Annotated in this window: 38 protein-coding genes (1 of these 38 cut by a window edge); 17 read left to right on the top strand and 21 right to left on the bottom strand. The window is 59.8% G+C overall.

The window, feature by feature from the left end:
* The first annotated feature begins 188 nt into the window (after nt 1-188).
* The 4 genes from ACN0SD_RS07175 (at nt 189) to ACN0SD_RS07160 (ending at nt 3,014) form a co-directional block, all read left to right on the top strand.
* The gene (locus tag ACN0SD_RS07175) at nt 189-1,055 is read left to right on the top strand and encodes a hypothetical protein (RefSeq protein WP_417807537.1); all 867 of its coding nucleotides are present in this window, start codon (nt 189-191) and stop codon (nt 1,053-1,055) included.
* A gap of 857 nt (nt 1,056-1,912) precedes the next feature.
* On the top strand, nt 1,913-2,434 hold the full coding sequence (locus tag ACN0SD_RS07170; RefSeq protein ID WP_417807536.1) for a GNAT family N-acetyltransferase: 522 nt from the start codon (nt 1,913-1,915) through the stop codon (nt 2,432-2,434).
* Between the two features lie 125 nt (nt 2,435-2,559).
* The gene (locus ACN0SD_RS07165; RefSeq protein WP_417807535.1) at nt 2,560-2,760 is read left to right on the top strand and encodes a YodC family protein; all 201 of its coding nucleotides are present in this window, start codon (nt 2,560-2,562) and stop codon (nt 2,758-2,760) included.
* Nucleotides 2,757-3,014 (top strand): DUF6953 family protein, encoded by a 258-nt coding sequence (locus ACN0SD_RS07160; protein ID WP_417807534.1) that lies wholly within the window; start codon nt 2,757-2,759, stop codon nt 3,012-3,014. Before ACN0SD_RS07165 ends, ACN0SD_RS07160 begins: the two co-directional genes overlap by 4 nt.
* 68 nt (nt 3,015-3,082) lie before the next feature.
* Here the strand turns inward: ACN0SD_RS07160 and ACN0SD_RS07155 are convergent, their stop codons facing one another.
* From ACN0SD_RS07155 to ACN0SD_RS07140, 4 genes are all read right to left on the bottom strand, one after another.
* A complete protein-coding gene (locus ACN0SD_RS07155) occupies nt 3,083-3,346 on the bottom strand; it encodes a hypothetical protein (RefSeq protein WP_417807533.1) in 264 nt (87 codons plus the stop codon).
* Between the two features lie 263 nt (nt 3,347-3,609).
* On the bottom strand, nt 3,610-4,374 hold the full coding sequence (locus ACN0SD_RS07150) for a metallophosphoesterase (protein WP_417807532.1): 765 nt from the start codon (nt 4,372-4,374) through the stop codon (nt 3,610-3,612).
* A gap of 16 nt (nt 4,375-4,390) precedes the next feature.
* Nucleotides 4,391-5,482 (bottom strand): AAA family ATPase, encoded by a 1,092-nt coding sequence (locus ACN0SD_RS07145; RefSeq protein WP_417807531.1) that lies wholly within the window; start codon nt 5,480-5,482, stop codon nt 4,391-4,393.
* A 317-nt stretch (nt 5,483-5,799) separates the two neighbouring features.
* Entirely contained in the window at nt 5,800-8,064 is a 2,265-nt protein-coding gene (locus ACN0SD_RS07140) for an adenosylcobalamin-dependent ribonucleoside-diphosphate reductase (protein ID WP_417807530.1), read from the bottom strand.
* A gap of 126 nt (nt 8,065-8,190) precedes the next feature.
* Here ACN0SD_RS07140 and ACN0SD_RS07135 point away from each other — a divergent pair, with 126 nt between their 5' ends.
* A complete protein-coding gene (locus ACN0SD_RS07135) occupies nt 8,191-8,613 on the top strand; it encodes a DUF1489 family protein (RefSeq protein ID WP_417807529.1) in 423 nt (140 codons plus the stop codon).
* On the opposite strand, the gene ACN0SD_RS07130 is transcribed toward ACN0SD_RS07135, so the two are convergent.
* The 7 genes from ACN0SD_RS07130 to ACN0SD_RS07100 form a co-directional block, all read right to left on the bottom strand.
* Nucleotides 8,610-8,930, bottom strand: coding sequence for a hypothetical protein (locus ACN0SD_RS07130; protein ID WP_417807528.1), 321 nt, complete (start codon nt 8,928-8,930; stop codon nt 8,610-8,612). The genes ACN0SD_RS07135 and ACN0SD_RS07130 overlap by 4 nt on opposite strands.
* A gap of 79 nt (nt 8,931-9,009) precedes the next feature.
* Nucleotides 9,010-10,617, bottom strand: coding sequence for a glucose-6-phosphate isomerase (gene pgi / locus ACN0SD_RS07125; protein ID WP_417807527.1), 1,608 nt, complete (start codon nt 10,615-10,617; stop codon nt 9,010-9,012).
* Between the two features lie 2 nt (nt 10,618-10,619).
* On the bottom strand, nt 10,620-11,291 hold the full coding sequence (pgl, locus tag ACN0SD_RS07120) for a 6-phosphogluconolactonase (protein WP_417807526.1): 672 nt from the start codon (nt 11,289-11,291) through the stop codon (nt 10,620-10,622).
* On the bottom strand, nt 11,288-12,745 hold the full coding sequence (zwf, locus tag ACN0SD_RS07115) for a glucose-6-phosphate dehydrogenase (RefSeq protein WP_417807525.1): 1,458 nt from the start codon (nt 12,743-12,745) through the stop codon (nt 11,288-11,290). Before zwf ends, pgl begins: the two co-directional genes overlap by 4 nt.
* 115 nt (nt 12,746-12,860) lie before the next feature.
* On the bottom strand, nt 12,861-13,352 hold the full coding sequence (locus tag ACN0SD_RS07110; RefSeq protein ID WP_417807524.1) for a DUF2478 domain-containing protein: 492 nt from the start codon (nt 13,350-13,352) through the stop codon (nt 12,861-12,863).
* A 96-nt stretch (nt 13,353-13,448) separates the two neighbouring features.
* The gene (locus tag ACN0SD_RS07105; protein WP_417807523.1) at nt 13,449-13,991 is read right to left on the bottom strand and encodes an RSP_2648 family PIN domain-containing protein; all 543 of its coding nucleotides are present in this window, start codon (nt 13,989-13,991) and stop codon (nt 13,449-13,451) included.
* Nucleotides 13,988-15,184, bottom strand: a complete 1,197-nt coding sequence (locus tag ACN0SD_RS07100) for an RSP_2647 family RNA methyltransferase (RefSeq protein ID WP_417807522.1) — start codon at nt 15,182-15,184, stop codon at nt 13,988-13,990. The genes ACN0SD_RS07105 and ACN0SD_RS07100 overlap by 4 nt, the downstream gene beginning before the upstream one ends.
* Nucleotides 15,185-15,379: 195 nt before the next feature.
* Between ACN0SD_RS07100 and edd the strand changes: the two genes are divergently transcribed.
* Together edd and eda are read left to right on the top strand one after the other, a co-directional pair.
* Nucleotides 15,380-17,185 (top strand): phosphogluconate dehydratase, encoded by a 1,806-nt coding sequence (gene edd / locus ACN0SD_RS07095; RefSeq protein ID WP_417807521.1) that lies wholly within the window; start codon nt 15,380-15,382, stop codon nt 17,183-17,185.
* A 134-nt stretch (nt 17,186-17,319) separates the two neighbouring features.
* Nucleotides 17,320-17,961, top strand: coding sequence for a bifunctional 4-hydroxy-2-oxoglutarate aldolase/2-dehydro-3-deoxy-phosphogluconate aldolase (eda, locus tag ACN0SD_RS07090; protein WP_417807520.1), 642 nt, complete (start codon nt 17,320-17,322; stop codon nt 17,959-17,961).
* A 7-nt stretch (nt 17,962-17,968) separates the two neighbouring features.
* Here the strand turns inward: eda and ACN0SD_RS07085 are convergent, their stop codons facing one another.
* Nucleotides 17,969-18,235, bottom strand: a complete 267-nt coding sequence (locus ACN0SD_RS07085) for a hypothetical protein (protein ID WP_417807549.1) — start codon at nt 18,233-18,235, stop codon at nt 17,969-17,971.
* A 15-nt stretch (nt 18,236-18,250) separates the two neighbouring features.
* Nucleotides 18,251-21,025, bottom strand: coding sequence for a glutamine-synthetase adenylyltransferase (locus tag ACN0SD_RS07080; protein ID WP_417807519.1), 2,775 nt, complete (start codon nt 21,023-21,025; stop codon nt 18,251-18,253).
* Between the two features lie 134 nt (nt 21,026-21,159).
* Between ACN0SD_RS07080 and ACN0SD_RS07075 the strand changes: the two genes are divergently transcribed.
* The 5 genes from ACN0SD_RS07075 (at nt 21,160) to ACN0SD_RS07055 (ending at nt 26,012) form a co-directional block, all read left to right on the top strand.
* Nucleotides 21,160-21,627, top strand: a complete 468-nt coding sequence (locus tag ACN0SD_RS07075; protein ID WP_417807518.1) for a YbaK/EbsC family protein — start codon at nt 21,160-21,162, stop codon at nt 21,625-21,627.
* A 128-nt stretch (nt 21,628-21,755) separates the two neighbouring features.
* Entirely contained in the window at nt 21,756-22,214 is a 459-nt protein-coding gene (locus ACN0SD_RS07070; protein WP_417807517.1) for a DUF2852 domain-containing protein, read from the top strand.
* Between the two features lie 153 nt (nt 22,215-22,367).
* Nucleotides 22,368-23,198 carry an arginyltransferase gene (locus tag ACN0SD_RS07065; protein ID WP_417807516.1) on the top strand — a complete coding sequence of 277 codons (831 nt, stop codon included), beginning with the start codon at nt 22,368-22,370 and terminating at the stop codon, nt 23,196-23,198.
* 321 nt (nt 23,199-23,519) lie between these two features.
* Complete coding sequence (locus tag ACN0SD_RS07060; RefSeq protein WP_417807515.1) at nt 23,520-24,626, top strand: TRAP transporter substrate-binding protein; 1,107 nt, start codon at nt 23,520-23,522, stop codon at nt 24,624-24,626.
* 273 nt (nt 24,627-24,899) lie between these two features.
* Nucleotides 24,900-26,012 carry a TRAP transporter substrate-binding protein gene (locus ACN0SD_RS07055; RefSeq protein WP_417807514.1) on the top strand — a complete coding sequence of 371 codons (1,113 nt, stop codon included), beginning with the start codon at nt 24,900-24,902 and terminating at the stop codon, nt 26,010-26,012.
* A gap of 90 nt (nt 26,013-26,102) precedes the next feature.
* Here ACN0SD_RS07055 and ACN0SD_RS07050 read toward each other — a convergent pair whose 3' ends face one another.
* The 3 genes from ACN0SD_RS07050 to ACN0SD_RS07040 all read right to left on the bottom strand — a co-directional run bounded on the left by ACN0SD_RS07050 (nt 26,103) and on the right by ACN0SD_RS07040 (nt 28,706).
* On the bottom strand, nt 26,103-26,288 hold the full coding sequence (locus tag ACN0SD_RS07050) for a hypothetical protein (protein WP_417807513.1): 186 nt from the start codon (nt 26,286-26,288) through the stop codon (nt 26,103-26,105).
* A 114-nt stretch (nt 26,289-26,402) separates the two neighbouring features.
* The gene (locus ACN0SD_RS07045; RefSeq protein ID WP_417807512.1) at nt 26,403-28,136 is read right to left on the bottom strand and encodes a TRAP transporter large permease; all 1,734 of its coding nucleotides are present in this window, start codon (nt 28,134-28,136) and stop codon (nt 26,403-26,405) included.
* Nucleotides 28,137-28,706, bottom strand: coding sequence for a TRAP transporter small permease subunit (locus ACN0SD_RS07040; RefSeq protein ID WP_417807511.1), 570 nt, complete (start codon nt 28,704-28,706; stop codon nt 28,137-28,139).
* A 511-nt stretch (nt 28,707-29,217) separates the two neighbouring features.
* On the opposite strand from ACN0SD_RS07040, the gene ACN0SD_RS07035 reads away from it, so the two are divergent.
* From ACN0SD_RS07035 to ACN0SD_RS07025, 3 genes are all read left to right on the top strand, one after another.
* The gene (locus ACN0SD_RS07035) at nt 29,218-30,963 is read left to right on the top strand and encodes an acetolactate synthase 3 large subunit (protein WP_417807510.1); all 1,746 of its coding nucleotides are present in this window, start codon (nt 29,218-29,220) and stop codon (nt 30,961-30,963) included.
* 76 nt (nt 30,964-31,039) lie between these two features.
* Nucleotides 31,040-31,600 (top strand): acetolactate synthase small subunit, encoded by a 561-nt coding sequence (gene ilvN, locus ACN0SD_RS07030; protein ID WP_417807509.1) that lies wholly within the window; start codon nt 31,040-31,042, stop codon nt 31,598-31,600.
* A 103-nt stretch (nt 31,601-31,703) separates the two neighbouring features.
* Complete coding sequence (locus ACN0SD_RS07025; RefSeq protein WP_417807508.1) at nt 31,704-32,693, top strand: glycosyltransferase; 990 nt, start codon at nt 31,704-31,706, stop codon at nt 32,691-32,693.
* 7 nt (nt 32,694-32,700) lie between these two features.
* Here ACN0SD_RS07025 and ACN0SD_RS07020 read toward each other — a convergent pair whose 3' ends face one another.
* The 5 genes from ACN0SD_RS07020 to ACN0SD_RS07000 form a co-directional block, all read right to left on the bottom strand.
* Nucleotides 32,701-34,149, bottom strand: a complete 1,449-nt coding sequence (locus ACN0SD_RS07020; RefSeq protein WP_417807507.1) for an O-antigen ligase family protein — start codon at nt 34,147-34,149, stop codon at nt 32,701-32,703.
* On the bottom strand, nt 34,149-36,290 hold the full coding sequence (locus tag ACN0SD_RS07015) for a right-handed parallel beta-helix repeat-containing protein (RefSeq protein WP_417807506.1): 2,142 nt from the start codon (nt 36,288-36,290) through the stop codon (nt 34,149-34,151). Before ACN0SD_RS07015 ends, ACN0SD_RS07020 begins: the two co-directional genes overlap by 1 nt.
* Before the next feature lie 145 nt (nt 36,291-36,435).
* Nucleotides 36,436-37,296 (bottom strand): glycosyltransferase family 2 protein, encoded by an 861-nt coding sequence (locus ACN0SD_RS07010; RefSeq protein ID WP_417807505.1) that lies wholly within the window; start codon nt 37,294-37,296, stop codon nt 36,436-36,438.
* Nucleotides 37,289-38,458: a polysaccharide pyruvyl transferase family protein gene (locus ACN0SD_RS07005; protein WP_417807504.1), complete on the bottom strand. Its 1,170-nt coding sequence runs from the start codon at nt 38,456-38,458 to the stop codon at nt 37,289-37,291. Before ACN0SD_RS07005 ends, ACN0SD_RS07010 begins: the two co-directional genes overlap by 8 nt.
* Nucleotides 38,455-39,696 (bottom strand): Coenzyme F420 hydrogenase/dehydrogenase, beta subunit C-terminal domain, encoded by a 1,242-nt coding sequence (locus ACN0SD_RS07000; protein WP_417807503.1) that lies wholly within the window; start codon nt 39,694-39,696, stop codon nt 38,455-38,457. Before ACN0SD_RS07000 ends, ACN0SD_RS07005 begins: the two co-directional genes overlap by 4 nt.
* Nucleotides 39,697-39,908: 212 nt before the next feature.
* Between ACN0SD_RS07000 and ACN0SD_RS06995 the strand changes: the two genes are divergently transcribed.
* Together ACN0SD_RS06995 and ACN0SD_RS06990 are read left to right on the top strand one after the other, a co-directional pair.
* A complete protein-coding gene (locus ACN0SD_RS06995) occupies nt 39,909-41,306 on the top strand; it encodes an oligosaccharide flippase family protein (protein WP_417807502.1) in 1,398 nt (465 codons plus the stop codon).
* A gap of 82 nt (nt 41,307-41,388) precedes the next feature.
* Nucleotides 41,389-42,282, top strand: the 5' portion of a protein-coding gene (locus tag ACN0SD_RS06990; RefSeq protein WP_417807501.1) for a hypothetical protein. It continues 30 nt past the right edge of the window; 894 of the gene's 924 nt are visible here — the first part of the coding sequence; its start codon is at nt 41,389-41,391; its stop codon lies off the right edge, out of view.

The following is a 42,282-nucleotide window of genomic DNA, read 5'->3' as shown; positions in this document are numbered from 1 at the left end:
ACAGATGTCCAAAGGTGTTCCTGTCAGCCTGTGCCCTCGCCGCCGTCGTCATGTTCTGGTTATGAATCCTGACCCTAGTTCCATTCTGCTAAATGCGACGACGCTCGCCTCGACTGCCCCCAGTAGTTCGGATATTATAATGGGGTTTGATCGAACGACAAACGGGCGGGGAGAGATTGAATTTGTGGATGAGCGTTGGAGCATTCTTCACACGCTGGATTGTTCAACCGGCTAAGGACCAATTCTATAGATTTGGGACGGCGATCAGCTGGTCTGCACTCTCAAGTATTGGAGCCTCTCGCATTGCGCGGCTGACGATCATTATGCCGTTTGTCGGCTACCTCATCGTATTCAACTCTACATTATCGGAATATTTCTCGACGATCCTGCCGACGGATCTGGCGCACGAAGCTGATGATTTCTGGACCGTCCTCTACTCCCGCAACCTCTACTTCTTGTATTTTGGCTTACTCCTGTTCGGCGCAGGAGTGGCTCTCTTCAACGTCGCAGCACCACCCCAAATACGGCGCTTCCCAGCAGTCGAATCCTACATAACGGCGATGGACAAAATAAAGACGCCTAACTTAGTCATCGGGAGCTTCGAGAACATCATCGGCATGTATTTCTCTGGCCTACACGGCGAAGAACGAAGCCCAATGTTCGACGCTCGAAGAATTGGGTTTCCCTCTGACGTGAGCGGCGACTTGCACAGATTCGTTGAACGCCTATTTCTGGCGACGGAGTTTTCCGACGAGGACTTTGAACCAGCCGATGACCGCCTCGGCAGCCGCTTTTGGACTGGCTCCGGCTACCTCATGACCGACGAGGTTTTAGACGTGGCATACTCAGGGCGACGGGCAGAACGCGTCCTCCATCGAGCTCTGCTGGACCAAGCCATCGCGCATCCGACTGACGTCTTCTACCTTGAGCACCGCGCCCTTGAGTATCGCCGGAGTGCTGCGCGAATTGTTGTCTTTCTGTTCTACGCTATCGGATCGGCTTTGCTGGTATTCCCGTCGATTCTCACGAGCATTTTGATCTTGAAATTTTGGTAGATGTTTGGCTGTCCAGCTGCGAGGCTAGTCGCCGTGAGCCTTCCGTATACGACCGCATTGATGAAGCTGCGTTGCAGCGGCATTGTGATTGATAAATGGCTGTTGTGGGCCGCTCGCGGCATCCTGCGTGACGGGCGGGGAGCGGAAGTTCGCGGCAAGAGCTGCACCTTGCCCGAGTGAGACAAAAGCAGAGATTCAAACGAGCCACAGCTATCCTTGTCGATGCCGCCCATTAACCCGCGCCCGTGTCAGAGACATGGGGCAACCGCAGAGATGGCTATCCCTTCTCACCACAATTATCATAAATTTACATTTAAAATCATTGCCTTGGTGAAATCTGTGCGCCCCGCTAGTAGCCTTAACCCTTACTCTAATCCACGCTTCGATTTGCGGCGTCCACAAAGGTTTCAGGCTCCCATTACCGCAGCAATGTGAACAACTGAACGGCACTAAGCATGTTGAAAAGACGCCTGTGTCACCTTCATTGACATAGCGACAAACGCGATGCTAACCTTTCATCAACAACTTCGGTCCATGCTTCGCAGCTACAACCGATCCTAAGCGCCTTTGGAACCGCAGCCAACTGACAAACGTTTTGTTGCCGAGTGCGATAAAAGTTGCTATGGCGCACGGCAATGATGCGAACGACGTCCACTAGCCAAGAAAGGAGACTGTCATGGCTTTCGGCTTAAATAACGTCCTCCGGCTTTTCAATTCGGACTGCGCGAACAACAAGAAACCTGCGTTCGATAGCCAACGTCAGGTTTACGATTTCTGCCGGGAAGGCTACAAGAAGTCTGGCGGACCCAATCGTGAATTGCGGCAGCTTTACAAAAACTACCTAGAAGCGGCTTCGCATGATCGACCCAGTAGAGTGGGAACCCATTCGCAGTAAGGATTGCCTTCGGAACTTTCGTTGCGGAGTTTCGGAGATCGATAATTGGGCGAAAGACAAAGCGTTTAAGCGTCATCAACGTGGGCAATCGAACGTGACAGTTGGATATGCTGACGGCAGCGTATCCGGCTCTTCTTTTATCGCGCTATCCCTGACACACGAAGATAGCAGAAAGCTACTTCACGCAGACCACTCATCGCTTTGGCCAAATGGCGCCCCTTTGATCTACATTGAATACTTAGCCGTAAGCACGCAAAATCAAAAGAGGAAGATTGGCAGTAACCTTTTGATGCAGACTTTTGAGCGAGCTTATGCTGTGCGTCAGCACGTTCCTATCTACGGCGTCGCACTTAGATCTCTCAACGACAAGACCACGAAGTTTTATCAAGATATTGGCTTCCAAATCGCCCCGAAGGAACCCGAACAGTATCCTTTGATGATTATGAATATTTGGACTATCAGTGATCTGATCGAAGGTCGGTAGCTACTTTGAGGCAACAAGTTAGAACGGCTTGGTGGAAAGTTCATCTCTTTCGCCCCTAGCGCGACGGCTTTGCCCGCCCTATCTTGGCACAAGATACGGTCACTTATTGCGAGCGAGCACTATACATGGCTAACAGGTTCAAACCCGGCGACATTGTTCAACTGAAATCCGGCGGTCCCGCGATGACGGTTGCGGCACTGAACGAACATTACATGACCCATGCTTTCGACGGGTATAAATGCGAATGGTTCAAAGGTGCTTCGAAGGAATGGGGCAACTTTGCAGAAGAAACGCTTCAAGAATACGTCGCGCCGAAGAAAGCATGACGGAAGACGAAGCGGCCCGCTGGATGCTGGCAGAATACGAACGTGACGGCTTTCTTTATCAGGAAGCCGCTGCAAGCCACCTGTTCCAGCTTCACGACGAAACCTTGGCGTATTTCGACAAGTCTTCGAACCTATGCGTCGGCAAAGGCGCGTTAAAGATTTTCAACAAGCTTACGCCGAATGCGGTCTATGAACGCGCGGGCAAGTTCTGGCGGATTCGGTTAGAAACCGATCAACCCGGACGACAGCAATAGCGGAAAAGCCCCGGTGATTCGGCATCGGGGCAGTCTGCCGAATAGGTTTCTGTATCATTCAATCGCGTTTACGATGGGCCGGTTACGAACGGGGCGTCGATTTCGACGCGGGTTCCGAGCTGTTCGGCCACGCCTTGCGAGTAGAAGGCGGAGCGCAGCCCTTCAGCGCCGCGTTCCAGCCGGTCGGCTTCGCCGCTGACACCATCCGCGACAAGCAAGCGGTCGGCGGCTTCGGAGGCGAATACCTGCATCGCTGAAACCGACAGGTCGCGTTCGCGATCTTCGCCGATCCCCGATAGGAAGCCCTGTGCTGACGAACCGACTATCACCATGTTTTTTCAGCTCTACTGTTACCGTTTCGTCGTGGGACTTGAGGTTAAAACCAGCTTGAACGAGAGGATCGCAAAGCCGCCATTCAAAAAGCTAGCGGCGAATTGGGGCGTTGTCCCGCACAGCCAACACTTTAACACTTCACTTTGCTGCACAAGGCACGAGTGGCCGGTGTGGGCCGGTTGCAACGATCCTGAAGGTGAAGGACGATGAGAAAATATGTGCGTCGCCCGGCCCGAAAATGTTAGGACGATCAGCCGCATTTTCATAGCTTTCCACACCTAGCCGCCACCTTCGCCGGATACCCCACCGAGACATTGCGCAGCTCAGTTGTTCCAATCTGAAACTCTGCTGCCAAGTGGGTGTGACCGAAGAGCCATTGATCGGGATGGAAGCGCTTTATCAAATCGCTGAGGTTTGAGGCATAGGCTTGCGGCACCGGGCCGCTCGGCGACAGTGCGAAGGGATGGGGCGCATGATGGGTCACGACGACGGTCTCACCTGCAAACGGCTCTGACAGCCGCGCCTCCAGCCATGCGACATGCTCACGATGCAGCGCAACCGTGTCGAGCGGGTGCGCTTTGCGAAAGCCCGCGTGCGCGATCCGGATATAGCGGTAATCGTTCATGATGCGCGCAGCCTCGGCCGCATTCTCTTCCAGCGTTCCAGCCCCCGTGCGCATATCGGTCCAAAGCGTGCAGCACAGGTTGCGCGTGGAGCCGTAGGTGATAACGGATTTCTGCGCAAACTTGGCGCCGGCTGTGCGGGCGATCTCGGCAAGGCGATCATCGCCATCCAGACGGAAGTCGTAATAGTCGTGATTGCCCGGGAGCACATGCACGCGATCCAGAGAGATACGTTCGCCGATCAGCGCGAAGGCCTGCTTCCAACGCACTCGGGGTTTGTTGGTCAGATCGCCGGCGATGATCAACAACTCGACACCGTCGAAATCGATCTGGTCGAGCGGGTTTAGGCCCGCCTGATGCCAGAGGTCCAGGTGCAAGTCAGCGAGGACTAGTGTTTTGGTCATAAGACGGCCTCCGATTTCAATGGGTTCTTGGGCTATTCTCGTGCGCGACGAGGCCATCGATCAGCTTGATTGCCGCGCGCAGGTCAAGGCAATTGGAAGATCCTTCGAGCATCTCGGCCAAGGTTACAATCGCATCCTCCGACAGGCCCCGTGCCGTGCCCTCCCGGCGCGCGAAGTGCGCTAGATGTGCGCCCGAAAGCGGCGGGACATCGACGACCCGGCAGCGGCTGAGCAGCGGTGCGGGCACGTTGCGGCGATTGTTCGAGGTCAAGATCCAGCTGATCCAGCGCATGTCAAACGTGACCCGGAAGTAGGGACAGCTCCACGCCTGCGCGCTGAGCGGCTCAAGAAAAGGCAGAAGCGCATTGGTCAGCGCAAAGCTCATGCCCTTGTTTGAGCGCACATCGCCGACCTTGTCGATCTCATCTATCACCATCACTGGATTGCCCACATGTTCGCGCAGAATCAGCTCGACCGGACGCCCCGGCTGCGCGGTCGCCCAACCGCGTTGGCTTCCGGCGACCGCGAAACCGGCCGGCTCGTTTGCGGCGTCGATCAGTTCCGAAGGCGTGCCGATCAACTCCGCCAGACGCCGCGCCCAGTAGCTTTTACCGACACCCGGCGGCCCATCGAGCAGCATCGGCGGCAAGTGCAAGGCGGGCGCACCGCTGCGCACGCTCTCGCGCATCGCATGCCAAGCCAGAGTGGTCGCCTGCGCCATCCAGGGCATCTCATCGTGCAGCGTCGCTGCAATCTCGTCGGCGCGATGCGCGCTTGGCAGCTGAACCACACGAACACCGTCGCTGAGGGCGCGCAGCTTCTCTCGCGCGTCCTTGTCCAGATGCCTCAGACCCGATGCTCTCATACGCCGATCCGCGAGTGCTTTTGCTCGGCGGCAAATCTTCTCGCCATCGTGCTGACTGGGGCTGCAGGCGCGCAACTCTTCGCTCCAGCGATCCGCCTCGCGCGCGGCTTCGAGATCCGCCGGGTCAAGACCGCGTGCCTTCCAGCGCAGCTCGCACAGGAAGGCGATGAGCTGTTGCTCAATCTTCTGCGGTGAGGTCTCGAGATCGAAGCGCAGAGCGACAATGCGGAGAGGGGCGGACATGGCAGGCTCCTTCTGGACAGGCGGCATGCGCCGCCAATGCGCCCTCACGAACGGAGGTTCGAGAGGCGATGAGATGAGGAACCCGGGTTTGGGAAGAGCTTAGGCCAGCCTGGGATGTGCGCGTCAACCGCTCCAACTTGTTGGAAAACCCACGGACAAGCGCGAAATCCGGTCGTCGACTAACATATTGAAATAAAAGAAAACCACCGAAGGGCAAACCTTCGGTGGTCACTTTATGCTTCCGATAATGGACAAAAACCTACCGGAATGGACATTTTATGCGGCGTTTCATATTCTGACTACTCCTACACCTACACTCACCCGCACTCACTATGCCCGCAATCGGCGCAGGTCATGCAGCCTTCGACCATGCGCATGGCGTAGCTGCCACACGACGGGCAGGCTTTGCCGCGCGGGGCTTCTCCGACGATCATTTTCTCGGCCTCGGGGTCGGTTTTGAGCCCCATGCCCTCGCCCTCAATGAAACCGGTGGCGATCAGGTGGCGCTCGATCACGCCGCCGATCGCGGCCAAGATCGAGGGGACGTATTTGCCCGACATCCACGCCCCGCCGCGCGGGTCGAACACGGCTTTCAGTTCCTCGACCACGAAGGATACATCACCGCCGCGCCGGAATACCGCAGAGATCATCCGCGTCAGCGCGACGGTCCAGGCGAAATGCTCCATGTTTTTGGAGTTGATGAACACCTCGAACGGGCGGCGATGGCCGCCTTGGACGATATCGTTGATCGTGATGTAGATCGCGTGCTCGGAACCGGGCCACTTGATTTTATAGGTCGAGCCTTCCAACGCGGCGGGGCGGTCCAGCGGCTCGGTCAGGTAGACCACATCGGCGCCCTGATCGGTTTCGGGCGTTTTCTCGGACGCCTCCGACACGCTCAGAACTGAACCGGTTACATCATTGGGGCGATAGGTAGTGCAGCCTTTGCAGCCCGAATCCCACGCCTCCATATAGACCGATTTGAAATCCTCAAAGGCGATGTCTTCGGGGCAGTTGATGGTCTTGGAAATGCTGGAATCAATCCATTTCTGCGCCGCCGCTTGCATGCGCACATGATCAAGCGGGGCCAGCGTTTGCGCGTTGACGAAATGGTCCGGCAAAGGCGCGTCGCCTTTCAGATCACGCCACATCTGAACTGCGTAATCCACGACCTCTTCCTCGGTGCGCGAGCCGTCGGGCTGCAGCACCTTGCGGGTGTAGGCATAGGCAAAGACCGGCTCGATCCCCGAACTCACATTGCCCGCGTAAAGCGAAATCGTCCCGGTGGGCGCGATTGAGGTCAGCAGCGCGTTGCGGATGCCGTGCTTGGCGATCGCGTCGCGCACGTCGTCATCCATCTGCATCATGTTGCCCGAGGCAAGGTATTTTTCGGCGTCAAACAGCGGGAATGCGCCCTTTTCACGCGCCAGATCGACCGAGGCCAGATAGCTCGCGCGCGCAATCAGCTTCATCCAAGCTTCGGTTTGCGCGGCCGCCTCGGGCGAGCCATAGCGCAGCCCCAGCATCAACAGCGCATCGGCCAGCCCGGTCACGCCCAGTCCGATCCGGCGTTTATTGCGCGCCTCTTCTTCTTGTTGGGGCAGCGGGAAGCGGCTGGCGTCGACCACGTTATCCATCATGCGGATCGCGAGGCGCACGATCTCATCCAGCTTGACGGGGTTCAGTTCAGCCTGCGCCTCAAACGGGCTGGTCACAAGACGCGCGAGGTTGACCGAGCCGAGCAAACACGCGCCATAGGGCGGCAAAGGTTGCTCGCCGCAGGGGTTGGTGGCTGCGATCTGCTCGCAATAATTAAGGTTGTTCATCTGGTTAATGCGGTCGATGAAGATCACGCCCGGCTCGGCGAAATCATAGGTCGCGCGCATGATTTTGTTCCACAGATCGCGCGCATCCAGCGTGTGATAAACGCGATCATTGAACTTTAACTCCCACGGGCCATCGGCCTTGACGGCCTCCATGAAGGCATCGGTGACCAGCACCGACAGGTTGAACATGCGCAGCCGCGCCGAATCCTGCTTGGCGGTGATGAACTGCTCAATATCGGGATGATCGCAGCGCATCGTGGCCATCATTGCACCGCGCCGCGAGCCCGCCGACATGATCGTGCGGCACATCGCATCCCACACATCCATGAACGACAGCGGGCCTGACGCATCTGCGGCCACGCCCTTGACCTCGGCGCCCTTGGGCCGGATGGTCGAAAAATCATAGCCGATTCCGCCGCCCTGCTGCATCGTCAGCGCAGCCTCTTTGAGCATGTCGAAGATCCCGCCCATATGATCGGGAATCGTGCCCATGACAAAGCAGTTGAACAGCGTCACCGAGCGCCCCGTCCCTGCCCCGGCGGTGATCCGACCTGCGGGCAGATATTTGAAATCTTCCAGCGCGTTGTAGAACTTGTCTTCCCATTCTGCGGGGTTCTTCTCGACCACCGAGAGGGCGCGCGCGATGCGGCGCCAGCTATCCTCGACCGTGCCATCAATCGGCGTGCCGTCTTGCTCTTTGAGGCGGTATTTCATGTCCCAAATCTGGCGTGCAATCGGGGCGGCAAAACGGGTCATGGGGCATCCTTTTGGGAAGTTCTCGGTGTCATGTGAAGGCCTACCAAGATACGCGCCACAATCTGCGCGGTCAACGCATTGCACGCCCCCGCTGACGCATTATATTGGTGTGACCTAGGGGGTGACATGGCCGATATAGTGCATCTGATCAAACTCTGCGTGGGCGCGGAAAAGGTTGAGGATCTGCTGGAATGGCAGGCGCAACGCTATGGCAACGGCCCGGCGATGCATGTCACGCGGATGTGGCCCAAGCGCGGCGACGAGATATTAAACGGCGGCTCGCTTTATTGGGTGTTCAAGGGGGCGGTGCTGGCGCGCCAACGCGTGATCGGCCTTGAGGAGCGCATCGGCGAAGACGGTATTTCGCGCTGCGCCATCATACTTGACCGCGAAGTCGTGCGCACCGAGGCCATGGTGCGCCGCCCGTTTCAGGGCTGGCGCTATCTGGCCATCGGCGATGCCCCGCGCGATCTGCCCAAAACCCGCACCCGCGAAGAGGCATTGCCGCGCGAACTCTCGGTCGCTTTGTCGGAAATCGGGCTGCGCTAGGCGGTCAGCCAGGTTTCGGCCTCGGGGCGCGTAGTAAAGACGCGAAAGCCTGCGCCCTCGCCCTGCATCGTGGCCTCATCCGCCATATCCTCGGGCACCACCAAAGCGCAGCGTTTGGCCTGCCCCTCGCGACACGCGCGATGCATGCCGCCCACCAGCTCGGCCATATAGCCATCAAAGCGCGGCGCAACCTGCACAAGCAACCGATCCGTCGGGGCAAGCATGCGAACGGCCTCGTTTACGTCGCGCGACAAAACCGTGCCCGACACGGTCAAACCGGTCATACCAGCGGGACACTCGCTCATTTTCTCAATCATCACGAAACTCCTTGAAACGGCGCGCTTCATTGAAAGAACGCAGCGTCCCAAGGACCGTTCCGTCACGATTGCGAGACGCTCAGCCGCGCAGGGTCTGGATGCGCGCGACAAGCTGAAGGGTCGATCCGTCTTTATCCGCCCCGTCGCTTTGCCCCTCCAGCACTGGAGACAGCGCCAGCGCCAGTTCCTTGCCCAGCTCAACCCCCCATTGATCAAAGCTGTTGATGCCCAAAATGACGCCTTCGACAAACACCCGATGCTCGTAAAGCGCAACGATCCCGCCCAGAACTTCGGGCGTGAGTTTGGGATAAAGAAGCGTCGTCGAGGGGCGTGACCCGGGGAAAACACGATGGCGCGCTTGGCGATCCAACTCGGCCCCTTCAAGCCCTTTTTTACGCATGATTTCCGTGGCCTCTGCCAGTGAGCGCCCGCGCATCAGCGCCTCGGATTGCGCCAGACAATTCGCCATTAGCAGCAAATGTTGATGCGCCAGATCGGGTTCATGCCCCTGCGCGCCGAGCATAAATTCGCACGGGATTACCCGCGTGCCTTGGTGGATCAACTGATAAAACGCGTGCTGGCCATTGGTGCCGGGTTCGCCCCAGACGACGGGGCCGGAATTAACCGTTAGATCCTTGCCGTCCATCGAAACACGCTTGCCGTTACTCTCCATTTCAAGCTGCTGAAGATAGGCGGGAAGACGCGAAAGGCGTTGCTCATAAGGTAACACGGCGCGGGTCGCATAGCTGCAAAACTGGTTGTGCCAGATACCGACAAGCGCAAGCAGAACCGGCAAGTTGTCAGCGTAATCAGCACTGCGGAAATGGGCGTCCATTCCAGCCGCACCGCGCAGGAAATCGGTGAAATCCTCGGGCCCGATGGCTATCATCAGCGACAACCCGATCGGGCCCCACATCGAATAGCGCCCGCCCACCCAATCGGCGAATCCGAAAACGCGCGCGGGGGCAATTCCAAAAGCGGCAGTCTTGTCAGCCGCCGTCGACACGGCTGCAAATTGCGCCGCCGGATCGCTGACCTTCGCCGCCATCCAGCGCTTCGCCGTCTCGGCATTGGTCATCGTTTCAATCGTGGTAAAGGTTTTGGAAGCCACGATCACCAGCGTGGTTTCAGGGTTCAGCCCCGCCAGCGTGTCGTGGATCTGCGCGCCATCCACATTCGAGACGAAATGACAACGCGGCCCGTCGTGATAGGGTGCAAGCGCAAGCGTTGCCATCGCAGGCCCCAGATCAGAGCCGCCGATGCCGATATTCACCACATCCGTGATCGCACCGCCCTGCCCCGTAAACCGCCCCTCACGCACATCGCGCGCAAAATCGGCCATCGCCTCATAGGTCGCGCGGACCTCGGGCATGACATCGTGACCGTCCACGATCACCGACGCATCAAGGTTGCGCAGCGCGGTATGCAGCACCGCACGCCCCTCGGTCTCATTGATCTTCTCACCGGCAAACATCGCCTCGGCGCGCGCGCGCACGTCACGCTCATCGGCTAGCTTCACCAGCAATTCGAGCGTCTCAGCATCAATGTTGGTCTTGGAGAAATCGAACATAAACGGCCCGAATTCGCGGGTGAACCCTGCTGCACGATTGTCATTATCGAATAATTCCGCAATCGGGCGAGATTTCACCGCCTCGGATTTCGACGAGAGTTTTTTCCAAGTGGTCATGGTTACTCAGCCCAATGAACGGTGGCGTTTTTGAGAACGGCGCGCACGGGCGCTTGTGTCTCGGGAAGGGATTGTGCGGCCTCGATTGCGGCGCGCTTTTCAGACCCGGTGATCAGAATGTGAATGTGCATCGCATCACGCAGCACGCGCGCGGACAAGGTAATGCGCGGCTCGCCTGCGGCTTCTGCCCGCATCGGCAGCAAGATCGGCGCATCGTCAGATAGCGCATCAGCCAGCCGGTCGGCGCCGGGAAACAGGCTGGCGGTGTGCATGTCGTTGCCCATGCCCAGCAGCAGAACCGAGATCGGCAGATGCGGCGCAATCCCCGCCGCCAGCGACTCCATCTTATCCTCGGGGCGCGCCCCATCCGCGTAAAGCGGCACTAGCGTCGCCGCTGCGGCACGCCCTGTCAGCAGACGTTCACGGATCAGACGGGTGTTTGAGCGCAGCGAAGTTTCATCCACCCAGCGCTCGTCATTCAGCAACACCGCGACCTTGTCCCACGCAAGATCAACGGCGCTGAGCGTGTCGAAAATCGGTCCCGGCGTGGTCCCACCGGGCACCGAAAACGTCGCGTGACCATCAACGCGGATCGCTTCGCGCAACTGGCTGGCGATACGGTCGGCCAGACCGATCATCAGCATATCGCGATCTGGATAAGCCTTGAAATTCATTCGCGAATCTCCCGCCAGCGACGGCCATCGCGATGCATCAGCATCAGTGCATCATCAGGCCCCGAAGTGCCGCTGTCATAGGGTTGCGGTCGATCCGCGCGCGCTTCCCAGCCCTCAATGACTGGATCGGTCCAGGCCCAAGCCGCCTCGACCTCATCGCCGCGCATGAACAGTGTTTGATTGCCCCGGATCACGTCCATGATGAGGCGCTCGTAGGCGTCGGTGATCTCGGCCCCCTCATCGCCCAGTGCCTCGGCGAAAGACATATCAAGCGGCACCTGAACAAGGCGCATCCCGCCCGGCCCCGGTTCCTTGATCATCATTTTGAGGTTCATGCCCTCATTGGGCTGCAAGCGGATCACCAGCACGTTTTCGCGCCAATCGCCCTCGGCCTCATCAAAGATCGAATGCGGCGGCTCTTTGAAGGTGATCGCGATTTCCGAGGTGCGCGCGCGCAACCGCTTACCCGTGCGCAGATAAAACGGTGTACCCGTCCAGCGCCAGTTCGCGATATGGCATTTCAGCGCGATATAGCTTTCGGTTTTGGACTCCGGGTTTTCGCTATCTTCGAGATAGCCCGCGTCCTTACCGCGCCCGAGATACTGCCCGCGCACGATATTGTTGGGCGCAACCGGTTGCAGCGCCCGGATCACCTTGAGCTTTTCATCGCGCACAGCGTCGGGATCAAAGTGATAGGGCGGCTCCATCGCGATCAGGCAAAGTAGCTGCATCATGTGGTTCTGCACCATGTCGCGCATCGCGCCCGACTTGTCATAATACGACCCTCGACCACCCACACCGACCGTTTCTGCCACTGTAATTTGCACGTGATCAACAAATTGGGAATTCCAGAGCGGCTCGAACAGGATATTGGCAAAGCGCACCGCCATCAGGTTCTGAACCGTCTCCTTGCCCAGATAATGATCGATCCGGTAGATTTGGGTCTCGTCAAAATGGGCCGCCAGCGTGGCGTTGAGCGCGCGCGCCGAGACCAAATCGCGCCCGAAGGGCTTTTCCACCACGATGCGCGCCTCGGGACCTGCGATTCCACGGGTGTGCAGACGCTCGGCGATATCGCCAAAGAGTGACGGTGCCACCGAGAAATAAAACGCATTGATCGCGTCTGGGCGGACCTTGGCTTTTAGCTCGTCCCAGCCGTCATCACCCTTGGCGTCAATCGCGACGTAATCGAGCATCGCGAGAAACTGCTCCACCGCCTCGGGATCAATCTTGGAAGGGGAGACGTGTTCGTTGATCGCGCCGCGCACCTGATCGCGAAACGCCTCGGCGTCCATCTCAGAGCGGGCCGCGCCGATGAATTGCGACCCTTCAGGAATTTGACCTGCCAAAACTCGGCGATAAAGTCCGGGCAGAATCTTGCGATTGGCGAGATCACCAGTGGCCCCGAAAATCACCAAATCAAAGAGATCAACGGGAATGACGCGCGAAACCATGGGATGCTCCATTCTTGGGGTCTGTTAGCGCTAACGACCCTGTTCTAGTCGCGTTCTCGATACGAGTCTAGCATTGAGCGAATTCAGGGGCAAAGGATTGGCGGCTCTCAGCCGTTCAACTGCCCAAAAAAGCGGCAAGTGCGTCGATATTTGGCGCGACCTGTTGGGCGAAACCATCGCTGAAGCGATCGAAATCAGTGCGGGTTTCGGGTGGGACCGACACGATCACCGCCAAATCCGCGCCAATCGCTTGCGCAATCAGATCGCGGCAACCCCGACCTGATGCCTCTTGCTTGCCGAACTTGTTAAACAGCGCAATCGTGCCGGGCGGGGCATCGTCAAGGCTGCGCGCGACCTGCGCTACCACCTGTTCCAGCGCGCCGGCATCAAGGACACAGGCATCTGCGCCACGCCCCAAATCTTGCGAAATCGTGTGCACATTGCCCTCAGGCAGCAGGCGCAGATGCATCTCGCAATCCGATCTCTGCGCAATATCGGCGCGCACCATCCCGATCACATCCCGCCCCTCGGCCAAAAGCCGGTCGGCAAGGGCTGCGATCAGCCGGTCGGCCTCGCCGCGAACAGGACAGGTGATAAATCCAAGCATAACCGTTGTTTGGCGAGGCTTTGCGCAGGCGTCAAGCCTTGGCGCGTTCAATGCGCGTGGGAGCCTCCGGCGGGAGTATTTTGGGCTAGATGAAAATCACTCCGCCAGCGCCTTGCCAAAGCGCGGCAAGCGCGCCCGCTTCATCAGCGCCCGGATTGGCTGGGGCTGCCCTGACAGCTGTTCGGCCTGTGCGCGCACAGCCTCGGTCAGCGCGCGCATCTGATCGGGGTACTCGCAGAGCAGCTGCCAAAGAAACCCGTCGGGATCGCGCCGCTCAAGCCCCTCGCCCGCCAGTGTGCCGCGCGGAAAATCAGCTCTGTTCGAGGTCACGATCGCATCCGCATGGCCCGCGATTGCCACCGCCAAGACGTGAATGTCGTTCTCATCGGGCAGATGCAGGCGCGATTCCAGACCGGGTTGGGCCGCGATTTCGGCCTTGGGAAATTCCGCACGTAGCAACGCGATTTCGCCGCGCGCGAAGGTTTCATCGACCGGGTTGCGCCGGGCGGCGGCGCGGGCCCATTCCTCAAGGATGCGCGCCGACCACAGCGGGCGATACAGCCCCGCGCGCGCCGCCCCGATCAGAATTTCGCGCAGCACAGTGGGGTAAAGCACGCAGGCATCGAGGACCGCCCTCATCCATCAAGCCGGTAAAACAGCGCTTTCAAGTAGCCCGATTCGGCAAGTTGGGGCTGCATCGGGTGATCGGCCCCGGCAAATCCGGTATGGATCAACTGGCCCGAGCGATCGGCCTTGCCGATACCGCGCGTGCAAGACGAGCGAAACTGCGTCAGATCCACCGCGTGCGAGCAGGAACACAGCACAAGATAGCCCCCCGGCGCAACCAATGGGGCCGCGAGTCGCGCGATGCGTTCATAGGCGCGCAGACCCGAATGCAAGGCCGATTTCGCAGGCGCAAACGCGGGCGGGTCGCAGATCACCAGATCAAATTGCGCCCCCTCCGCCCCAAGCGCCTCAAGCTGCTCGAACGCGTCGCCCTTGCGGATGGTGAAGCGATCAAATGCCCCCATCAAATCCGCGCCCTTTTCAGCCAAAGCCAGCGCGGGGGCCGAGCTATCAACGGCCAGCGCCTGCGACGCCCCGCCCGCCAAAGCCGCCAGCGCAAAGCCGCCAACATGGGTAAACACATCCAGCACGCGCGCATCTTTGGCAAGGCGCGCCGCAAAGGCGTGGTTGGGGCGCTGATCGTAGAACAGCCCTGTTTTTTGCCCGCCCAGCAGATCGGCCAGATAGGTCGCGCCATTCATCGGCACTTCAATCGGCGCCTCCAGCGATCCGCGCAACAGCACGGTTTCTTCGCTCAACCCCTCAAGGGTACGCGCGCGCCCCGAGGCGTTTTTAAGCACGTTTTTCACGCCCGTGACATCACACAGGGCGGCTGCGAGATCTTCGATCATCACCTCGGACCAAGCGGCGTTGGGCTGAATGACCGCCGCATCGCCAAAGCGGTCGATGATCACACCGGGCAACCCATCGGCCTCGGCATGCACCAGACGGTAAAACGGCTGATCAAACAACCTCGCACGCATCGCCAAAGCGCGTTCCAGCCGCGCCGCGATCCAGGCGCGGTCAATCTGCGCCTCGGGGTCACGATCGAGCATCCGCGCGATGATTTTAGAGTTCGGATTGACCGTCACCGTCCCCAGCGGCACGCGTTCAGCATCTTCCAGCGTGGCAATCGTGCCCGGGACAATCGCCTTGGTGCGCCGGTCAACGACCAGCTCGTCGGCGAACACCCAAGGAAAGCCATGGCGGATCGCACGGACCTCGGCCTTGGGGCGCAAACGGATAACGGGGCGGGGATCGGTCATGGGAACTCCTTCACTACACGCGCCTCTCTACCCCCTTGCGCTTTGGCGCGAAAGGGAGATCCTTGTGAAAGCGCCTGCGCGCATCAGAGAAAACTTTACGCGCGTGGGTTGCGCCGTTAGCGCTAACGGAGTAAAACATCTTCAAATCGGCGGTCCTGCCGCCTCTCGCAAATGCCAGCTTGGAAAGGGCCCGCAATGACGCTCAATTCCACCATCGCCCGAGTCACCGACCGGATTCGCGTCCGCTCTGAGGGGCCACGCACCGACTACCTTGCGCGCATCAAAGCCGCCGCCGATGCTGGCCCGTCGCGCGCCCACCTGTCTTGTGGCAATCAGGCCCATGCCTATGCCGCGATGGGGCAGGACAAGGACGCGCTGGCAGCTGCACGTGCGCCCAATGTTGGTATCGTTACCGCTTATAATGACATGCTGTCCGCCCACCAGCCCTATGAAAGTTACCCCCAACTCATCAAGCAAGCGCTGCGCGAAATCGGTGCCACGGCGCAGGTCGCAGGCGGCGTGCCTGCGATGTGTGATGGCGTGACGCAGGGCCAGCCGGGGATGGAACTGTCGCTGTTCTCGCGCGACGTGATCGCGATGGCGACCGCAGTGGCGCTGAGCCACAACACCTTTGACGCAGCCCTTTACATGGGCGTGTGCGACAAGATCGTGCCGGGGCTGGTGATGGCGGCGGCCACTTTTGGCCATATCCCGGCGGTCTTCTTGCCCGCTGGCCCAATGACCACCGGCTTGCCCAATGACGAAAAAGCCAAGGTGCGCCAACAATTCGCCACCGGCGAAGTCGGCCGCGACAAGCTGATGGACGCCGAGATGGCCTCGTACCACGGCCCCGGCACCTGCACCTTCTACGGCACTGCCAACACCAACCAGATGCTGATGGAATTCATGGGGCTGCACTTGCCCGGCAGTTCGTTCGTGAACCCGAACACCCCCCTGCGCGAGGCCCTGACCGTGGCAGGCGCAAAACGCGCCGCCGAAATCACCGCGCTTGGCAATGACTACCGCCCCGCAGGCGAAATTCTGGACGAGAAAGCCTTTGTGAACGGGCTGGTCGGGTTGATGGCGACGGGTGGCTCGACGAACCACATCCTGCACCTGCCCGCGATGGCGCGCGCCGCCGGGATCATCCTTGATCTGGCCGACTTCGACGAGGTCTCCTCCGTCACGCCGCTGATGGCCAAGGTCTATCCCAACGGTCTGGCCGATGTGAATCATTTCCACGCCGCAGGCGGGCTGCAATTCATGATCCGTCACTTGCTGGATGCTGGCCTGCTGCATGAAGACGCCAAAACCGTCTCGGGAGAAGGGATGGCGCATTACATCCAAGAGCCCAAGATCACTGCCGAAGGCCTGACCTGGGTCGATGGCCCAGTGGACAGCCAAAACGAGAAAGTGCTGCGCAAAACCGCCGATCCGTTCCAGAGAACCGGCGGGCTCAAGCAGCTTGACGGTAACCTTGGGCGCGGCGTGATCAAGGTCTCGGCCGTCGCCGAGGAACGTCGCCACATTGAGGCCCCGGTGCGCGTTTTCCACGATCAGGACGATGTCAAAGCCGCCTTCAAACGCGGCGAATTCACGCAAGACACCATTGTCGTTGTGCGTTTCCAAGGCCCCAAGGCCAACGGAATGCCGGAACTGCACTCGCTCACCCCGACGCTGTCGGTTCTGCAAGATCGCGGTCTCAAGGTCGCGCTGGTCACAGATGGGCGAATGTCAGGCGCAAGCGGCAAAGTGCCCGCCGCGATCCATATCAGCCCCGAGGCAGCAGATGGCGGCCCCTTGGCCAAGCTGCAAGATGGCGATATCGTACGTCTCGATGCTGTCTCGGGCGAGCTGACCTGCCTTACCGAAGGCTTTGCGCAGCGCAGCCCCGTTCAGCCCGATCTGTCGGCTAATCAATTCGGACTGGGCCGCGAACTGTTTGGCGCATTCCGTGCCCATGTCGGCCCGTCCACCGAGGGTGCCTCCGTGGTGCTTTGAATTTTTTTGCCTCCGGCGGGAGTATTTCTCGCTAGATGAAACTAGGGCCCATCCTTTCATCTAGCCTCAAATACTCACCCGCCGAAGGCGTCCTAATTTTCCGCCCGCGCGGCGGTTTGAACCGGAGACACCCCATGACCCCAGCCGAGCAATCCAAAGCCGCCCGCAAAATCTGTGAACTCGCCCCCATCGTGCCCGTCATCGTAGTGCGTGATGTGGCCCATGCCGCCCCTCTCGCCAAGGCGTTGATCGCAGGTGGCTTGCCCGCGCTTGAGGTCACCTTGCGCACGCCCTGCGCGCTGGATGCGATCCGCGCGATGGCCGATATCGAGGGCGGCGTGGTTGGCGCAGGCACGCTGCTAACGCCTGCCGATGTCAAAGCTGCCAAGGCGGCGGGCGCGAAATTCGGCGTCTCGCCGGGCGCGACCGAGCGCCTCGTGAAAGCCTGCGAAGATGAAGGGCTGCCGCTGTTGCCCGGAGCCGCCACCGCGTCCGAGGTGATGAAACTGTATGAAATGGGCTACGATGTGTTGAAATTCTTTCCCGCAGAGGCCTCGGGTGGCGCGCCTGCGCTTAAGGCCATCGGGGCACCAATCCCGCAGGTTTCGTTCTGTCCGACGGGCGGGGTCAGCTTAAAAAATGCAAATGATTACCTAAGCTTACCGAATGTTCTTTGCGCAGGCGGTTCTTGGGTTGCGCCGGACAATCTGGTGCAATCGGGCAACTGGGCTGGCATCAAGGCGCTTGCCGCCGAGGCCGCAGCCCTTCCCCGCTAAGTCCGCGTTACAACCGACGCCCGCGCCAGCCACCCCGGCGCGCGGGCGTATCGCCCTCCCGGCTCAGACCCTCGGCCAAAACTGTGCTCATCGGATGATCTTCGGCGGCCTCATAGGCCAGCAAGACGGTGCGGATCGCCTCTTGCGTGTCACAATCCACTGGCAGGCTCAGCGCCCAATCCATGAAAATCGAGCGGCATTCATCGAGTGAAATCCCCTCAATCCGATAACTTTCGCGGATCAACCCCTTGGGATCGGCCTGTTTTATATCCATCAGCTTGCGCCCCATTCATGCCTCCAAGACGTGATCCACGATCTGCGCCACCTCACGCGTGACAAGGTCCAGCCGGGCCTGCAGCGCCTCGAGGCTGTCCGAGCCGGTCTCGCGCAGCACGAAGGCGCGTCCGCCCGCACCGATTGCGTCCATATCGAGCGCGCGGTCAGACAACAAGCGCGCGCCTGATTGCAGATGCCACAAAAGACGATAGGCCGAGGCAAGGGCCGCGCCCTCATCGTTGCTCACAAAGCCTTCACGCGGACCGATCCGCAGCTGCGCCTCAACCTTGCGCGCGGGCTGGCCGGCGCGCAGGGCGAAACTTTGCGCCAAGAGTTCAATGTCTTGCAGCCGGCCGGGACCGATTTTCGCCTCCCACGGCCCGTCCGCAGGCTTGGCCGCAAAAATCCGCGCACGCATCTGCGCCAGATCCGCCAGCACCGTCTCGCCACGCCCTTTGGCGGCCAGAACCTGCATCCGGATCGCCTCGACCTCATCGGCCAAATCGGGATTACCCGCGACAGCGCGCGCCCGCGTTAGTGCCAGATGTTCCCACGTCCAGGCCTCGTTCATCTGATAATCGGCGAAGCTTTGCAGCGCGGTCGCCACCGGACCCTGACGCCCCGACGGGCGCAGCCGCATGTCCACCTCATAGAGCGTGCCTTCGGGCATCGGCGCGGTCAGTGCGGTGATCAATGCCTGCGTGAGCTTTGCGTAATAAGCCCTTGCTGCCAAAGGCTTCTTACCCTCGGAATAGTCCTGTCCGGCAGCATCATAAATCATAATCAGATCAAGATCGGAATGTGCATTCAGCCGCTCGGCACCCAAACTGCCCATCCCCAAAACCACCGCGCCACGACCCGGCGGCGGGCCATAGCGGCGCGCGAACTCGCCCTGCACAACCGGCCAAAGCGTAGACAGCACCGCCCCTGCGATATCGGCATATTGATGTGCGGCTTGCTCGGCCTCGATCAGCGCGCGCAGATGGTGCACCCCGACGCGGAATTTCCACTCCTTCGCCCAGCGCCGCGTCAGATCCAGCGCTCCCTCGTAATCCTGCAAGCGCGCAAGCTGGCGGCCAAGATCTTGCGCCAAGCCCTCGCGCCCCGGCCAAGGGGCGAAAAACGACCCGCCCAGTACCGCATCCAACACGCTGGCATTGCGCGACAGATAACTTGCCAGCGCGGGCGCTGTTGCGCAGATATCAACAATCAGGTCAATCAAAACTGGATTGGCCTCAAATAACGAAAAAAGTTGCACGCCTGCAGGCAAGTGTTTGAGAAACCCGTCAAACTGCGCCAAGGCCTCATCGGGATCAGCCGCCGCCTGAAACCGACCCAGCAGTTCGGGCTCGAGACGTTTAAAAATTCCCCGCGCGCGGTCCGAGCGCAGCGCCGGATAGCCCACCCAGCCTTCAACCAGCGTGCGGGCCTTCTCGCTGAGATCTGGGCGCGGAGCGGTCTCATCAGGGGCAAAAAACGCATTGGTCAAGCTTTCGACCCGCTCAAGACGCGCTTTCAGCGCCTGCGTCCATGCCTCGACATCACCCTGCCCCATCATCGCCGCGATCCGCGCCAATCCGTCTGGCGTGCCCGGCAAAAGCTGGGTTTGCGCATCATTGACCATCTGAATGCGATGCTCGATCTCGCGATGCTCGCGGTAATGGCCCACCAGTTCCTCGGCCACATCCGAGGGCACCCAAGACTTGACCGCCAGCGCGCGCAACGCCCCCACCGTGGTGCGATCGCGCAGGCTTTCATCGCGCCCGCCTGCGATCAGCTGCCGGGTCTGGGCGAAGAACTCGATCTCGCGGATCCCGCCCTGACCGAGCTTGATATTGTGCCCCGCCACGTCGATCGGGCCACCCAAACCTTTGTGCTCGCGGATACGCAGCCGCATGTCATGGGCGTCCTGAATGGCGGCGAAATCAAGGTGCTTGCGCCACACGAACGGGCGCAAGGTCGCCAAGAACCGCTCGCCCGCCGCGATATCACCCGCACAGGCGCGCGCCTTGATATAGGCCGCGCGCTCCCATGTGCGCCCTTCCGCCTCGTAATAGGCTTCGGCCGAGCCCATCGAGATGCAAACCGGCGTTACGCTGGCATCAGGGCGCAGGCGCAGATCGGTGCGAAACACATAGCCCTCCGAGGTGCGATCATTCAGCATCGCGGCCATCTTGCGGGTCGCGCGGATCAGGGCCGCGCGCGCCTCCACCCGGTCATCAGGATCATAGCGAGTCTCATCAAACAGGCAGATCAGGTCGATGTCGGACGAGTAGTTCAGCTCCCTCGCGCCCATTTTCCCCATCGCAAGCGCCACCATCCCCCCTGCCGTCTCGCTATCTTCCGGGCGCGCGCCCGGAATTTTGCCGCGCCGGATTTCCTCGGCCACCAACCGCTTGAGCGCCAGATCGACCGCCAGATCTGCCAGCCGTGTCAGCGCTCCGGTCACCTCTTCAAGACACCACACCCCGCCCAGATCGGCCAGCGCCGCTAACAGGGCGACCCGTCGTTTGGCGCGGCGCAACTCAGATCCCAGATCGCCCAGCGCAACCGGGGCAAGGCGCGCGAACTCCTCGGCCAGCGCGGTTTCGGGATTGCCCAAAATGGCTGCGCGCAGCCACTCGGTTTCTCTTTCCATCAACCCTTTTAAGAACGGGCTGCATCCGGCAGTGCCGCCCAGCAGATCGCGCAACTCAGGCGCAAGATCGTCAAACAGCGCGCGCGCTTCCTGCGCGCGATCAAGCTCGAACGGGATGGGACAACGGGTAAGGCGCGAGGCAAAGGGCATGAGCGCAGATTACCCCTCGGGGGGCGGCGGTCAATGGGGATTGGACTGGGTTTCATCTGGCTCTAAATACTCCCGCCGGAGGCGCTTGGCGGCAGAATCCGGACGCTTCGGCAGCGATACTTGGAGAATTTCGATTGAGTAAATCCTTAAAACGGGTGCGCGCGGCGCTTGAGGCAGCGGGGGCAGCGTATGAAATTCGCGAAGTCGGCGAGGCGCGCACGGCAGAATTAGCGGCACAATCTGCGGGCTGCGCGCTTGATCAGATCGCCAAGTCGATCATTTTTCGCGGCGAAAAAACCGGCCATATCGTGTTATTTATCACGGCCGGGGGCAATCGGGTGAGCGCGACCAAGGCCAGCACGGTGGCCGGTCAGCCGTTGGGCAAGGCCGATGCTGCGCTAATCCGCGCAGAAACTGGCTTTGCGATTGGCGGGGTGGCGCCGTTGGGGCATTTGAACCCGGTCACTACGTTTCTGGACCCGAAACTGATGGAATTTGATGTAATTTGGGCCGCAGCGGGCACACCGCGCCATGTTTTCAGCATCTCGCCGCAGGATTTAGAGCGCATCAGCGGTGTGGCGCAAGCCGATTTCACCGAATAAATCAAAGCAAATCAAGGGATTTTCTGCGCAATGTAAAAAACATTCACATCAACCCTTGCAAGGCGGGATCAGAATACCGATCTTGGTTGATGTAAAAGGCATTCACATAAACCCAACGGAGGTTCCCCATGTCAGCCTATGCTACCAACTCCCCCACCCCGCTCAATCGGGGCAACTGGTTTACCCGCGCTATCGACTGGATGGATGGCAATGGGCCGGGCGCATGGATTGCGTTGATGGTTGCGGGGTTCATCTTTGCCGGTCCGCTGGGGCTGGTGCTGTTATTCTTTATCCTGTTCACTGGTCGCTTCGGGCGCCGCTGGCGCAAGGGCGGGCATCAGATGACGCGCAGCCACGGCTGTGGCTTTGGCGGGCGGGTGCATGTCTCGCGCACCACTGGCAACGCCGCGTTTGACGCTTACAAGTCCGACACGCTTGAACGGCTAGAACGCGAACAGTCCGAATTCGAAGAGTTTTTGCGCCGCCTGCGTGAATCGCGCGACAAGGCCGAGTTCGACCAATACATGGAAGATCGCGCTAAAGCTGCCGCGCATAGCGATAGTGAGGACAACACCGCTAAGGCCTAAATCCTCCAAGCGATAGATTCTAAGCGCCCTGATCAATCTGAACGGGGCGCTTTTCTATGCAATAATATTAGGCAACTGCGCGGAAACACTTGGCCCGAGCGCGCCGCTTTGTTAGCCTGTTATCAACCCAATCCGAATTCAAACGGCACCCCAATGCGCCATTCCCTCCCGCTTGCCCCGCAGTTTTATGTGACCGCGCCGCAGCCCTGCCCGTATCTCGACGGGCGGGCCGAGAGAAAACTGTTCACGGCTTTGCAGGGGGAAGGCGCTGAAAAGCTTAACAATTCCTTATCACGCCAAGGGTTTCGTCGCTCGCAAAATGTGCTGTATCGGCCCTCATGCGCCGATTGCACCGCATGCCTCTCCGCGCGAATCCGGGTGGGAGATTTCACCCAGTCACGCTCACAACGCCGGATTCTCAAGCGCAACGCCGATCTGCGGCGCACCGCGACCAGCCCTTGGGCCACCGAAGAGCAATACGCGCTTTTCCGCCGCTATCTCGATCTGCGCCACGCCGATGGTGGGATGGCCGATATGGATATCTTCGAGTTTGCAGCGATGATCGAGGAAACTCCGGTAAAATCGCGCGTCATCGAATATCGCGAAAGTGCGGCCACGCCGGGATCAATTCGGGCGCTGATTGCGACCTGCCTGACGGATGTGCTCGATGACGGGCTGTCGATGGTCTATTCGTTCTACGAACCCGACCGGATCAAGGACAGCCTTGGCACCTATCTGATCCTTGATCATATCGAGATCGCGCGCCGTATCGGCCTGCCCTATGTCTATCTGGGCTATTGGGTGCCGGGCTCGCGCAAGATGGGTTACAAGGCGAATTTCGCCGCGCTCGAGATATTTAAGGGCGGTGAATGGATGAGTATCGGCAATCCCGAGGACCACGCGGGCGAGACGCATCCGCTCTGCGTCGATCCAATCGCCGATCAGGTCGCGCGCATCCAACTGCCCGATACCCGCAGCGGATGATTTGCCCGAGACCTGCACACCTCCGGCGGGTATTTGCCCAATGCATCGGCCGCGCCATCCCATCACAAATCCTTTACCGCAATGGCCTGAACTGGGGTTTTGTCCAGCAAATCGCACAAAATCTAGCCCATTAGGCAAGCCGCATCCTGCTCTGTGGGGACCGAAAGACATTCTTCGCGCTTCCCTCACAACTATTGGAAAATCAAGGTTTACAGCCCTAACTGCTTGCGTAAAGTGAACGCAGGTATCGTCCTATCACGGCCCGCAAGGGCGACGGGACAACCCACATCACGAGATTGATACTCAACGGGAGGAAACCCTATGGATCGTCGTTCATTCCTGCGCAAAAGCGCACTTGGCGGGGCCGCTGCAGCAGCCGGCTCAGCCCTTGCCGCGCCTGCCATTGCGCAAGAAAGCCCGCAGGTTACATGGCGCTTGGCTTCGTCGTTTCCGAAATCGCTCGACACGATCTATGGCGGCGCCGAGGTCATGTCGAAAATGGTCGAAGAGGCCAGCGATGGGAAATTCAAAATTCAGGTTTTTGCTGCGGGCGAAATCGTACCCGGTCTGCAAGTCGCTGATGCAGTAACGAACGGCACGGTCGAGGTCTGCCACACGGTGGGCTATTATTTCTGGGGTAAAGACCCGACATGGGCGCTTGGCGCGGCTGTGCCCTTCTCGCTGAATGCGCGCGGCATGAACGCTTGGCACTACCATGGCGGCGGCATCGATCTGTATAACGAATTCCTTGCCAAGCAAGGACTTTACGGCCTGCCCGGTGGTAATACGGGCGCGCAGATGGGCGGCTGGTTCCGTAAGGAAATCAACACGGTCGACGATCTCAAAGGCCTCAAGATGCGCGTTGGTGGCTTCGCTGGTAAGGTGATGGAAAAACTGGGGCTTGTACCCCAGCAGATCGCGGGTGGCGACATCTACCCGGCGCTTGAAAAAGGCACAATCGACGCGACCGAATGGGTTGGCCCCTATGACGATGAAAAGCTCGGCTTCTATAAAGTCGCGCCCTATTACTACTATCCCGGCTGGTGGGAAGGTGGCCCGACGGTTCACTTCTTCTTCTCGAAAGACAAGATGGAAAGCCTGCCCCCGCAATATCAGGCGCTTCTGCACACGGCCTGTCAGGCCACCGATGCGGACATGCTGCAAAAATACGATATGAAGAACCCTGCCGCGCTTAAGACCCTGATGGCACAGGGCGCGCAGCTGCGCCCCTTCTCGCCCGAGATCATGCAGGCCTGTTTCGACGCGGCCAACGAGGTCTATGCGGAAATGGAAGCCAGCAATCCCGAGTTTGCGAAAATCTGGGGCTCGATCAAAGATTTCCGCAAGGATTGGTTCGGCTGGGAACAGGTGGCGGAATACAATTACGACACATTCATGATGCGCCAAAACATCGCCGGCCAGCTGTAAGCCCAGCGGCGTTTGCCGCAATCTAACCCAGCCCCGGCGCCCCAAAGCGCCGGGGCTTTTTTTCTGCGCTTTCGCTGCGCGTTAAACCCATTTCCTCCCTCACGCGCGGATCACGCGGCTTTGCCCGATTTCCTGTATTTGAGGGAACTTAACGGTTTACAGGCAAAATCGGTCAAGTAAGGTGACCGCATTCCCGCCTTTCGAGGGACCCTAAGGGGTGGAGAGAGAGCGCGGGGCATAAAAAGAAAACGATACTTAACGGGAGGAAACCATATGGATCGTCGTTCATTCCTGCGCAAAGGCGCGCTTGGCGGGGCCGCTGCGGCTGCGGGCTCTGCACTGGCCGCACCGGCTATTGCGCAAGAAAGCCCGGAAGTTACTTGGCGTTTGACGTCGTCATTCCCGAAATCGCTCGACACGATTTATGGCGCGGCGGAAACCATGGCGGATTTCGTCAAGGGCGCAACCGGTGGCAAGTTCAACATTCAGGTGTTTGCTGCGGGCGAAATCGTTCCCGGCCTGCAAGCGCTGGACGCTGTGTCCAACGGAACCGTCGAGGCCTGTCACACCGCATCTTACTACTACTGGGGCAAAGACCCGACCTTCGCCTTTGCGACGGCTGTCCCCTTTGGTCTGAACGCGCGCATGCAGAACGCCTGGTTCTACTATGGCGGCGGCAATGACTTGATGAACGAATTCTACGCGAATTACGGCATCACGGCCTATCCGTGCGGCAATACCGGCGCGCAGATGGGTGGCTGGTTCCGCAAGGAAATCAATACCGTCGAAGACCTCAAGGGCATCAAAATGCGCATCGGTGGCTTTGGCGGCAAGGTCATGGAAAAACTTGGCGTTGTGCCTCAGCAAATTGCGGGCGGCGACATCTACCCCTCGCTGGAAAAAGGCACGATCGACGCGACCGAATGGGTTGGCCCCTATGACGATGAAAAGCTCGGCTTCTATAAAGTCGCGCCCTATTACTACTATCCCGGTTGGTGGGAAGGTGGTGCTTGCTTGCACGCCATGTTCAACAAGAAAGCCTATGAGGGCCTCCCCGAGGCTTATCAGATCGCGCTGCAAGCTGCCTCTCAGGCCGCCAATTGCGACATGATGGCATCTTATGACCAAAAGAACCCGACCGCGCTGAAACAGCTGATGTCGCAAGGCGCGCAACTGCGTCCGTTCTCGCAAGAAATCATGGATGCCTGCTTTAAGGCCGCCGGTGAAGTCTATGACGAGATCAACGCAACCAACCCGGCGTTCAAAAAGGTCTATGATAGCGTGTTCGCCTTCCGTAACGACGCTTACGGCTGGTGGCAGTTGTCCGAGTTCAACTACGACTACTTCATGATGCGCCAGCAAGCGGCAGGCAATCTGAAGATGTGATCTACTACAGATCGACAGCAGAAGGCCCCGGCATCATCCGGGGCCTTTTTGCATCTTGGGCAGTCTTGGCGGCGGCTACTTTTGGCAGCCCTACTTCGTCGTCGCCGCCCCGACGGTCGCCCCTGCGACCGCGCCAATCGGCCCGGCCACGATCAGACCGCCGACACCGCCGGTAGCGGCACGCTCGGTCGCGTTATCGCCACAGGCTGCCAAAGAGACAAGCAGTCCTCCAGCAGCTGCCAGAACCAGAATACGCATCGCAAATCCCTTTCCCATATCAAGCGCCACAATGGCGGCTGTTAGATATACGCTTTTACACGTTAATAGGTTCCCGACAAAGCGAAACGGCGGCCCCGAAAGACCGCCGTTTGCTGTGTTTAGGACACAGACCTAGTTGCTGCCCGGTGCGGGCAAGGGTGGCAATCCGCCCCCCGTTGCCCCGCCGCTTGGGCTGCCCGGTGCGGGAAGTCCCGGCAGGTCTCCCAAGCCGCCCAAGCCCCCCAGGCCTGGCATTGCAGGCAGGGTCATGTTGACCTTTGAGGGATCAATCGGCTTACCCTTGTAATGCATCACCATGCCCGGGAAGGCGATCACGATGGCGATCATCGCGACCTGGATGAACACAAAGGGAATAGCGCCCCAATAGATCTGCGAGGTCTTCACCGGCTCCATCTTGAAGCCTGTGACCTTGTCGATATAGGGCACCTTGGCCGCGACAGAACGCAGATAGAACAGCGCAAACCCGAACGGTGGGTGCATGAACGAAGTCTGCATATTGACCCCCAAGATCACCCCGAACCAGATCAGGTCGATCCCCAGCTTCTCGGCCGCGGGGGCCAGAAGCGGCACGATGATGAAGGCCAACTCGAAGAAGTCGAGGAAGAAGGCCAGAAAGAAGACCAGCAGCGACACCACGATCAGGAAGCCAAGCTGGCCGCCCGGAAGCGAAGTCAGCAGATGCTCGACCCAGATCTGCCCGTTCACCCCATAAAAGGTCAGCGAGAACACCCGCGCACCCAGCAGAATGAACAGCACAAAGGCCGACAACCGCGTCGTCGCCGCCAGTGCGTCGCGCACCACGGGAAAGCTCAGCCGTTTTTTGACGGCCGACAGCACCAGCGCACCAACAGCCCCCATCGCACCACCCTCGGTCGGGGTTGCCACGCCAAGGAAGATCGTGCCCAGAACGAGGAAGATCAGCGCCAGCGGCGGGATCAGCACGATGATCACTTGCTGCGCCAGACGGCTCATCAGGTTGATCTTGAACGCCTTATCCAGCACCGCGACCGCATAAACGATGATGACCGCAACCCCGGCTGCTAGGATTTCCGAGTTGTTCACGCTGGAACCAGACTTCTCGAAATAGCCCACTGCGAAGTAGAAAATGACCACGGTAAAGACCAATGCCACCAGCAGCGACATCACGCCAGAGCCCAGCGTGCGCGCCTCTTTGGGCAGCGCCGGCATCGACTTTGGTTTGATGATCGACATCACCAGAACGTAGCTTAGATACATGCCGGTCAGCACCATGCCCGGGATCAGCGCGCCCTTATACATGTCCCCAACCGAGCGACCCAATTGGTCAGCCAACACGATCAGAACCAGCGAAGGCGGGATGATCTGCGCCAGCGTGCCCGAGGCGGCAATAACGCCCGTCGCCACCTTACGGTCATAGCCATAGCGTAGCATGATCGGCAGGCTGATCAGCCCCATCGCGATCACCGATGCCGCAACAACCCCCGTGGTCGCCGCCAGCAGCGCGCCCACGATAATCACCGCGTAAGCCAAGCCGCCGCGCACCGGACCAAAAAGCTGCCCGATCGTGTCCAGCAAATCCTCGGCCATGCCGGATTTCTCCAGCACGATGCCCATAAAGGTAAAGAATGGAATGGCTAAGAGTGTCTCGTTTGATAAGACCCCGTAGAAGCGTTGTGGCAGCGCATTTAGCAGCGGCCAGTCAAGGTTGATCGACCCGCCAGAATAGCCCGACAGTTCGACCCCGATGACGAAAAATAACAACCCGTTCGCCGCCAACGCAAACGCCGCCGGATAGCCCAGCAGCAAGAATACGATGAGCGAAACGAACATGATTGGCGCCATGTTTTGCGCGATAAGTTCGAGCATTTAGAGCGCCTCCTCTTCGGTGATCGGGTCCATCCCGTGATGGCCGGTCAGCGAATGCGGGTCTTCCATCAGCCCGCGCATCACAGCAATTTTCTTGATGATCTCGGAAACGCCTTGGGCAAACAGCTGCCAAAATCCGATCAAAAGCAACATCTTGGCTGGCCACAGGATCAGGCCGCCGGAGTTGGTAGACATCTCGCCCGAGCGCACCGACAGCATCACGAAGGGCGTCAGCTTGACCAGCATCAAGATCACGAACGGCATCAGGAAAAAGAGATGCCCCAGCAGATCAATCCAGTGCTGCACCTTGCGAGGGAAGGCGCCATACACGATGTCGATGCGGATATGTTCGTTTTGTTTCAGCGTATAAGCGGCGGCTCCCAGAAAGGCGGCACCAAACAGGTACCACTGCAATTCGAGCCACGAATTCGACGACATGTCGAACATTTTGCGCACAATGGCATTTGTCGCACTGACAAGCACCGAGATCAGAATAAGCCAGGACGCTGACTTTCCGATCCGCTCATTGATGATATCAATCCAGCGTGACAGGGCTAGCAATCCGCCCATCATACTCTCTCCCTCTTTTTATTCGGCTCGATGTCTCGCACCTCAGCTTTTGATTGACCGCTCATCCCTCGAAGGTCAAGCTTTTCCAAGGCTATTTGGTTTGCTCACCTGACCAAATAGACAGGCGCATGTATCAAGCTCGCGTGATGACGCAACGGTATGTGTTAGAAGAACGCACCGATCAAAGCCGATTTTTATACAAAGTTGCGAACCGATCCAGATCGCGCGCAACATTTCACAAGAATAACACCCCCGTGCGACATTTTATGCAGCCTTTGGGCATTGACGCCCCCTGCCCCCGGCCATAATCTCCGCTCGTTCGCAAATGAAAGGAAGCGCAATGAATGCGATTCTAGTATCTGTCGTAGGAGTCACGCGCATGGGCCGGTAACGGTTTGACCATGAAGGTTCCCATGCGCCCCCGCCAAAGCCGGGGGCTTTTTATTGGCAGGTTGATCGCGAGACGCGCAAAGCGGGGGCAGCACGCCCCATGCGAGGATGGAGAAGAGATATGGCACGGCAGATGACCGGCGCGAAAATGGTGGTGCAGGCGCTTAAAGATCAGGGCGTCGACACGGTATTTGGCTATCCGGGCGGCGCGGTCCTGCCCATTTACGACGAAATTTTCCAGCAAAATGACATCCGCCATATCCTAGTGCGTCACGAACAGGCGGCGGTGCATATGGCCGAGGGCTATGCCCGCTCCACCGGCAAGCCCGGCGTTGTTCTGGTGACCTCTGGCCCCGGTGCGACCAATGCAGTGACCGGCCTGACCGATGCGCTGATGGATTCGATCCCGCTTGTGGTGTTCTCGGGTCAGGTGCCGACCTTCATGGTGGGCACCGATGCCTTTCAAGAGGCCGACACCGTGGGCATCACCCGCCCCTGTACGAAGCATAACTGGCTGGTGAAGGATTCCGCCAAACTGTCTGAAACCATCCATCAGGCGTTCCATGTCGCGACCTCGGGGCGTCCCGGCCCGGTGCTGGTAGACATTCCCAAGGATGTGCAATTTGCGATGGGCGATTACACCGCGCCCAAACAAGCGCGCGTTGATCATTACCAACCCAAAGTGAAGGGCGATCTGGACGCGATCACCAAGCTCGTCGAGTTGATCGAACAAGCCGAGCGCCCGGTATTTTACACTGGCGGCGGCGTGATCAATTCCGGCCCCGCCGCGTGTCAGTTGATGCGCGAGCTGGTGGATGCGACGGGCTTTCCGATCACCTCGACGCTAATGGGCTTGGGCGCTTATCCCGCGTCGGGACAGCCGTGGTTGGGGATGCTCGGGATGCACGGCCTTTATGAGGCCAATCTGGCAATGCATGGCTGCGATCTGATGATCAATCTGGGCGCGCGCTTTGATGACCGCATCACCGGCCGCATCCCCGATTTCAGCCCACGTTCAACCAAGGTGCATGTCGATATCGACGCCTCGTCGATCAACAAGATCATCCCGGTCGATCTGCCGATCTTGGGCGATATCGGCCATGTGCTGGAAGATGTGCTCAAAGTGTGGAAATCGCGCGGGCGCAAGGTCAACACGGCCGGGCTGGCGAAGTGGTGGGCCCAGATTGAAAAATGGCGTGCTGTTAAGTGCCTCGATTACACCAATTCTGACACCACCATCAAACCGCAATACGCGCTGCAACGCCTTGAGGCGCTGACCAAGGGTCGTGATCGCTACATCACGACCGAGGTCGGACAGCACCAGATGTGGGCGGCGCAATTCCTTGGCTTTGAAGAGCCCAACCGCTGGATGACAAGCGGTGGCTTGGGCACGATGGGCTATGGGTTTCCGGCCTCGATCGGGGTGCAGGTGGCCCACCCGGACGCGTTGGTGATCAACGTGGCGGGTGAGGCAAGCTGGCTGATGAACATGCAGGAACTTGGCACCGCGACCCAGTTCCGCGCGCCCGTGAAACAGTTCATCCTGAATAATGAACGCCTTGGCATGGTGCGCCAGTGGCAAGAACTGCTGCATGGCGAACGCTACAGTCACTCGTGGTCCGAAAGCCTGCCCGATTTCGTGAAACTTGCTGAAAGTTTCGGCTGGAAGGGTATTCGTTGCGACGATCCGGCCAAGCTGGACGCAGCGATTCAAGAGATGCTGGATTACGATGGTCCGGTGCTGTTTGACTGCCGAGTCGAGAAACATGAGAACTGCTTCCCGATGATCCCCTCGGGCAAACCCCATAACGAGATGCTTCTGGCCGCCGATGCCGAGGCCTTCAAGGAAGGCGCGGGGCTGGTCTAGGCCAGACCGGGGGGCCACGCCCCCCTCCCCGCGCAACATTTGAAGCAGTTGGAATTTAGATGAGAGGAGAGAGGCAATGGCCGCTCTGAAAATCAAAAAAGGCGCATCGAGCCATTCGGCTTATGATCTGCGCGACAGCCACAGCCAGCTAGAGCGCTCGCACACGCTGGCAGTGATCGTGGACAACGAGGCGGGCGTTCTGGCGCGCGTGATCGGATTGTTCTCGGGGCGCGGCTATAACATTGACAGTCTGACCGTGGCCGAGGTCGATCACGCAGGTCACAAAAGCCGCATTACCGTCGTCACCACTGGCACGGAGTCGGTGATCGAGCAGATCAAGGCGCAACTGGGCCGCATCGTTCCCGTGCATGAGGTCAAGGATCTGACGGTCGAGGGCAGCCCGGTCGAGCGCGAATTGGCACTGCTGAAAGTGTCGGGCACGGGCGAAAAACGCGTCGAGGCGCTGCGTCTGGCCGATATTTTCCGCGCCAATGTGGTGGATAGCACGCTGGAAAGCTTTGTGTTCGAAATCACCGGCACGTCCGAGAAAATCGACGCCTTTGCCGAGTTGATGCGCCCCTTGGGCCTATCAGATGTGGCACGCACCGGGGTAGCAGCACTGTCGCGCGGGGTCTAAACGCCACAGCCGCGCAGGTTTTGCCAGCTTGCGCCTGATCGCTCTGGTCATCGCCGCGCCATTCTGATTCCTTGATCGAAATTCAGCACGGAATACACAGACCATGGCAGCGAGCCCCGACTCAACACCCACCCCACATCTGGGGGTGGTGATCGTGACCTACAACGCTGCGGACGTGATCGCAGACTGCCTGCGCGCGCTGCAGGCGGCAAGCGGCGTGGTGTTGCATGTGGTGGTGGTCGATAACGCCTCGCGCGATCGCAGCAATGCGGTGGTGCGCGAGACCCTTGGCCCGGCTTTGCTGCCCGCTGCACAGGCGGGCGCGCCGGGGATTGCGCTGATCAAGGCGGGCGTGAATGGCGGCTTTGCGGCGGGCATCAATCTGGGGCTTGAGCGACTGGCGCGCGTGCCCGAGATTGAACGCTTCTGGCTGCTCAACCCCGATTGCATCGCGCAGCCCGACACAGCGCGCCAACTCGCGACATACCGCGCGAACGACGCGCAAATCGGGATGATCGCGCATCGCGTCGTCTATGCCGACAAGCCCGAGATGATCCAGATTGACGGCGGTATCATCGACAAGCGCACCGGTATTACGCGTAACATCAACCAATTCGCAGATCGCGACACCCCTGCCCCGAATGCGGCCCGGATCGAGTTCGTGACCGGCGCCAGCTTGATCGCAACGCGCGCCTTCTACGAGGCCGCAGGCCCGATGGCAGAGGATTATTTCCTCTATTACGAGGAAGTCGACTGGGCCCTGCGCCGCGGCCCGTTGCGCATCGCCTATTGCCCCGATGCGGTGGTTTTGCACAAGGCAGGCTCGGCGATTGGCTCGCAACGTTTGGGTTCAGTCGCTTCGCCATTCTCGCAATATTTCAAACACCGCGCCCGCGCGATGTTCCTGCGTCGCCATTTCTCGCCAGGACTGATCGGCGGGATGTTCTGGTCGCTCGCCAAGGCGGTGCAACTGATGCTGCAGGGCCACAGCGCCGAAGCACGCGCACTATTACGAGGCTATTTCGGCATGGCCCCGCCCGCCGCCGTTCTGAACGCGCTCTCTCCCGAAGCGCGCGAGCGGATCGGGCGTTAGCATAAACCTACCCGCGATGATGCCCTTGTCCAAACCGGGTGTAGCTTGAGGCCACGCTTGGTGCGGGCTCTGACACCTGCGTTTCACCAACAGTCGGAGTCTCGTGCTTGTCCCGACGTCCAACGGCGCGACGGTCTGGGGCATCTTCTTTGATCAGCCATATGCCTGATCCAAACATAAAAAAGACAAACGAATAGATCGACCCCCAGATATGCACGGTGCATAGCGTGAAGGTCAGTCCGAGAAAGGTAAACACCCAAGCCCGGCGAAACCACATCAAGCGCGGATCGGAGTCGAAATTACGCCGCATAATCTGCGCCAGCCCCAGTACATAACCCGTCGCGATCAGCAAAAACCCGGGGATGCCATAACGCACCGCCATCACCAGCCAAAAGTTATCCATGCTGCCAGAACGCATGTAAGAGGGGCGTATCCAGTCGCGCAGGCCAAGCCCGAAGATCGGATTGGCCCAGACATTTTTCATTCCCCATTCAAAGATGATTCCGCGCCAGTAGGCGGTATGAGCAGAAAACGTCGCGTAGGACATGAACACCTTGATCGGCGTTCGGTTCGACAGCAAATCAATGATAATATAGGTCAGCACGAACAGGCCCAATAACAGCCACCAACGCCACGCGATCTTTTGAAACGTCAGCGACCAACTGATCAGTCCGATCTGCAAAACCAGCGCCAGAAGCGCCCCCGACGACAACGCCAGCGCACCCGACCCCACGACAATCACGCTCATCACGATGCGCCATGCCAATGAACGGATGCCCTCAAACGCAACAAAAGCCAGCGAAAACACAACCGAGGCATACAGTCCGAAGTGGATCGGGTGGTCAAACGACGCCTGCACCCGGTTCAAACCCATGCGGGGATCTGGGCGCGAAATATTGACCGAACTGATCCCGGGCAATTTTTCTAGCAGCATCGGGATTACGGTAAAGTCGGTCTTGGCCTCGTATAGAAATAGAGGCACCATCAGCACGATCGACCAGATCAAAACCTTGCTCAGCGCCGCAAACGCCTCGCGCGAGCGGATATAGGCGCGCCCCATCAGATAGCCACCCAGAAACTCAATCCCCAGCGACCCCGCCTGCTGGATCACACGGTCAGGGTTGTTCACCGCAAGCGCCACAACGATCCAGCCAAAATGGCCCAAAAACAGCCAATCTACCATCAGGATCGGCCCGAAACGCCCTGAAAACAGGCCATAAAGCAGGGGCAGCACCATCACGATCAGTTCAACACGCAATCCTGTCATCGCCAGTGATCCGATGTGGAACTCCACCGGGATAAGGATCGTAAGGATCATGATAAGAACCGGCAACGGCAGCTTGGCTGCGGCTAGTGCTGCATCGTTCAAGGCCGAGGGTGGGCCGCCAAACTGGCGCGTGTTGGTGCGCGGCCAAGGCTCTGCCTGCCTATGCGAACGCGCGCCAGCCCGATTCATCACAGCGCTCCCGCAACCGCAGGACCAGTGGCGTCAAGTTCCAACGCTTCCACTTCACCATGAAAGCTGTCTTTCACGCCGAACGGGTTGCCCAGTGACAATCCCCAATATTCCATCGGGCGGGTTTCCCCCGAAACCTTGCCTTGCCCGATCAGCGCGCCATCGCCGTGGACCTTAAAATGGCTTTTCGCGGCGTCATATTCAAAGCTGACATCGTGCCATTTTCCGTCATAAAGCGGGATCCGTTTGGTGCGCAAAAACAGGCGATGGCCGTTGGCAGGCCAGAATTCGACGGTAAAGGTGCCCCGACCCGTCGCCTTGATGATCAGGGATTGATGGATGCGCACAACCTCGCCCGCCGACTTGAAATCGCCCATTGCGCGTAGACGCATCGACAGCTTGAACGTGTTGGAGCCAAAAAACGGCGCGATCATCTTGGCGGGCACGTCCACGGCGCCTCCGCCTGCGCCGAATTCCAGCGCGCCAGGGGACACGGCGATGGTGGACAGTACCTCTGGTTCCGCACCAACGTGCGACACGATCCGCCCGATTTCAGGATCAAACGTCAGCACGCGACTGTCACGTACGACGATCTGGCCCTGTGCCGAACGGCTTTGCCCATCTGGCAACATAGCCGTCAAGGTGATGCGATAATTGCCGGGGCGCTCAAAGGTGAATGGCACCTTGGCACCCGCGATCTTGTCGGCCCTGCCGATCTGCCAGTCAAAAGTGACTTTGCTCGGATCAATGCCCGCTGGCAGCACGGTTTTGGCCGCATCAAAAAGCAGTTCTTTTCCACCTTCCGGTGCCGCGCCGATACGCATCACCGGTTGCAGCGTGGCCTGTTGCGCAAGCTGATCCAACTGGGGTGCGCCGATCCCCGATCCTGCCAGCGCGCTACCGGGAAGATAGTCGAAGTTACGCAGATCATCGGGCAAACCGGTGCGCGCAGCCACAAACAGCGTGTCGTAGAAATTAGGGCGGCTCGGCGAGACATCTTGGATCAACAGATTGTCCTTCACGCTCCAGTCGGTCTGTCCGACGGGGCCTGCGATTTCGCCCACGACGTTCTTTTCAATCACCACATCACGCGCATCGCGCGCCACCCGGATCTGGGGAATCCATAGCTTGGGATCGGCCTCAACCCCTTGCGAGAATGCGTTATGGATGAGCGTGTTATTGGCAATCTCGACATGATCGGCTTGCCCCAGCGTGATCCCGTGCAAATGCGCGTTGATGATCACATTGTCGCGGATCGTTACGTTGCGGTAAAACATCTCGTCGCCCGCTTTGCCCCGATCCACCAGCTCGTTGCGCATCAAAATGGACTGCGTGAACAGCCCCATGCCCGAGTTGAAAATATTATCCGCAATCAGGATATCGCGGCTGGGACGGGAGGTGCCGGAGGTCCAAAACTGGATCATATCCGCATGATCGGCCAGCGCGGCGGCGCGCAGGAAGTCATGGATATGATTGCCCGTGATGGTCACACGCTCGACCTGCGCAAAGTTCATCCCGTCCATGCGCATGTCGTGGATATCGTTGCCCCTCACCGCGATATCGACGCAATCGCTGACCACCACGCCACGAAAAAATCGACGGAACTCGTTGTTTTCGATATGCAGCCCGCTTGACGCCCGCAGCGCCAACCCAAACGCCGTAGGCAACGGGTTATGTTCGGGCGAGCCCGCCATCGGCGGGGCCAGATCGCCATCAAATACCGAATTCTTGATTGTCACATCACGCGCCGTAAACACCTGAAACGGCCGCAAATTTGCTTTGTCATCGGAGGTAAAATCATAGTCGAACAGCAGATCGTCGAACACCAGATGGCTGACCTCGCGCAGGTCCATCCGTTCGATGCGCGCGGGGTGTTGGGGGTCGCTAGAGCGGAACGTGATCGGCTCCCCCTCATCGCCTGCCAGCTTTGACAGGTTCAGCGCAGGATAGTCGCCCGGTTCCAGCGCTACCACATCGCCGGGGGCAAGCTGGCCGATCACATTCGCCAGCGCATCCGCTCCCGAGACCGACCAATCGCGCGCCTGCGCGGGGGCAATCAGCGCCATCGCCATCACGCAGCCCAAAGTGCCCCGCTGGAAAACGCGCGCAATCAGCCCAAAACTGTGCATCTCATGTCGCATATCATTCGCCTGTCGCGGCCACGTTCAGCGCGGCTCTGCTTACTGCTTGTGTCGATGAGGGTAGGCCCTCAAGAGAGGGTTAAACAAGGTAAACAAGGCAAATTCAGGGCGGCAGCGCGGCTATATGTGACTATTCGGCACTGTTTCAGAGATGCCCGAAGACCGCTTGGCGCAGCATCCAGCCCATCCGCGCCAGTCGCAACCGCGATAGCGTAACTAATGCGCGTCCGCGCTCGCGGTTGTCGCGCAGATCGGGGTGGCGCAGAACCTTGGGGATATGGGCCACAATCGAGAGCGGCATCAACAGCGCCTTGCCCGCCCATTTCAGGCGCTCCATCGGGGCCGATCCGTTCACGCCAAACCCTTCTTCGCTTAACCGTCGCCATTTGCGCGACAGCGCGCTCCAATCCTGACGCGAGGGATGGCCCACGCGCAGCCCTTCGGCATAGACCAACCTATAGCCCTTGGCGGTCGCGCGGCGGCACCAATCTAGATCTTCGGACAGCCCCGCAATGAACGGCCCTGTGCCCTCATACACATCGCGCCGCGTCAGCAGATTGCCGGTGCCCGAAAAGCCCTTTTCCTCGATGTAGCGACGGAAATCGAACGCGAAAACGGTCTCAAACGCCTCCGCGCCTGATCGCGGCGGCGGGGTTTCGTCAAACACCGCGACATGCCCGCCTACCAGATCGCCGCGATCCATCACCGCGAACGCCGTCGCGATCCAGTCGGGTGCTGCCACGCAATCGCTGTCGATGAAGAACAACCGCTCGGCCGTGGTTTCGGCCACGCCGCGATTGCGCGCCTCGGCGGCCCCCTTTTTTATCTCGGTCACGATGCGCAGATCGGGAAAGACCGCGCGCACCGGGGCCAGATCGACGGTGGAATTGTTATCAACCACCAGCACTTCGCAGCGCGCGTCGACCTGGGGTGCCAGCACTTCAAGGCAGCGGATCAGGCGGTCCACATCGTTGTAATGAGGGATGATGACGGCAGCTTCAGCCACGAATGCTCTCCAGCAATTTAAGAAGCGCCGCGTCATATGCACCAAGCCGCACCAACCCCTTGGCCAGCGCCTCTTTCATCTCGCCCGCCAGCGTGTCGCGCATCAGATAGCCCTCGGTGACGGCGGCGAAAACACCGTCACCTCCGGTGTTGGTGCAATCCACGGTGCGCGTATAACCCAGCGTGCCAAACAGCCCCGCAAACTTGCGGCTATAGGCCATCGGCACCACAGGAACACCGCTGGAAAACGCCGCGATACAGGCATGCATCCGCGCGCCGGTAAAGAAATCGAGCCCCGCAATGTAGGATTTCGCAGCCCCTGGGCTGTCAAACGCAGGCGCGCAGATCACGCCGTGTTCGCGTGCCAAAGCTTCGCAAGCACGCAGATCGTCCTCAATCACCATCGGCCCGCTTGCCACGATCACATGGGGCACCAGATGGACCTCGGCCCCCTGCCCCTTGAACCACTCGATCAGCCGCGCAATTAACGCCGGGTAATCAAGGCGCATGCCGAAATCATTGCCGCCCTGATAGCCTCCTGCCATCAACAACCCCGAGACATTGATCCCAACACGCGGCGCACCATCCGTGCCCAGTTCAGGGGGCTGATAAGGTAGCCGCAGCGCCAAATCCGAGGCCGCCACCACATCGCCGCGATAGCCAAGTGCGCGCAACGCCTCGCCCGAGCGATCATCACGCGCCGCCACGAGCGCCGAACGGTTGAGCGTGATCCCCGCCAGCCATTTCGACCAACGCTTGGAAAACGGCCCGATTGTCTGGGGTGCCACGACCAAAGGCGTGCCCGCCAGATGCGCCGCGAACTTCATCCAGAACATGCGGATCAGCCGTTTCGCGCCATAAATATCGGCAAAACTGTCGCCGCCGCCAATATCAATCACCAGATCAGACGCTTTAACGGTGGCAAACAACCCTTTGGGAGATTTCAGAAAAGCGCCATCGACCTCAATCAGCGTCAGGTCATCGCCCGCAACATAGGGCGCACGCGCGTCTTTCCAATCAAGCACCGTGATCGCGATCTCGCGCCCCATCTTCGCGCCCAGTTTGCGCAGCAAAGCGATCTCGGAGACCGTCAACGCGCCCACGCCCAGATTATCTGAACGCGTCGAATGAAAGATCAGGCAGACACGCAACGCGCGGCTCATTTCGGCCTCGAGAATGCGCGCCGGATCGTGCCTGCGAAGTTGCGCAAATTTCGTGCGATCGGGTTTTGTCGCGCGCAGGCGCGCAGGTCCATCCCGACATAAACGGGCACAGGACGTGCGACCAGGCGTAGCGCAGCAAGGCGGGCAAACAGCGCGCGACGGCGCTCGCGCTGGCCGGGCTGGATCGCGGCAAGATTGGCCACATCGAAGGGCTGCGTTTGCACCGTGCCGCCCGCTTCGGCCTGCGCCAAAATCTCGGCCCCGAGCCGCGTGCGTGCCACGATCAGACTGACGCCGGGCGCCTCGTCAAAGAGCGGGTAGCCCTTGGCATCGGCCTCCCAGGCATCGGCGCAAACCAGATCTGCGGCGACGCCCGTGCCATCGGCGCAAATTTTGCAGCGATGCTGAACGTGATGCGCCAGCACGCCACCCCAAGCCGTATGATAGTCAAGGTCTCGGGTGGTGCCATCCTGCAAGGTCGCCGTTGCGCGCCCCGGCCAGCCATTGCCACGATAGCGGAAGGCAGCAAGCTGATCTGCCGGAACGCCCATTGTGTCCAGCAGCGCCTGCGCTCCCGCCGCACTTGGCACGCCCGCACAAAAGAACGACAAGACCACCGGAAAGGCGCGCGCCACGGCCGGATCGCGCAGGCTGAGCGCGCGCAAAGCCGCGCAATCGCAGGGTTTTCCGATAAAGGCATAGCGACGCCCCGACGTCAGGTAGGTGGCTAAATCCACCAGCGGGCTGGAGGGCGCATAGCGCGAGCCTGCGGCCTGCCCCACCTGCGCCGCTGTCTCGCTGATGCGCGTGCGGTTGCCGGTTGGATTGGCGGGATCGGCCTCGATCTGGATCACTCCATCCACACGCTCCGAGATCAAAAGATGCGCCGCCAGAGCCGACAACGCGCCCCCCGAGGCCCCCGCGAACCGCAGGTTTTCATCGCCCGCCCAGCCCGTCACCATCTGCCGATACGGCCCCCAAAGCGGGTCGCGCCCTTCGCCTGCGCGCGCGCTGCTTTGGCCCAAACCGGGGCAACTGGCCGTAATACCAGCCTCTTGCGGCCCGCTCAGATCGGCAGTTTGCACCGGACGGGGAAAGCCGGGCGGTGTCATCTCCATCTTGATCCGCCCCGGAGCCAGCCCCGCACACAGCCCGCAGCCTGCGCAGAGATCGCCTTTTGCAACACGCAAAAGCGCGGGACTGGGGCCAGTAAAGGGAGTGTTTTTTGCGCTGCTCATGCTCGGCCATTCTTGTTTTGCAACGAGTTCAACAGCAAGACAGCCTAGCTGACAAGCCTAATGCGCCCCACAGCGTTGCGAGCATGTCACAACCGCCACAGCGCCCGCTTGACCAAAACACGACAAGCGCGGAGAGTGCACCCAACGTCACCCGCCGATTGCCCCATCACCTTGGGGCGCGCCCAAGAGACGCCGCAAGGCCCGATCCCCCGATGATGCGCACTGCCCTTTTGATCCTAAGTGGGAACGCCAGTGCTGCGGTGCTACTGCTGGCGCGCAATCTGGTCTTGGCGCGCCTGATCCCGGTGGCCGATTACGGGATCGCGGCGACATTTGCGATGGTGATGGCGGTGATCGAGATGGCCTCCAACCTTGGCCTGCATCAGCAAATCGTGCAGGCCCGGCGTGGCGACGATCCCGATTTTCAGGCCGCGCTGCAAGGGTTTCAACTGATCCGTGGCGTGATAGGCGCTTTGGCACTTCTTGCGATGGCCGGGCCGGTCGCCGCATTTCTAGGCATTCCGCAAGCGGCCAGTGCGTATCGCTGGCTGGCCCTCGTGCCACTGCTCAATGCGATGCAACATTTCGACATCCACCGCGCGCAACGCCGAGGCCGCTATGGGCCGATGCTGCTAACAGGAGCATTGCCCGCGCTTGGTTCGCTGTTGGTGATCTTTCCGCTGGCGCATCTCTTCGGCGATTGGCGTGTGATGCTTTGGGCGTTGCTGTTGCAGGCGGTTCTGGGTGTCGTGACCTCGCATCTGGTGGCTGAACGCCGCTGGCATCTGCGCTTTGACCCCGCCGTGATGGCGGATTCCTGGCGTTTTGGCGCGCCGCTTTTGGTTAATGCGGTACTGCTGTACCTGGTGTTTCAGGGCGACAAGCTGATTGTCGGGCGGCTGTCAGGGATGGAGGCGCTAGCGCTGTACGCGATGGGAGTCACGCTGACGCTAACGCCCACGCTGGTTATCGCGAAAACCACCCAAAACATCTTTTTGCCCAAACTGTCCGCACTGCACGGCGAGGGCCAAGACGCAGCGCATCGTGAAATGGCACGTGCCACGCTGGAGGCTGCATTGATGAACGGCACCGCATTGGTGCTGGGCATGTTTTTGCTGGGTGGCCCGATGGTGATGTGGCTGCTGGGCGCGAAATACGCGATGATTGTGCCGCTGCTGGTCCCCTTCGCGATTTCGCACGCGCTGCGGGTGTTCAAATCTGGTCCCGCGATTGTGGCGCTTTCGGCGGGGGCCACGGGCAACGCGCTTTGGGGCAATCTGCCGCGCGTTCTGGTGTTACCCATCGGCTGGTGGCTGCTACAATCAACCGGCTCGTTGCAAGCGCTGATCTGGCTTGGGGTTGGTGCAGAACTGATCGGTTTCGTGCTATCGCTGGTACGATTGCACAGCGTCACGCGCCTGCCCGACATGCTGCCAGCGCTCGCGACAAGCGCGCTGGCCCTGACCTCGATTGGCGCGCTCACGCTGTTTGTCCCGATGCAAAGCACCGCGATAAAATGGCTTATTGTATTGGCGCTATTTGGTCTGCAATGGGTCGCAATGCGCGGATTGCGCGGGTATTTCGGGTCAAAACTCTTGGGTGAGGCTTGATGCTGAGCGCGCTGCTTCCCTTGGCCCCGTGCTTGACGTAGATTGTTCCAAACGACCCCGGCAGAGGGCGGCAAGGACAGGCATGGCTCAACTATTAATCCATATCGGCTATCATAAAACTGCCACCTCTTGGCTGCAAAACAAGCTGTTCTTGCCCAAACACGGCTATCTGCCCTTGGCCAATCATCAGCAGGTCGATGCAGAGATTGTGCGCCCGCATGGGCTGGTGTTTGATCCCGACGTGATGCGCGCACGCATTGCCAAGGGCATCGCGCAGCGAGAGCCAGATCAAACCCCGCTGATCTCATCTGAAATTCTCTCGGGTCATCCGTTTTATGGCGGGCGCGAGAGCGACGATTTCGCCCGCCGCCTGCACGCCATTGCGCCAGATGCCCGGATATTGATCACGATCCGCGATCAGATGCGCATCCTGCCCTCGGTCTATATGCAATACCTTAGCCGCGGTGGCGTGATGCCGCCCGACAAGTTTTTCGCAGGCACGCAAGAGCCGGGCTATAGCGGTTTCAGCCCCGATCATTTCGCCTATCATCGCCTCGTCGGGCTGTATCAAACGCTGTTTGGCGCGCAGAATGTGCATGTGATGACGCAAGAAAGCCTAGCACGCGATCGCGATACCACGCTGGATCAGCTGGCTACATTCGCTGGCAACACTCTCTGGCAGGGGCTGGGCGCGACGATGGATAAGGGGGGCGTTGGCATCAGCCAGCCTCAAGGTGCTGCGTGGCTGTTGCGCCGGATCAATCACTGGCAGGCCAGCACGCTGAACCCCCAGCCTCCTATCGCAATTGCCACGACACCCGGCGGGCTGTATCGGGTTGCGGGATATCTGGCGCGGCGCGGCCCGCTGGCTGGTTCTTTTGCCCGCACGAAGCCGGTCAGTGACTATGTGCGCGCAACCTTTGCGGGCCAGTTCGCTGACAGCAACCGCGCTTTGGCCGCGCAGGTTCCGGGGCTC

This window comes from Thioclava sp. (assembly GCF_048263065.1).
In the GTDB taxonomy this organism is placed as follows: Bacteria; Pseudomonadota; Alphaproteobacteria; order Rhodobacterales; family Rhodobacteraceae; genus Thioclava.
Note: the sequence above shows the minus strand (reverse complement) of the source record. Positions and strands in the feature narration are given on the sequence as shown.

Excerpts from the sequence above, each read along its gene's own strand:
- ACN0SD_RS07175 (WP_417807537.1), top strand. The coding sequence starts at position 189 with ATGAGCGTTGGAGCATTCTTCACACGCTGGATTGTTCAACCGGCTAAG.
- ACN0SD_RS07170 (WP_417807536.1), top strand. The coding sequence starts at position 1,913 with ATGATCGACCCAGTAGAGTGGGAACCCATTCGCAGTAAGGATTGCCTT.
- ACN0SD_RS07165 (WP_417807535.1), top strand. The coding sequence starts at position 2,560 with ATGGCTAACAGGTTCAAACCCGGCGACATTGTTCAACTGAAATCCGGC.
- ACN0SD_RS07160 (WP_417807534.1), top strand. The coding sequence starts at position 2,757 with ATGACGGAAGACGAAGCGGCCCGCTGGATGCTGGCAGAATACGAACGT.
- ACN0SD_RS07155 (WP_417807533.1), bottom strand. The coding sequence starts at position 3,346 with ATGGTGATAGTCGGTTCGTCAGCACAGGGCTTCCTATCGGGGATCGGC.
- ACN0SD_RS07150 (WP_417807532.1), bottom strand. The coding sequence starts at position 4,374 with ATGACCAAAACACTAGTCCTCGCTGACTTGCACCTGGACCTCTGGCAT.
- ACN0SD_RS07145 (WP_417807531.1), bottom strand. The coding sequence starts at position 5,482 with ATGTCCGCCCCTCTCCGCATTGTCGCTCTGCGCTTCGATCTCGAGACC.
- ACN0SD_RS07140 (WP_417807530.1), bottom strand. The coding sequence starts at position 8,064 with ATGACCCGTTTTGCCGCCCCGATTGCACGCCAGATTTGGGACATGAAA.
- ACN0SD_RS07135 (WP_417807529.1), top strand. The coding sequence starts at position 8,191 with ATGGCCGATATAGTGCATCTGATCAAACTCTGCGTGGGCGCGGAAAAG.
- ACN0SD_RS07130 (WP_417807528.1), bottom strand. The coding sequence starts at position 8,930 with ATGATTGAGAAAATGAGCGAGTGTCCCGCTGGTATGACCGGTTTGACC.
- pgi (WP_417807527.1), bottom strand. The coding sequence starts at position 10,617 with ATGACCACTTGGAAAAAACTCTCGTCGAAATCCGAGGCGGTGAAATCT.
- pgl (WP_417807526.1), bottom strand. The coding sequence starts at position 11,291 with ATGAATTTCAAGGCTTATCCAGATCGCGATATGCTGATGATCGGTCTG.
- zwf (WP_417807525.1), bottom strand. The coding sequence starts at position 12,745 with ATGGTTTCGCGCGTCATTCCCGTTGATCTCTTTGATTTGGTGATTTTC.
- ACN0SD_RS07110 (WP_417807524.1), bottom strand. The coding sequence starts at position 13,352 with ATGCTTGGATTTATCACCTGTCCTGTTCGCGGCGAGGCCGACCGGCTG.
- ACN0SD_RS07105 (WP_417807523.1), bottom strand. The coding sequence starts at position 13,991 with ATGAGGGCGGTCCTCGATGCCTGCGTGCTTTACCCCACTGTGCTGCGC.
- ACN0SD_RS07100 (WP_417807522.1), bottom strand. The coding sequence starts at position 15,184 with ATGACCGATCCCCGCCCCGTTATCCGTTTGCGCCCCAAGGCCGAGGTC.
- edd (WP_417807521.1), top strand. The coding sequence starts at position 15,380 with ATGACGCTCAATTCCACCATCGCCCGAGTCACCGACCGGATTCGCGTC.
- eda (WP_417807520.1), top strand. The coding sequence starts at position 17,320 with ATGACCCCAGCCGAGCAATCCAAAGCCGCCCGCAAAATCTGTGAACTC.
- ACN0SD_RS07085 (WP_417807549.1), bottom strand. The coding sequence starts at position 18,235 with ATGGATATAAAACAGGCCGATCCCAAGGGGTTGATCCGCGAAAGTTAT.
- ACN0SD_RS07080 (WP_417807519.1), bottom strand. The coding sequence starts at position 21,025 with ATGCCCTTTGCCTCGCGCCTTACCCGTTGTCCCATCCCGTTCGAGCTT.
- ACN0SD_RS07070 (WP_417807517.1), top strand. The coding sequence starts at position 21,756 with ATGTCAGCCTATGCTACCAACTCCCCCACCCCGCTCAATCGGGGCAAC.
- ACN0SD_RS07065 (WP_417807516.1), top strand. The coding sequence starts at position 22,368 with ATGCGCCATTCCCTCCCGCTTGCCCCGCAGTTTTATGTGACCGCGCCG.
- ACN0SD_RS07060 (WP_417807515.1), top strand. The coding sequence starts at position 23,520 with ATGGATCGTCGTTCATTCCTGCGCAAAAGCGCACTTGGCGGGGCCGCT.
- ACN0SD_RS07055 (WP_417807514.1), top strand. The coding sequence starts at position 24,900 with ATGGATCGTCGTTCATTCCTGCGCAAAGGCGCGCTTGGCGGGGCCGCT.
- ACN0SD_RS07050 (WP_417807513.1), bottom strand. The coding sequence starts at position 26,288 with ATGGGAAAGGGATTTGCGATGCGTATTCTGGTTCTGGCAGCTGCTGGA.
- ACN0SD_RS07045 (WP_417807512.1), bottom strand. The coding sequence starts at position 28,136 with ATGCTCGAACTTATCGCGCAAAACATGGCGCCAATCATGTTCGTTTCG.
- ACN0SD_RS07040 (WP_417807511.1), bottom strand. The coding sequence starts at position 28,706 with ATGGGCGGATTGCTAGCCCTGTCACGCTGGATTGATATCATCAATGAG.
- ACN0SD_RS07035 (WP_417807510.1), top strand. The coding sequence starts at position 29,218 with ATGGCACGGCAGATGACCGGCGCGAAAATGGTGGTGCAGGCGCTTAAA.
- ilvN (WP_417807509.1), top strand. The coding sequence starts at position 31,040 with ATGGCCGCTCTGAAAATCAAAAAAGGCGCATCGAGCCATTCGGCTTAT.
- ACN0SD_RS07025 (WP_417807508.1), top strand. The coding sequence starts at position 31,704 with ATGGCAGCGAGCCCCGACTCAACACCCACCCCACATCTGGGGGTGGTG.
- ACN0SD_RS07020 (WP_417807507.1), bottom strand. The coding sequence starts at position 34,149 with ATGAATCGGGCTGGCGCGCGTTCGCATAGGCAGGCAGAGCCTTGGCCG.
- ACN0SD_RS07015 (WP_417807506.1), bottom strand. The coding sequence starts at position 36,290 with ATGCGACATGAGATGCACAGTTTTGGGCTGATTGCGCGCGTTTTCCAG.
- ACN0SD_RS07005 (WP_417807504.1), bottom strand. The coding sequence starts at position 38,458 with ATGAGCCGCGCGTTGCGTGTCTGCCTGATCTTTCATTCGACGCGTTCA.
- ACN0SD_RS07000 (WP_417807503.1), bottom strand. The coding sequence starts at position 39,696 with ATGAGCAGCGCAAAAAACACTCCCTTTACTGGCCCCAGTCCCGCGCTT.
- ACN0SD_RS06995 (WP_417807502.1), top strand. The coding sequence starts at position 39,909 with ATGATGCGCACTGCCCTTTTGATCCTAAGTGGGAACGCCAGTGCTGCG.